The organism is Bartonella sp. CL436QHHD, assembly GCF_042195105.1.
GTDB lineage: Bacteria > Pseudomonadota > Alphaproteobacteria > Rhizobiales > Rhizobiaceae > Bartonella.
The window spans coordinates 57,672-115,342 of sequence record NZ_JBHINR010000065.1 but is presented as its reverse complement, the minus strand read 5'-3'; the positions used below and the strand labels follow the sequence as shown (position 1 = coordinate 115,342).

Annotated in this window: 46 protein-coding genes, 1 other RNA gene and 2 pseudogenes (2 of these 49 cut by a window edge); 21 read left to right on the top strand and 28 right to left on the bottom strand. The window is 38.1% G+C overall.

Going from position 1 to position 57,671, the window contains the following annotated elements; all coding sequences use genetic code 11:
- The 3 genes and pseudogenes from ACFIKN_RS08095 to ACFIKN_RS08085 all read left to right on the top strand — a co-directional run.
- Positions 1-611 carry the 3' portion of a hypothetical protein gene (locus ACFIKN_RS08095; protein WP_375658208.1) on the top strand. 169 nt of this gene lie to the left of the window's left edge, so 611 of the gene's 780 nt are visible here — the last part of the coding sequence; its start codon lies beyond the left edge, outside the window; it ends in the stop codon at positions 609-611.
- Between the two features lie 579 nt (positions 612-1,190).
- Positions 1,191-1,542 (top strand): annotated as a pseudogene (locus ACFIKN_RS08090) (type II toxin-antitoxin system RelE/ParE family toxin).
- Between the two features lies 1 nt (position 1,543).
- Complete coding sequence (locus ACFIKN_RS08085; protein WP_015856199.1) at positions 1,544-1,867, top strand: helix-turn-helix domain-containing protein; 324 nt, start codon at positions 1,544-1,546, stop codon at positions 1,865-1,867.
- 160 nt (positions 1,868-2,027) lie between these two features.
- On the opposite strand, the gene ACFIKN_RS08080 is transcribed toward ACFIKN_RS08085, so the two are convergent.
- From ACFIKN_RS08080 to ACFIKN_RS08070, 3 genes are all read right to left on the bottom strand, one after another.
- Positions 2,028-2,696: a hypothetical protein gene (locus ACFIKN_RS08080; RefSeq protein ID WP_375658207.1), complete on the bottom strand. Its 669-nt coding sequence runs from the start codon at positions 2,694-2,696 to the stop codon at positions 2,028-2,030.
- Between the two features lie 5 nt (positions 2,697-2,701).
- Positions 2,702-2,824 carry a hypothetical protein gene (locus tag ACFIKN_RS08075; RefSeq protein WP_375643592.1) on the bottom strand — a complete coding sequence of 41 codons (123 nt, stop codon included), beginning with the start codon at positions 2,822-2,824 and terminating at the stop codon, positions 2,702-2,704.
- 129 nt (positions 2,825-2,953) lie between these two features.
- Complete coding sequence (locus ACFIKN_RS08070) at positions 2,954-3,235, bottom strand: DEAD/DEAH box helicase family protein (RefSeq protein ID WP_375658206.1); 282 nt, start codon at positions 3,233-3,235, stop codon at positions 2,954-2,956.
- Between the two features lie 531 nt (positions 3,236-3,766).
- Here ACFIKN_RS08070 and ACFIKN_RS08065 point away from each other — a divergent pair.
- The 4 genes from ACFIKN_RS08065 (at position 3,767) to ACFIKN_RS08050 (ending at position 9,608) form a co-directional block, all read left to right on the top strand.
- A complete protein-coding gene (locus ACFIKN_RS08065) occupies positions 3,767-4,375 on the top strand; it encodes a fumarylacetoacetate hydrolase family protein (protein ID WP_375612032.1) in 609 nt (202 codons plus the stop codon).
- Between the two features lie 250 nt (positions 4,376-4,625).
- Complete coding sequence (locus tag ACFIKN_RS08060) at positions 4,626-5,006, top strand: LysE family translocator (protein WP_375658205.1); 381 nt, start codon at positions 4,626-4,628, stop codon at positions 5,004-5,006.
- A gap of 794 nt (positions 5,007-5,800) precedes the next feature.
- On the top strand, positions 5,801-7,201 hold the full coding sequence (locus ACFIKN_RS08055) for an amino acid permease (RefSeq protein ID WP_273791432.1): 1,401 nt from the start codon (positions 5,801-5,803) through the stop codon (positions 7,199-7,201).
- A gap of 1,015 nt (positions 7,202-8,216) precedes the next feature.
- Positions 8,217-9,608 (top strand): amino acid permease, encoded by a 1,392-nt coding sequence (locus tag ACFIKN_RS08050; protein ID WP_273790746.1) that lies wholly within the window; start codon positions 8,217-8,219, stop codon positions 9,606-9,608.
- A gap of 115 nt (positions 9,609-9,723) precedes the next feature.
- Here ACFIKN_RS08050 and ilvC read toward each other — a convergent pair whose 3' ends face one another.
- The 3 genes from ilvC to ACFIKN_RS08035 all read right to left on the bottom strand — a co-directional run bounded on the left by ilvC (position 9,724) and on the right by ACFIKN_RS08035 (position 13,757).
- Positions 9,724-10,743, bottom strand: a complete 1,020-nt coding sequence (gene ilvC, locus ACFIKN_RS08045; protein WP_375631483.1) for a ketol-acid reductoisomerase — start codon at positions 10,741-10,743, stop codon at positions 9,724-9,726.
- A gap of 1,072 nt (positions 10,744-11,815) precedes the next feature.
- Positions 11,816-12,550 carry a pyridoxine 5'-phosphate synthase gene (locus ACFIKN_RS08040; protein ID WP_273790748.1) on the bottom strand — a complete coding sequence of 245 codons (735 nt, stop codon included), beginning with the start codon at positions 12,548-12,550 and terminating at the stop codon, positions 11,816-11,818.
- 85 nt (positions 12,551-12,635) lie between these two features.
- Positions 12,636-13,757: an ATP-dependent RecD-like DNA helicase gene (locus tag ACFIKN_RS08035; protein WP_375658204.1), complete on the bottom strand. Its 1,122-nt coding sequence runs from the start codon at positions 13,755-13,757 to the stop codon at positions 12,636-12,638.
- Positions 13,758-14,714: 957 nt separating this feature from the next.
- Between ACFIKN_RS08035 and ACFIKN_RS08030 the strand changes: the two genes are divergently transcribed.
- The 3 genes and pseudogenes from ACFIKN_RS08030 to ACFIKN_RS08020 all read left to right on the top strand — a co-directional run bounded on the left by ACFIKN_RS08030 (position 14,715) and on the right by ACFIKN_RS08020 (position 16,335).
- Positions 14,715-15,641, top strand: a complete 927-nt coding sequence (locus tag ACFIKN_RS08030; RefSeq protein WP_375658203.1) for a D-2-hydroxyacid dehydrogenase family protein — start codon at positions 14,715-14,717, stop codon at positions 15,639-15,641.
- A 70-nt stretch (positions 15,642-15,711) separates the two neighbouring features.
- Positions 15,712-15,813, top strand: a pseudogene (locus ACFIKN_RS08025) (integrase); the annotation flags it as partial.
- Between the two features lie 162 nt (positions 15,814-15,975).
- Positions 15,976-16,335, top strand: a complete 360-nt coding sequence (locus ACFIKN_RS08020; protein ID WP_375658202.1) for a hypothetical protein — start codon at positions 15,976-15,978, stop codon at positions 16,333-16,335.
- Positions 16,336-17,484: 1,149 nt separating this feature from the next.
- Here ACFIKN_RS08020 and ACFIKN_RS08015 read toward each other — a convergent pair.
- From ACFIKN_RS08015 to ACFIKN_RS07985, 7 genes are all read right to left on the bottom strand, one after another.
- A complete protein-coding gene (locus tag ACFIKN_RS08015; RefSeq protein WP_375658201.1) occupies positions 17,485-19,284 on the bottom strand; it encodes an acetolactate synthase 3 large subunit in 1,800 nt (599 codons plus the stop codon).
- Positions 19,285-19,554: 270 nt separating this feature from the next.
- Entirely contained in the window at positions 19,555-20,427 is an 873-nt protein-coding gene (miaA, locus tag ACFIKN_RS08010) for a tRNA (adenosine(37)-N6)-dimethylallyltransferase MiaA (RefSeq protein ID WP_375658200.1), read from the bottom strand.
- An 858-nt stretch (positions 20,428-21,285) separates the two neighbouring features.
- Positions 21,286-22,809, bottom strand: coding sequence for a Do family serine endopeptidase (locus ACFIKN_RS08005; protein WP_375658199.1), 1,524 nt, complete (start codon positions 22,807-22,809; stop codon positions 21,286-21,288).
- A gap of 151 nt (positions 22,810-22,960) precedes the next feature.
- The gene (gene hflC / locus ACFIKN_RS08000; protein WP_375658198.1) at positions 22,961-23,899 is read right to left on the bottom strand and encodes a protease modulator HflC; all 939 of its coding nucleotides are present in this window, start codon (positions 23,897-23,899) and stop codon (positions 22,961-22,963) included.
- Positions 23,900-23,901: 2 nt separating this feature from the next.
- A complete protein-coding gene (gene hflK / locus ACFIKN_RS07995) occupies positions 23,902-25,041 on the bottom strand; it encodes an FtsH protease activity modulator HflK (RefSeq protein WP_273790756.1) in 1,140 nt (379 codons plus the stop codon).
- A gap of 119 nt (positions 25,042-25,160) precedes the next feature.
- Positions 25,161-25,670 (bottom strand): dihydrofolate reductase, encoded by a 510-nt coding sequence (locus ACFIKN_RS07990; protein WP_273790757.1) that lies wholly within the window; start codon positions 25,668-25,670, stop codon positions 25,161-25,163.
- Positions 25,667-26,461, bottom strand: coding sequence for a thymidylate synthase (locus ACFIKN_RS07985; RefSeq protein ID WP_273790824.1), 795 nt, complete (start codon positions 26,459-26,461; stop codon positions 25,667-25,669). Before ACFIKN_RS07985 ends, ACFIKN_RS07990 begins: the two co-directional genes overlap by 4 nt.
- Positions 26,462-26,674: 213 nt before the next feature.
- On the opposite strand from ACFIKN_RS07985, the gene ACFIKN_RS07980 reads away from it, so the two are divergent.
- From ACFIKN_RS07980 to ACFIKN_RS07970, 3 genes are all read left to right on the top strand, one after another.
- Entirely contained in the window at positions 26,675-27,982 is a 1,308-nt protein-coding gene (locus ACFIKN_RS07980; RefSeq protein WP_375643461.1) for an MFS family transporter, read from the top strand.
- 959 nt (positions 27,983-28,941) lie between these two features.
- On the top strand, positions 28,942-30,252 hold the full coding sequence (locus ACFIKN_RS07975; protein WP_375658197.1) for an MFS family transporter: 1,311 nt from the start codon (positions 28,942-28,944) through the stop codon (positions 30,250-30,252).
- Between the two features lie 653 nt (positions 30,253-30,905).
- On the top strand, positions 30,906-32,213 hold the full coding sequence (locus ACFIKN_RS07970) for an MFS transporter (protein WP_273790760.1): 1,308 nt from the start codon (positions 30,906-30,908) through the stop codon (positions 32,211-32,213).
- 68 nt (positions 32,214-32,281) lie between these two features.
- On the opposite strand, the gene ACFIKN_RS07965 is transcribed toward ACFIKN_RS07970, so the two are convergent.
- Entirely contained in the window at positions 32,282-32,587 is a 306-nt protein-coding gene (locus ACFIKN_RS07965) for a DUF2853 family protein (protein WP_273790761.1), read from the bottom strand.
- Between the two features lie 97 nt (positions 32,588-32,684).
- On the opposite strand from ACFIKN_RS07965, the gene ssrA reads away from it, so the two are divergent.
- From ssrA to ACFIKN_RS07940, 5 genes are all read left to right on the top strand, one after another.
- Positions 32,685-33,041, top strand: a transfer-messenger RNA (tmRNA) gene (gene ssrA, locus ACFIKN_RS07960).
- A 180-nt stretch (positions 33,042-33,221) separates the two neighbouring features.
- Positions 33,222-33,773 (top strand): SspB family protein, encoded by a 552-nt coding sequence (locus tag ACFIKN_RS07955; protein WP_375631167.1) that lies wholly within the window; start codon positions 33,222-33,224, stop codon positions 33,771-33,773.
- An 8-nt stretch (positions 33,774-33,781) separates the two neighbouring features.
- Entirely contained in the window at positions 33,782-33,964 is a 183-nt protein-coding gene (locus tag ACFIKN_RS07950) for a DUF4169 family protein (RefSeq protein WP_273790763.1), read from the top strand.
- A gap of 10 nt (positions 33,965-33,974) precedes the next feature.
- The gene (locus ACFIKN_RS07945) at positions 33,975-34,226 is read left to right on the top strand and encodes a ribbon-helix-helix domain-containing protein (RefSeq protein WP_273790764.1); all 252 of its coding nucleotides are present in this window, start codon (positions 33,975-33,977) and stop codon (positions 34,224-34,226) included.
- Positions 34,227-34,345: 119 nt separating this feature from the next.
- Positions 34,346-36,685: an ATP-dependent helicase gene (locus tag ACFIKN_RS07940; RefSeq protein WP_375658196.1), complete on the top strand. Its 2,340-nt coding sequence runs from the start codon at positions 34,346-34,348 to the stop codon at positions 36,683-36,685.
- Positions 36,686-36,741: 56 nt separating this feature from the next.
- Here ACFIKN_RS07940 and ACFIKN_RS07935 read toward each other — a convergent pair whose 3' ends face one another.
- Positions 36,742-37,371 (bottom strand): DapH/DapD/GlmU-related protein, encoded by a 630-nt coding sequence (locus ACFIKN_RS07935; protein ID WP_375643457.1) that lies wholly within the window; start codon positions 37,369-37,371, stop codon positions 36,742-36,744.
- Positions 37,372-37,506: 135 nt separating this feature from the next.
- On the opposite strand from ACFIKN_RS07935, the gene ACFIKN_RS07930 reads away from it, so the two are divergent.
- From ACFIKN_RS07930 to ACFIKN_RS07920, 3 genes are read left to right on the top strand one after another with little or no spacing between them, the layout of a single operon-like run.
- Positions 37,507-38,088, top strand: coding sequence for an SCO family protein (locus ACFIKN_RS07930; protein WP_273790767.1), 582 nt, complete (start codon positions 37,507-37,509; stop codon positions 38,086-38,088).
- Between the two features lie 26 nt (positions 38,089-38,114).
- Positions 38,115-38,984 carry a 50S ribosomal protein L11 methyltransferase gene (locus ACFIKN_RS07925; protein ID WP_375658195.1) on the top strand — a complete coding sequence of 290 codons (870 nt, stop codon included), beginning with the start codon at positions 38,115-38,117 and terminating at the stop codon, positions 38,982-38,984.
- A gap of 27 nt (positions 38,985-39,011) precedes the next feature.
- A complete protein-coding gene (locus tag ACFIKN_RS07920) occupies positions 39,012-40,838 on the top strand; it encodes an aminopeptidase P family protein (protein WP_375658194.1) in 1,827 nt (608 codons plus the stop codon).
- A gap of 587 nt (positions 40,839-41,425) precedes the next feature.
- On the opposite strand, the gene ligA is transcribed toward ACFIKN_RS07920, so the two are convergent.
- The 13 genes from ligA to murD form a co-directional block, all read right to left on the bottom strand.
- Positions 41,426-43,585 (bottom strand): NAD-dependent DNA ligase LigA, encoded by a 2,160-nt coding sequence (gene ligA / locus ACFIKN_RS07915; protein WP_375658193.1) that lies wholly within the window; start codon positions 43,583-43,585, stop codon positions 41,426-41,428.
- Between the two features lie 112 nt (positions 43,586-43,697).
- Positions 43,698-45,359, bottom strand: a complete 1,662-nt coding sequence (gene recN, locus ACFIKN_RS07910) for a DNA repair protein RecN (protein ID WP_375658192.1) — start codon at positions 45,357-45,359, stop codon at positions 43,698-43,700.
- A gap of 6 nt (positions 45,360-45,365) precedes the next feature.
- Positions 45,366-46,259 (bottom strand): outer membrane protein assembly factor BamD, encoded by an 894-nt coding sequence (locus ACFIKN_RS07905; protein WP_375612003.1) that lies wholly within the window; start codon positions 46,257-46,259, stop codon positions 45,366-45,368.
- 160 nt (positions 46,260-46,419) lie between these two features.
- Entirely contained in the window at positions 46,420-47,304 is an 885-nt protein-coding gene (lpxC, locus tag ACFIKN_RS07900) for a UDP-3-O-acyl-N-acetylglucosamine deacetylase (RefSeq protein WP_375658212.1), read from the bottom strand.
- 216 nt (positions 47,305-47,520) lie between these two features.
- Positions 47,521-49,284 (bottom strand): cell division protein FtsZ, encoded by a 1,764-nt coding sequence (gene ftsZ, locus ACFIKN_RS07895; protein ID WP_375658191.1) that lies wholly within the window; start codon positions 49,282-49,284, stop codon positions 47,521-47,523.
- A gap of 63 nt (positions 49,285-49,347) precedes the next feature.
- Positions 49,348-50,649: a cell division protein FtsA gene (gene ftsA / locus ACFIKN_RS07890; protein ID WP_273790775.1), complete on the bottom strand. Its 1,302-nt coding sequence runs from the start codon at positions 50,647-50,649 to the stop codon at positions 49,348-49,350.
- On the bottom strand, positions 50,646-51,557 hold the full coding sequence (locus ACFIKN_RS07885) for a cell division protein FtsQ/DivIB (protein ID WP_375631205.1): 912 nt from the start codon (positions 51,555-51,557) through the stop codon (positions 50,646-50,648). Before ACFIKN_RS07885 ends, ftsA begins: the two co-directional genes overlap by 4 nt.
- Positions 51,545-52,465 carry a D-alanine--D-alanine ligase gene (locus ACFIKN_RS07880; RefSeq protein ID WP_273790777.1) on the bottom strand — a complete coding sequence of 307 codons (921 nt, stop codon included), beginning with the start codon at positions 52,463-52,465 and terminating at the stop codon, positions 51,545-51,547. The genes ACFIKN_RS07885 and ACFIKN_RS07880 overlap by 13 nt, the downstream gene beginning before the upstream one ends.
- A gap of 238 nt (positions 52,466-52,703) precedes the next feature.
- Entirely contained in the window at positions 52,704-53,681 is a 978-nt protein-coding gene (gene murB, locus ACFIKN_RS07875) for a UDP-N-acetylmuramate dehydrogenase (protein ID WP_273790778.1), read from the bottom strand.
- On the bottom strand, positions 53,659-55,086 hold the full coding sequence (gene murC, locus ACFIKN_RS07870; RefSeq protein WP_273790779.1) for a UDP-N-acetylmuramate--L-alanine ligase: 1,428 nt from the start codon (positions 55,084-55,086) through the stop codon (positions 53,659-53,661). Before murC ends, murB begins: the two co-directional genes overlap by 23 nt.
- Positions 55,070-56,206: a UDP-N-acetylglucosamine--N-acetylmuramyl-(pentapeptide) pyrophosphoryl-undecaprenol N-acetylglucosamine transferase gene (locus tag ACFIKN_RS07865; protein ID WP_375654487.1), complete on the bottom strand. Its 1,137-nt coding sequence runs from the start codon at positions 56,204-56,206 to the stop codon at positions 55,070-55,072. The genes murC and ACFIKN_RS07865 overlap by 17 nt, the downstream gene beginning before the upstream one ends.
- Positions 56,199-57,353 (bottom strand): FtsW/RodA/SpoVE family cell cycle protein, encoded by a 1,155-nt coding sequence (locus ACFIKN_RS07860; RefSeq protein WP_273790781.1) that lies wholly within the window; start codon positions 57,351-57,353, stop codon positions 56,199-56,201. The genes ACFIKN_RS07865 and ACFIKN_RS07860 overlap by 8 nt, the downstream gene beginning before the upstream one ends.
- A 145-nt stretch (positions 57,354-57,498) precedes the next feature.
- Positions 57,499-57,671 carry the end of a UDP-N-acetylmuramoyl-L-alanine--D-glutamate ligase gene (gene murD / locus ACFIKN_RS07855; protein ID WP_375658190.1) on the bottom strand. The gene runs 1,222 nt beyond the window's last position, so the window shows 173 of its 1,395 coding nt (coding positions 1,223-1,395); its start codon lies beyond the right edge, outside the window — the gene reads right to left on this strand; the stop codon is at positions 57,499-57,501.

Genomic DNA, 57,671 nt, shown 5'->3' with positions numbered 1-57,671 from the left:
ATTGCTGGGTGTATGATGAGGCTTGTGTCTATGGTCATGCAAGAGTGTATGAAAATGCAAAAATACGCCATTTTTCTCAAGTCTGTGGTCAAGTTTATGGCAATGCTGAGGTCTATGGAAAAGCTTTTATCTCTCAATATGCTAAAGTTTATGACCATGTTTTTGTCTATGGCAATGCTCATGTTTATGGCAATGTTTATGGGTATGCTCATGTGAATGGTAGTGCCCGCATTCTTGCTGATGCTCATATTTATGACCATGCGCATGTTTCTTATGATGCTACGGTTTTTAGTTATGCACGCGTTTATGGTCATGCCAAGGTTTCTGGCTTGGCTTGTATTTATAGCCATGCAAAAATTTATAATTATGCTGTTATTAATGGTCGTGCAAAAATTTATGGCAAGGTTTATGGGAATGCTTGTGTGAGTGGCTCTTGTGAGATTTATGGCTCTGTTTATGGCAATGCTAAAATCTCATATTGTGCAACGATCTGGGGGCGTGCTTATGGCAATGCAAAAATCAACAAAAAAAGCAAAGTAAGGTTGGTTCCAAAAAATTGTGAGGTTTATGAAAGGGATAATGTTGTCAATATAACTGATAAAACAGAATAAAAAGAGACATGGGGGGCGTGCATTCTTTATGGTTATAAACGCATATAAAATGCATTGCTATAAACATATCATAAAAGAGAGAGTAAAATAAAAAAAAGCCGTGCCAAGTGATATGACGCGGCTTTCAAATAGCGTTTTTTATTGATTAAAATGAATCATCCACAATGGAGTAATGAATGCATATATACAAAACGTATCATATTGCAAGCGCTCTATGAGAGATATGAAAACTTATCAAAAGGAATGTAAATGATGCGTTTGATTTTTACTCACTCATTTGAATTACAGAGCCTATAAACGCTTGTTATGGCTATCAAACGTATCAAACAAATCAAAATGCTCGGTAGCTTTAACAATCCAATCAAAAGCAAATGCATATTCAATAAATATCTGCAAAAAACGTTCTTTTTACATTTGGAAGCGTTGGTTTTTACAAAGCAGCTTTTCATAAGATAAATAAACAATTATGGTTTTTTGTTACCATTTTTATCAAGTCAATTTTATTAATAATAGTTATTAAAAAATCACAAAATTAGAATAACCACTTGAAAATATACCCATATGGGTATATTAATAATCATGAGTAAAATAAAACGTATCATATGGCTTGGTTCTTCACTCAAAGATATAAAAAGTCTTCCTGATCTTATTCAACAAAGGATTGGTTATGCTCTTTATCTTGCTCAGATAGGAGATAGAGGAGAAAATGTTAAGGTTCTCAAGGGGTTTGGATCTGCCAATGTTCTAGAAATTATTGAACGCGATATTCAAGGAACTTATCGCGCTGTTTATACGATACAATATAAAAAAATCTCTTTATGTGTTGCATTGTTTTCAGAAAAAATCGACCCGTGGCATTGCAACACCAAAACCAGACATTAATCTGATTAAAGAACGTCTCAAGTTAGTAGAACAATTAGAAGGGAATTAAAATGATCAATGTTTTTCACGGTAGTTCCAATGTTTATGCGGATCTTGGCTTTTCAGATTCCAGAGAGATGCTTATCAAAGCGCAACTTGCTCATAAGATTAGTCAAATTCTGAAAGAAAAAAACTTAACACAAAAACAGGCTAGTCAACTTTTGAAAATGACTCAACCAAAACTGTCTAAACTCTTAAGTGGAGAATTTCGAGGAATTAGTGAAATGAAAATGCTTGAGTGTTTGGCAAAATTGGGAAACGATATAAAGATTATTGTTAATCCGAAAGAAGTTAAAACGCTTGAAGGACATTTTGAAGTTGTTTTTTCTTCTTAAACTTCTTTATGATTAGCTTTTTATGGTCTATTCATACATGGCAATTGTTTATAAAAAATGGTCAAATGAATCACGTATAAAAGTGTGGATTCTTGAGTGGATTCATATAAGATAATTACACTCAACCTATTGACTTTATTGTGTTTTTTAGTATTATATCTCATATAACCGATAAGAGATGACCTTCAATCTCACCAACATCCGCACATAGCGTATGAAATCCACCAATCTTTTGAGAATTATCCTCTGTATAGCCATCAGGAGCCGTCGGATTTTGCGAAAGCTTAAGGGATAGCTCATTCGTCTGATCTTTTAAGATGAGATATATATAATAATCCTTTCCTGCTTCAAGATCTTCGTCAAAAGTCATCCTTCCACGCCCTGGAGTGCGGTAAAAGAGGTGCTTACCCCCATTCTCACCACCATGATGAACGCGAAAACATGCACCGTTATTGATCACAAGACCTTTTCTATTTTCCGGATCGGCTTCCAGAATTCTGTCAGGTTGATTAAAACGCACATCCTCTAAAAAATTAGTGGAAAGAGAACCTACCTTACTTTGAAGTTCAGAAAGACTGTCACTGTTCCTCTGTGCCTTCTCTTGAACTTCTGTCAATGCACTCTTTGCTTCTTCTGCTAACACTTTTGACTCAGAGGCGGCTGTATTCGCAGAATTTGTCGTTGCTGTCACCGTGTCTAATGAACTCTTGACCTCTCCAAGCCCTTGCTTCGTCGTATCAGCTTCTTCTTTTGCTTGCTCCGCAACACTCTTCGCTTCTTCTGCTGTCGACTTCGCAGTCTCGGCTACTTCCTTGGCTTCTACAACCAAAGGTTCTACCTTACTGCCTTAGCCTGTACTGCTTCACAAATAATCAGATCAAATTCTGGTAAACCGTATTTCTTTTGCGCATCCGCAATCACTTGGATTAATTGGTAAGTAGCAAACACCACGGTCATTGCATTCGCTAAGACTTTATTTGTTTTTTTCAAAGCTTTTGAACATCTGTTGGCAGCTGATAGAGCAAGATCTGAAACATCGAATTCGACAACAGCATCTTTGTTTTTCGATGCTTGCCAACTTATGTATCAGAATACACCGCAAAGGAACGAAACGGCACTTCTGTATAGCGTGTCCATTCTCTTATTGTTTATGACATCATAAGCTAGGGAAGGCACGAGAAACAAAATACGCTTGCCAGTTCTAGTTATTTGTTCTGCTATCTTAAAGATGGTAAAAGTCTTCTCCGTTCCACATGCCATAATAAGTTTGCCACGGTCTGCTTCTTTTAAACCCTCAGAGACTTTCTCATACTTTTGGATTTGTTGAAAAGTTACCCCTAATTGGTGCCCTAATTGCTTTTGCGACATTCCCAGCATTGTTCTTTGAAAGCGAATTTTTTGCCTATAGAAATGTCGTTAAAATGTAGCTTTTTCTTTTCACTCTTAAGCTCCCCCTGCTGGGTGCGAGCACCCTCGCATTAGTATTCCGAGAGCCTGAAAGTACTGAGTCGAGTGAGCTTTTTTTTACTTTTAGTGCTCATCACACCTAGACATAGAAAAATACCCCATAATTCCGAGACACCCACAGAGTGGGCTCATTTATGATCGAACTTTAGGGCTTTCAACCCCTACTGATCGCTGCGTAGACGACCAAAATCACTCTTTAAATAATAAAATAATTTCAGGAAATTGGCAATCAAAATTAAAATAATCTCAAAGACTATAAGATTGGGCACTCTTCAAAAGAGAGCCAATGCGAAGAACTGTCATCATGGTTAGTCATCAACCCACACAATGCTTCTTTTTCAGAAAACGCAAAACGCGATATAAGAAAAAATGTTGTTTGCAAAGTTTTCTCTTGCCTATACAAAGAGAAAATGAAAAATTTGGAGGGCTCCCATGATAAATGACATCTACTGTGTTGGATACAATTATGTTGAACATGTTCATGAACTAGGTAATGTTGTTGAAGATGAACCCGTTATCTTTAGCAAGCCAAAAAGTTCACTCGTTTTAGGCAATGAAATTTATCTCCCTAATTTTTCCAAAGAAATACATTTTGAAACCGAAATTGTGCTCAAAATCTCAAAGGACGCTTTCATGATCATGGAGGAAGAAGCAGAAGAATGCTATGATGCCGTAGCAATAGGTCTTGATCTCACCGCGCGGGATTTGCAAACAAAACTGAAAGAAAAAAAGCTTCCTTGGCTTTTATCGAAAGGATTTAAAGGCGCCGCATACGTCTCTGACTTCATAAACAAGGAAAAAATAAACAACCCAATAACCTTTGCAATGAAGTTAAATGGCGAAACAAGACAAGTTGGCAATACGAAAAATATGATCTTTAACTTTGAGAAGATAATCTCATTTTTAAGTCACTACATTCAGCTAAGACGTGGTGATCTCATATACACAGGCACTCCACAGGGTGTCGGAAAACTTTCTCAGTTTGACAGAATAGAATTGTATCTCGAAAATCAATTAATTTCAGAGCTAAAAGTAAAATGAATCATCAAATACTGACCTTTTTCATTGTTTCATTTTTTTTAGTCATCTCACCGGGGCCGAATATGGCCCTTATCATCGATAATGCAACGAGATTGGGAAGAAAGAACGCATTTGTAAACGTTTTAGGATTGTGTACAGCAACATATGTGCATGGGGCATTTTCCACACCTAGGTGTATCAGCGCTCATTCTCAACAACAAAACGCTGTTTTTTTTTAGTAAAACTCATAGGTAGCAGCTATTTATTATACATGGGCTTTAAATCAATTAAATCTGGAATACACAGCTTAAATTCAAAAGAAAGAAGTTCAACGAATGAAAAGCATGCTACGAGTGAAACAAAGCTTTTAACCAGCTATATGGACGGTTTTCTGACACAAATACTAAACCCCAAAGTATCTATATTTTACATAGCAGCTTTTCCAAAATTCTTAGCTTCTGGAGGTAGCATTAAAAAAGGTTTTGAACTTGTCACAATACATTCTTTCAACATCTTTGCATGGTTTACTTTAATGACCATTTTTATATCATTTGCCAGTACCGCCTTAAAAAAGCAGCGGGTAAAAGGCTCGATTAACATTGCGACAGGAACAGTTTTATCTCTGTTTTCTTTTTTCATTTTCTTTGGATAGTTTTATCTTTTGATAACAAATTGTAAAGTTAATAGAGCAATCTTTTCCTGATTCTGTCTCTCACTATGAATAGCTCAATCTCTAACAGAGCTTATACAATCCCCAGTTCTTTTTTTCTTTATATAACTGAATTACGTTGCATTTCTTTATCATACTCTCAAGGACGTTTGTGTAAACTTTGTGTAAACAATGTGAGTTTCTCGCAACATTTTATAAAATGTTACCAATATCTAAACAAAATCCTTATTCATCACTTTTAAAAAATAAGCTATGATATTCCTCTTTTCGTTTATGAAACAAAAGTAACTTTTTGATTTATGATAGCACCATACAAACAAAAAAATGATTTTAAAAATCATTTTAATTTTCCATTAAAAATTGTTTCTTAAACTAAGATGAGAACTCTCGAGTGCTATTTGAGCAAAAAGTAAAACTCTCACCATTATGAATAATAATAAATAATGCACTGATTACAAATAATAAGTTTCAAAAAATTATAAAAACTCCTGACAACTTTCTGAAATAATTTTAAAAGCCCCACGTCTTTTAATGAACAATTTATTTGTTATTAATAACAAAAAAAGCTCCCTATTCAAATATCTGTTACGTTATTTAAGAGGACAACATTCTCTTTTTTCAAAAGCATATTCCTAAAACATATTCTTTTCTTTATCCACACAAAATCATAAAAAACGTTTTTTTCCTTTACACCTCATTTATATCATGCTTCGATACGAAATAATGCTTTTTTAGTGTAATTTAATCTCAAAATAATTAAAGGGAACCCCCAAAAAATGAGCTACAAACAAAATTTAAAAGATAATTCTCAGAATAAGTTGCAGCGTGGACTACACAACCGACATGTACAACTTATAGCCATTGGTGGTGCTATTGGAACAGGTCTCTTCATGGGGGCAGGAAAAACAATTAGTGTAGCAGGTCCTTCCATCATACTCGTTTATGCTATTATCGGTTTTGCTCTATACTTTGTCATGCGTGCTATGGGAGAATTGTTGCTTTCTAATTCACAATACCGATCTCTTATTGATTTTTCAACCGATATGCTAGGACCGGGAATAGCTTTCTTTGTTGGCTGGAGCTATTGGTTGAGCTGGGTTGTAACTGGAGCTGCTGACATTATTGCCATCATCACTTATATGAACTTTTGGTGGCCAACACTCAATCCATGGTTTACCGTTTTTACCTGCATTAGTGTCTTTTTAATCTTTAACCTCTTTGCCGTGAAACTATTCGGTGAACTTGAATTCTGGTTTGGTCTTATCAAAGTCGTCGCAATTTTAGCATTAATTGTTGTGGGATTTTATATGATCGTTACGGGCTTTACCTCTCCCAATGGTACGGTTGCTTCTCTCAATCACGTATGGAACGATGGCAATATCTTTCCGCGAGGAATGACAGGTTTTTTTGCTGGATTTCAAATTGCCATTTTTTCTTTTGTTGGTATAGAAATTGCTGGAACAACCGCTGCTGAAGTAAAAGAACCTAAAAAAGTTCTCCCCAAAGCAATTAATGCAATACCGGTCCGTATTGTACTCTTTTACATTTTTTCTCTCGCTGTAATTATGTCTGTCACACCTTGGGATCAAATTGTTCCAGATAAAAGCCCCTTTGTCTCGATGTTTTGGCTTGCAGGCATTCCGATAGCTGCTGGCTTGGTAAACTTTGTCGTTATCACCTCAGCTGCCTCTTCAGCAAATAGTGGTATTTTTTCTACCAGCCGTATGATATATGGGCTTGCAACACAAAAAGGTGCCCCTCCAATTTTAGGTAAACTTTCCAGATACCATGTTCCAGCCAATGCTCTATTCTTTTCCTGTTTATGTATTTTAATAGGGTATACAATTGCCTCACTCTCTCCAAGCCTCATAAGTGCTTTTACAATTGTGACAAGCATTTCAGCTATTGCATTTTTATTCGTATGGTCTGTAATTTTGATTAGCTATATTGTGTATCGTCGCAATCGCCCTCATCTACACGCTGAATCCATTTATAAAATGCCAGGAGGTGTTGTCATGTGTGGGATAATTTTAGTTTTCTTTGTTTTCATGCTCTATTTGTTGACATTAGAAGCTGATACTCTACTAGCCTTAAAATATAGTATATTCTGGTTTGTTTTCTTGGGTATAATGTATTTTATGTTTGTAAAGAAAAAAATAACTCAAGGTAACAAATAAAGTCTATACATAAAAACATCTCAAAAAAGGGTAATTTTAATTACCCTTTTTCTACTTAACCTCCTCCCCAAACATCAAAAAACGACGATTCCTACCGGCACCGGTTTGTAAACAATCCGGCTTATTAAGGGGGAATGCTGCTGATCATTTATATGGTTCACCTACATAAGGCTCTATGGGCTAGCCCTGCCCTGAACACTCACCACCCATTCTAAAAATACTTAATGTGTAAAATGTTATATGCTTTATATCACTACTCTACACAACAGTACTTTACTGTATAATAGGATAAGAACGAGCTATTCTGTAAAGAATTCTCTATAAACTTCACTGACATTGTTTACTAATAAAACATGAGATTTTATCTAAAACTTCCCCCCCAAAAAAAATTTATATTCAATTTTTTATCAAAATTAAAAATATAGCTCTAAACAGAATATATCTTAATAGCTATCTGCAATAAAAAAAGATTCTATGAAAATATTTTTCTATTTGTAATAAATTTTAAATATAAATACTTAAAGATAAATTTTAAATATGTTTTTTCATATTTTAAATAATAGTTTAACTACTTAAACTTATTTTCTTTATATATAAAGTTTTATATTTAATAAATTTACAATTTTATTTATATTTTTCTATATATAAAAATCTACATTAATAAATAATTTTAAATATAAAGATATTTATACAATAAATTGCTATAAATAAATATACATAAATATAAATTATTATTTATATACAAATAATAATAATATATAATATAAATTATATTATATATTATATATATAAATTATGTATAAAACATAAAAAATCAAAAAAATATAATACAATTTATCTTTTGTTTCTTATATATAAAATAATTATTCCATTAGTTAATAATGTTTTTGCTTTATTCACATATAGTCATAGAAAAAAATTCCTTTACTCCTTAACCATAGCGTGTTCCGATAGAAGGAATTACCTTTTTTAGGGTAATTTTTATTTAAAAATAACTAAGGAGAACTCCCCAAAAATGAACAAACAAAATTTAGAAAAAAAACCTAAGAAGAAATTGCAACGTGGACTACATAACCGACACATACAACTTATAGCCCTTGGTGGAGCGATTGGAACAGGTCTCTTCATGGGATCAGGAAAAACAATCAGTGTAGCAGGCCCCTCAATTCTACTCGTTTATGCAATTATTGGTTGTGCTCTATACTTTGTCATGCGTGCTATGGGAGAGTTATTGCTTTCTAATACACAATACCGATCTTTTATTGACTTCTCAACCGATCTTCTAGGGCCATGTGCCGGATTCTTTATCGGCTGGACATATTGGTTGTGTTGGATTGTCACTGGAACTGCTGAAATTATTGCTATTGTCACTTACACACACTTTTGGTGGCCTGAGCTCAATCCGTGGATTCCTGTTATAATTGGTCTTATGTCCTTTTTAATTCTTAACCTCGTCGCCGTAAAACTATTTGGCGAACTTGAGTTTTGGTTTGGTTTTATCAAAATCGTAGCAATTCTAGTCCTAATCGTTGTAGGATTTTATATGATCTTTACCGGTTTTGTCTCTCCAAACGGTACGGTTGCTTCTCTTAGCCATATATGGAACGGTGGGAATATTTTTCCGCGAGGAATTACAGGCTTTTTTGCTGGATTTCAAATTGTTATTTTTGCTTTTGTTGGCATTGAACTCGCTGGAACAGCTGCTGCTGAAGTAAAAGAGCCTCAAAAAGCTTTACCACAGGCTGTTAATTCAATACCAATCCGCATTGTATTCTTTTATATATTCTCTCTTCTTGTGATTATGTCTGTGACGCCGTGGGATCAAATCAGTCCAGAAAAAAGCCCATTTGTAACAATGTATGCACTTATTGGTATTCCAACTGCTGCAGGTTTGATGAACTTTGTTGTCCTCACAGCTGCCGCATCTTCAGCAAATAGTGGAATTTTTTCTACCAGCCGTATGATATATGGGCTAGCAACACAAAAAGGTGCTCCTAAATTTTTAGGAAAACTTTCTCGTAACCACGTTCCAGCCAACGCATTATTCTTTTCATGTATATGCATCTTATTTGGTTATGCCGTTGTATCGTTATCTCAAACACTCATAGCTGCTTTTACAATTGTTACGACAATTGCCGCAACTTTGTTTATATTTGTATGGTCTATCATTTTGATCAGCTATATCATCTATCGCCGCAATCGTCCTCTCCAGCATACTGTCTCTCCTTATAAAATGCCAGGAGGTGTTGTTATGTGTTGGGCGCTTCTTGTTTTCTTTGCATTCATTATCTATTTACTGTCATTAGAAGCTGACACTGCCATAGCTTTAAAATACACTCCAGCATGGTTCATATTTTTAGGAATTGTATACTTTCTTTTTGGGAAAAAGAATTATGCAAAAAATTAAAAAATAAAGCTTATATTACAAAAAAACATATAAAAAAGGGTAACTAAAGTTACCCTTTTTTGATATTTATCTATAAAATTATAAAAGCTATTGACAAAATATCTCTGTAGAATCTTCAATTACGCTCTTTATCAACCAAAGCATTCGATTTTATCCAAGGCATCATAGAACGAAGTTTTTTACCAACTTCTTCAATAGGATGATTATCATTTAAACGCCGCATACTTTTAAAATGAGCAGCACCAGCTTTATATTCTTGAATCCAATTCGATGTAAATTTACCCGTTTGAATATCTTTCAATATACGTTTCATTTCTGCTCTGGTTTTATCCGTAATCACACGTGGACCAGACATATATTCACCCCATTCAGCTGTATTAGAAATCGAATAATTCATATTTGCAATGCCCCCTTCATACATGAGATCAACAATCAGTTTAACCTCATGCAAACACTCAAAATAAGCCATTTCCGGTGCATAACCTGCTTCCGTTAGTGTTTCATAACCTGCTCGAATCAATTCAACAAGACCACCACAAAGAACCGCTTGTTCACCAAAAAGATCAGTTTCGCACTCTTCTTTAAATGTTGTTTCAATCACCCCAGCACGTCCACCACCAAGTCCACATGCATAAGACAATGCTACATTATGTGCATGCCCTGAAGCATCTTGCGCCACCGCTATTAAACAAGGAACACCACAACCCCGTTGGTATTCATTACGAACTGTATGACCTGGACCTTTAGGAGCAATCATCACAATATCAACGTTTTTTTTAGGTTCAATCAAGCCAAAATGAATACTTAAACCATGAGCAAAAGCAATTGCTGCCCCGTCGCGTAAATGATCATGAATATGTTCCTTATAAATATCAGCTTGCAATTCATCTGGTGTTGCCATCATGATGAGATCTGCCCATTTTGCTGCTTCAGCAACACTCACCACTTCAAAACCATCGGCCATAGCCTTTTTAACTGTTTCCGACCCTGAACGCAAAGCTATTTGCACATTTTTAACACCGGAATCTTTCAAGTTTAAAGCGTGCGCACGCCCTTGAGAACCATAACCAACAATGGCTACTTTTTTCCCTTTAATGAGATTAACATCCGCATCACGATCATAATAAACACGCATAAAAAAATTCCTTCTTTCTCTATTTAAACTGGATTTCAGATTATTTTTATTAAATAAGAAACATTATCTTTAGTGCATCACACACTTATAAAGACAAAAAACACCGCTTATAAAAACACAGCAATTGAATAATTTTAAAGTTTACATATTGCATAGAAAAAACTGTAATCCCCAAACATTCCTAAAACATATACAGATCCCCAAATAACTTCAACTGCTATTCTACAAAAATAATAATTACACAAAATAAGATTTCTAAAGAAAATTTAGCTAATATTCTACTCTTCTATCGTGCAACAAAACGCTATATTCTAAAAATTAAGATACAACATACAATTTTTAACATGAACCAAATCAATATGGATAGCAAGAAAAATTACAAAATAACAAGTATTGTTTTAATACAACCTTCAAAAGCATATACAACAATATCTTTAGAATAATAGAGAGGATGTTTTTACTTTTTACGTTCTTTAATATCCACGCTTCTCACGCAAAAAAGAACACCCCCATACGGCCATTATGTTATCCATTTATGGCGCCTTATAAAAAAATTTTAATATGCTCGAGCCCTTTTCAAGAATCCCCTATAATAGTCTAAGATTTATTGCACACCACTCTCTTTACTTCATAAAGCTACAAGTCGATATCATCATTCTATTTAACAGCTCCTATTGCATTAAGCTTACTCATAAGGAGATTTTACGTTATACTATTTACAGATAACCCGAAAATGAGCTCAAATATCAAGAAAATTTGTGTATTGATCCATTAAAATCCTACGCACTCCTTTATAATGGAAATACTTTCAAAACCCTATTTCTTCTCCCTTCAAAGAAATTATAGTAAGTAGATTTGGTAAAATTTCCTCATAATGGATGGTATATAAAAAAGCATTTCATACCCTAAAAAACACAAAAAATAGAAAGCTACCAATAAACAGAGGAAAATAGAATATTTTATAATGTATGCTAATAGTGCTACTTATCTCAACATGTATAAAATTGTTTTTTAAGATAAATTGACAAACCTCTATAAAAATTTCTCTTCCAATTTTTATAGAGAAAAAAGGTTACGATAATAACCGGATAAAACGCTGAACAGTCTCATGCATTCCATACTCCAACGCATCAGCAATGAGCCCATGGCCAATAGAAACTTCATCAAGCCAAGGAATCTTTTTGACAAGAGCAGGAAGATTCATAATTGTTAGATCATGCCCTGCATTCATACCTAACTGCAACTCTTTTGCTCTTCTTGCTGCTAAAACAAGTTTATTGAGCTCTTGAACTTGTTTTATTTTGTCCTGAAATGCACCACCGTAAGGTCCCGTGTAAAATTCCACACGATCAGCACCCATTGCTTTAGCAATATCAAGACCATCGACAGTAGGGTTAGCAAAAAGGGATACACGAATCTTTCTTTTTTTTAAATTCTGAATAATAGGTGCTAAAAATTCTGCATCATGAGCAAAATTCCAACCATGATCAGACGTTGACTGATCTGGATCATCAGGAACAAGGGTAATCTGATCCGCGTAGTTTTCAGCGATATCTAAAAATTGATCACTGGGATAACCTTCAATATTAAACTCAGCTGTAGGAAAAGCGTTCTTGATTAAACAGTATATATCTGGCAAATCCGCAAAACGAATATGCCTTTCATCAGGGCGTGGATGAACCGTCAAACCTGCTGCTCCAGCAGCAAGCGCTATATGCCCAATATTCGTTATACTTGGCCACGGAAGATTACGTCGATTACGCAAAACAGCAACAGCATTAAGATTAACCGAAAGTTTTACCGCCATGCCCATTTCCATTTTTTTATAGTGTGTAACAAGATAGAAAAAAGGCATTTTCCATCTGAAACTTAGATGATATACATATTTTTTTCTATCGAACAATCATTAAACGTTCTGCTGCGCGCGTAATTCCCGTATAAAGCCAGCGCGCATACATATCACGAAATGCAAAACTTTCATCAAACAAAACGACATTATTCCATTGAGAACCTTGCGCCTTATGAACCGTTAATGCATACCCATAATCAAAATCATCATATCGCTTTTTTAATTGCCATGAAATTTCTTGATCAGAGTTTTCAAACGCTGCTTTTAAAAGTTTAATCTTTGCTACCCCACGCTCACTTTCTTCTGGTTTAACAAGAAGATTAATACTCGGTTTAACTGTCTCCTTCTGTGAAGTCATCACCTTCCATAAAGAGCCATTCAACAAACCTTTAATAGGATCATTTCGCAAACACACCAGCTTATCTCCTGCTTGCGGATAATCTGCTGTAAATCCTTTTAACACACGCAAACGCTGATTATAAAGGTAGCGCGTACGATTAACCCCCACCAATACCTGATCAGCATCCAAAACCAATTGTTGATTGACCTCTTTACGTGTAACAACACAAGCTTCTCCATAGTCACCATAAGCAATATCGCGTCCTTCACGCACGTCCATAGCAAGACGTATAATCGGATTATCTCGCGCTTGCCGATGAATTTCTGAAAGAAGAAAATCTGGTTCTCCACTGGAAAAAAATCCTCCACCTGATATAGGAGGCAATTGGCCTGGATCACCAAGAACAAGAATTGGCGTCCGAAAACTCATTAAATCACGCGCCAATTTTTCATCGACCATCGAACACTCATCAACAATAATGAGTTTAGCTTGTGCAGCAGCACTTCTTCGATTTAATGTAAATGTTGGAGCGATAGACTTTTTTCCTGTTATTTCATCGGAAACTTCCTCTTCACCACGTGGACAATAAATCAGCGAATGAATCGTACAAGCATTGCTTGCACCTTTAGAACGTAAAACCTGCGCCGCCTTCCCTGTAAAAGCAGCAAACTGAACAGAACCATCAACTGTTTCTGCAAAATAGCGCGCAAGCGTCGTCTTACCCGTCCCCGCATAGCCAAAAAGGCGAAAAAGAGGAGAACGCCCTTCCTTCAACCACGCGGCAACAGCCTTCAATGCATTATCCTGTTCCCGTGAAAACTGCATAGCTTACCAACATAAGTTTTGCATAAAAAGAGCAGTATTTTGAAAAAAAACGACTATCAAGAAAAAATTTTTTATTAAGAATTGCTGATACACGCCCATCTAACAACTTTCGTAGCACAATTATCAATTATTTACCCATTGCTTTTTCAAGATATTGTAACAATCTAAATTTTATCTATACATCGATCTTCTTGGTAACACTTTATGCGTATCAAATAAAATATCATTTTTTACAACAGTAACACCAACAATGGAAGATGCATATCTTAAATTTAAAATAACACCTCTATACGCTTTTTCTAACCAAAATTTAGAATGAGAAAAAGAGCATTGCAATTGCAAAACCCTCACTAGAAAAAATGTCCTTAACAGGATAAGAATAATGTAATTTTTGAACGCTATTTTACACAATCAATCAGCTTTCTTGCACATAAAAAATAAAGTACATCCACTATTACGAAATAATAATAAATATATCAAAAACCTTTTGGCAAAAATAGAAATAGCTCTCAACAAAACGACTTAATCCTATGATGATACACCTATAAGGTTCCTATTTCCCTCTTATCATGATTTTAATAAATTTACTCTTCATGCTACAAATATGTTATATCTCAACGAATAAAGAGAGACATCACGCTTATATGAAGCACGCTTTATCTCGCACAAATATGGAACTTTTTCTGTTTCAACAATAAAATATGGTTCGTAAGTATGGCCTTCTTGGTAGTCTATTATAAGAAAACTGGGACATGGTTTCATGTCCAGCGTAGCACTTCAGGTTCGTCCTCTAGAATATGAGAAAAGCGCAATTCTCCATCGACTGAGTCAAACTTTTTCTTTTTGTCGCAATGTTTTAAAGTTTATAAAAACTAACTGATTAATACTATTCTTATTGCTAGAAATAACAATGAAATAATGAGCTCAAATATTGATGAATGAAACGGAAGGTTTAAATTGAAAATATTAATTCCAGATGACTATCAAAAAGCCACCCTAACATTACAGTCTATTACAAAATTAATGAAATTGCATGAAGTGCTGGTTATAAATAATTTAGCTAAAGAATGTGATTTAGAAGATAAGCTCAAAGAGATAGATATTCTTATCTTAATCAGAGAGCGGACTATAGTTGATAGAAATCTTCTCCTGAAACTGCCAAATTTAAAATTAATCTGCCAAACAGGCCCTATAGGTTCACATATTGATATAGAAACTTGTAGAGACTTAGGAATTGAAATATTAGACGGTGGTAGAGATCCAACTTCTGCTGCTGAATTTGCGTGGCTCTTAATTATGTCTGCGCGTAGAAAACTCTGTAAATCTGTATCTGATATGAAAAAAGGGCGATGGCAAACAACATTTGGCAACCAAATGAAAGGGGCTACTCTTGGAATATTCGGGTTTGGCCGTATTGGTAAAATGGTTGCTCAATATGCTCAAGCTTTTGGCATGTCCATTTTGGTTTATGGGAGCGAGCGTTCAACGCAAGAAGCAAAAAATTTAGGTTATCATTTTACGCATTCAAAAGATGAATTTTTTACACGTCCTGACATTATATCCGTCCATTTACGTTTAAGCGATAAAACCAGAGAAATCATAAAATTAGATGATCTATTGAGCATGAAACCTCATGCTATTTTTGTCAACACAGCGCGTTCAGCTTTGGTTGAAAAAGGGGCGATAGAAAAAATACTAAGTTTGGAAAATTCAACTTACTTTGCACTGGATGTTTATGACAGCGAGCCAGTATATGAGAGCAAATTATTGCAATCAGATAGAGTTCTTTGCACACCGCATCTGGGCTATGTGACTGAAGAAAGCTTTGAGAATTATTTTGAAAAAGCTTGCCAAAATATAGCGTCTTTTATAAAGAGCGCTTAATGCCGGCTGAGCCAATGTTTGTAAAATTTATCTTATATCGCTAGCCTATCAAATTTGCACGACACATATTGGCTGGACAGATGACGCCATGTCATCTCTTTACACAAAGAGCGCAGACCGTAAAAAACTCGCTCTTGAAGCTATAAAAAAACTTCAAAAAGATGAGGAATAGAGGCAAAAAAACGTAATAGAATCAATAGCGAATAAAACCCTCACTATTAATATAACTTATTGACTTAATTATTATTGAGTATCCATACGGTGGTATTGAATATTCGGTTGAGCTAAAAAAATAGCATTTTCGCTGCTACCACATAGAATATTGACAATTCTTATGAACAAAAAGGGGTCTATTACCCCTAGACCATATTTAATCTTTAAAAACCTTCCTGTTGATAGACAAATTAATACGTCACCTAATCCTTATAATTTAGATGCGTCTTGTAAAAGTGGCTATATTAGCGAAAATTTAATTATGATGTTTTCTGTAGTGATCGGAGAGCCTTATTCAATTAAGTTTGAAGGCGAACATATAGTAAATAACCTGCTTCCTTTAGAGGATAATAAAAAAGATTATACAGAATTAGGATCTGAAGTTGAGTTAGATTTTCATACAGAAAATGCTGCACTAAAATTTATAACGGGTTTAAATTTATCTCTTAAAGGGGATACTTTTATCTGGTGTTCGCAATGATGTTGATGGCCCGTTAACGAGAATATCTGATGCACGTCTAGCTTTAAAACTTTTAAGTGAGGAGGATTTGAGGAACTTAAGGGATAATTTATATATAATTAATGTTCCCTATAGATGGAGAAAAAATGGGGTAATCTCTACAAGTAAAGTGCCCCTAGTTCACAGGGACAGTGAATTCCCTGATATCAGCGCTGTTTTTTATCCTGGCATGTTAGAACCACAGTCAAAAAAGCCAAGGAAGCTTTAGATCATTTTTATGAAGCTATTAAGGCTGTATCTTTTGGAATTGATGTACCACTAAGGAAGATTATTATACATTGATAATAGAATGGCTCTACACTCTAGAGATAAGTTTTTTGGATCATTTGATAGTTATGAAAATCCAATGCGGTGGATTCAAAGAGTGTTGGTCTCTGCAGATTTATGGAATCATAGATATATAGAACAAATAAAAGAAAGAGTATTTGATTTTCAATGTTAATGTCCTGATAATGATATAATGTTGAGTATTATTCTGGTTTATATATTGATGATACATCTCATATGTATAGGTTTCTCCCGCATAATCAGATGAGGTTACTACCTAATTATAAGCTATGGTGGCCAATTGATTTTCTATGGCTGCATTTGATCTTTGTTATTTTTTCCCTTCCTTCAAGCCGCTAGGGGGATTTCCCTATCAAGCCCTTGAAAAAGCGATTTGGAGTAATTTCATAATGCGAAACCAAAACATAGTGACAAACTTTTCTATTGTTTTCACAAGTATGACGGTTTGCATGGTTGCCCCCTTCAAGCACAGTGGATTTTTTCTTGCACGATGGAATCTTTCATATATGAGACAACATAATTAATTTATAACAGATAATTCAATGTATTATCTAAAAAATGCAACGAAATAGCTATTAATGTGAACATATGAATTAAAAAAACAAACATCGCGTACAAATAAATTCAAACATAATTGTGCACACGACTTATAACATTTTTTAGATGAACAAATAATAATACACCCCATGTCTTTAAACAAAGAATGAAAATCATAAAATGAGCTCTAAGGATAATAGGAACTCTCCACAAAGAAGAGACAGAGATGAAGACTCCAAAGACTTCATCATCACTATCCTTCACCATTTTGTTAACATATTAATTTTATACAAGAATCTTTCCCTCGGAAGAAATAGCATTTGCAATAGCTTCTTCGCTTGCCTCATCGGGTAATAACATCTCATTATGAGCACATCCCGATGGGATCATAGGAAAACAGTTTTCTAAATGATAAACACGACAATCAAAAAGAACAGGCTTATCACAGTCAATCATCTGCTGAATTTTATCATCAAGTTCATCGGGTTTTGAACAATGAATTCCCACGGCTCCATAAGCTTGTGCCAATTTCACAAAGTCAGGCATAGATTCCGTATAAGAATGAGAAAGACGATTACCATGCAGCAATTGCTGCCACTGGCGAACCATCCCCATATACTGATTATTTAAAATGAAAATTTTTACAGGTGTGTCATGCTGAATAGCTGTTGCAAGCTCTTGAATATTCATCTGAATGGAGGCATCACCAGAAATACACACAACAAGCGCATCAGGATGTGCTATTTGAACACCGATAGCGGCCGGAAGACCATACCCCATCGTTCCAAGACCACCAGAAGTCATCCAATGTTTTGGTTCATCAAAATGATAATACTGTGCTGCCCACATCTGATGCTGCCCGACATCCGTTGTAATATAAGCATTCGCATCTTTGGTAAGAGCATAAAGTCGTTCAAGAGCATATTGCGGCATAATGACATCTTTTTTCTCCGCATATGCCAATGAATTACGAGCTTTCCAACGGTTAATTTGCGTCCACCACGCCTCACGGACTTCACTGTTAAACGCTGGTTGCTGTATTCTTAAGAGTTGCGTCATATCTCCTAAAACACAAGCCACATCACCAATAATTGGAACTTCTGCTTTTACAATTTTATTGATGGAAGAAGGATCAATATCAATATGAATAATACGCGCATGAGGTGCAAATGCATCAAGGCGCCCCGTGATACGATCATCAAATCGTGCTCCAACAGCTAACATGACATCACAATCATGCATGGCCATATTAGCTTCATAGGTTCCATGCATTCCAAGCATTCCAAGCCAATTTTTACCGGAAGCAGGATAAGCACCAAGTCCCATTAATGTTGAAGTAATCGGAAAATCCCCCAATTGAACCAAATTACGTAAAAGCTGTATAGCTTTCATCCCCGATGAAATAACACCACCACCAGAATAAATAATAGGGCGTTTTGCCTCAACTAAAAGAGAAACGGCAGATTCAATAGCCTTAATATTCCCTTTTAACGATGGAAAAGAATGTAAAGACTCCTGAACTTGAGGTGCTCTATAAAGTCCTGAAGCAAATTGAACATCCTTAGGAATATCAATCAAAACCGGCCCAGGACGACCTGATTGAGCAAGAGAAAAAGCTTCATGAATAATAGCCGCAAGATCATTGACATTTTTAACCAGCCAATTACGCTTCGTACAAGGCTTTGTAATTCCAACTGTATCAGCCTCTTGAAAAGCATTTGTTCCAATCACCGTTGTTGACACCTGCCCAGAAAAACAAATAAGAGGTATCGAATCCATAAGAGCATCTTGCAAAGGTGTCACAGCATTCGTTGCCCCTGGACCAGAAGTCACAAGCATAACCCCTACCTTCCCTGTGCTGCGTGCATAGCCTTCAGCCGCATGCCCTGCGGCTTGTTCATGGCGCACCAAAATATGCTGGAGTGTATCTTGGTGATAAAGAACATCAAAAATAGGCAAAACAGCCCCACCAGGATAACCAAAAATATGTTCAACGCCTTGATCTATAAGAGCCTGAACCACTATTTCAGCGCCCGACATTATTTTTCCATCTGCACTCTCTTGCTTTCTTGGATCATTTCTCATTTTTCCCACTCACCTACTTTATAGGACAATAAAAAAGCCCCTAACGGAGCCCATAAAAAAAGCCCCCAAAGGAGCCCATTACACAACACATACTGTATGATCACCCCCCATTATTCCAACGTATAAAATATATAAAAAATTCCTTGTAGACAGATTTCTAATTCCATTGATACCATTCGTCAATAAAAAATTATATTTTCTAAAAAATTTCTTTTTTACGAATTATCTTTTATCTTTCGAAAGTTTCTTTGCAAGGCTCCAGCTCTTTTATCAAAAAGTAAGCATCCATTCTTCATCAAATTGATTACGAAACCATGTCATTTGTCTTTTTGCATATCTCCTCGTTTGTATTTTCACCGCTTCAAGAGCACTCTCAAAGCTTCTATATCCATCCAAATAAGCCATAAACTCAGGTATACCAATAGCCTTCATTGCTGGTAATGAAGGGGAAAGTTTAAGTTTTTTCATAACCACCACTTCTTCTAAAGCTCCTCTTTCAATCATAGAATCCAAGCGTTTATGAATACGTTCATAAAGCAGAGGACGTGGTGGCATGAGAAGAATTTTTTCGGTCAAATTCGGCGCAATGAGAGGTGTTGTTTTTTGTTTCTGCCACCAACTGAGCGTCTTACCGGTTGCATCATAAACTTCCAAAGCACGGACAATACGCTGTCTATCATGCGAAGAAATTTTTTCAGCAACAACAGCATCAATCTGCAACAACTGGCGATAAAGACTTTCAGGTCCCTCTTTATCAAGCAGCAAACGCCACTTCTGCCGCACAACATCTGGAACATGAGGGACTTCCGAAATCCCCTCTAAAAGAGCACGAAAATAAAGTCCTGTTCCACCAACAAAAATAACTGATCTTAAAGAAAAAGTAGCCAATAGCTCCTCGACATCACACAACCATTGCCCTACTGAATAGTTCACAGTAGGACTCACATGACCATAAAGATAATGGGGAACAATCGCGGTATCAGCCTCCCCCGGCCGTGCCGTTAAAATATTTAAAACATCATAAACCTGCATTGAATCAGTATTAATAATGAGAGCATTCTTTTCTTGAGCCATTTGCAAGGCAAGTTCTGACTTCCCACTTGCCGTTGGCCCTGCTATCAATGTAATTGTTCTTTGTACCATGAATAGCAATTTCTCCCAATCAATAACTTATTGCAACATATAGACACCCCCAAAGCCACTATCTTCTCTCCATTATCATAGAGTAAATACTTCAAACAAAAATACGAACACAAATTCTCTTCAATACAAAGAAAATCCTATGAAACTTATAAAAAAGAAAAAATAGACTTTAAGAACAACACCAAAGGAATTTTCAAGCATTTTTTGCTATCATAATTCAATAACAAACCACAGCTATAATAATTTTGTCCGTTTAGGCCATTAAAAACATACTCTTTGTCATCATTTATGAAAATAATACTGAGCTTAACCTATACAATCAAACAGCTTTATTTTTTCCTATAAAAACAGCATGCTACTCTGATTTATAATAGGAGATTCAGAAATTGTCTTCTTCACGCTCTTTTTTTATAACTATTTTTTCATCCATCACCAAGAAAGGTGTAAATATATATATAACTAATTTAGTCTAATATGATTTTTCTCTGAGAGAGCTTTTTTCAAACTGAAGTGAAAAAACGTTCTCTATAGCACACAAAATACAATCACAAAGTGCTAAAATTCTCACTAGATACAACATTATTTATAATAATAATTGACTTAAATACAAAACATAGATCTCTTATGCACTATTTTAAAGCCTAAGCTGTTGCAAGGTTGGAAATCTAGCAAATCTATGATGGTACCAACTTGTACTTTTATTTAACGCAAAAATAGAGCTGCCCAATGAATTTTATATTGCACACCCCATGCTCTCTATCGTGAAATGAATTTGAGAAATATTGGACATCACATGCCTAGCTTGCAAAATATCCCATATACTAAGGCTGATAAAAAACAAAAAATAATTTTTAAGGATCAATCCATTAGGAGCGTTACGAACCGTAACTCTCCATCTGGACGCGCTACAATAAATAGAGCATTTTTGCGTCCAGCTTCACGTAATTTATGAATACGTTTTTTAGCCTCATCAATTGTTGTGATAGAACTCTGATTGATATCAACAATCACTTCACCAACGCGAATACGCTTTTTATCCGCTGCACTATTTTGTGCAACAGATGTCACCACTAGTCCTCGAAGTTTATCTGAAATTGAATAACGATGACGCAAATCCTCCGTCAGTTCAGATAACGTCATTCCCATAAATTGCATTGTCACGTTTTTCGACAGATCTTGATTTTTTTTATCATCAACTTCTTCTTCTGTATCTTCATTTGGATCTGTTTCAATCAAACGTCCAAGCTTAACTTTTACTGTTTCTTCTTGCCCATTCCGTAAAATAGTAACATCCACCACCTTTCCTTCTGAACTTTCTGCAACTAAACGCGGCAAATCACGTGCATGCTTAATTTTGGAATTACCAAAAGAAAGAATAACATCTCCAGTTTGTAACTGGCTATTATCTACATTATTTTCTTCCGTCTGTTCTATTTTACCAGCCACCAATGCTCCCACAGCATTGTCCAATTTTAAACTTTTTGCAATATCCTCTGTTACCGGCTGAATACGAATAGCCAACCAACCACGTCTTATTTCTCCAAAATCACGCAATTGATTAATAACAGAAAGAGCCATATCCGATGGAATAGCAAATCCAATACCGATAGATCCTCCCGAAGGTGAAACAATTGCTGTATTAATGCCAATGACTTCACCATTTCTATCAAATAACGGACCACCAGAATTGCCCCGATTAATTGCTGCATCTGTTTGAATAAAATTATCATAGGGACCAGCATTAAGATCACGGTTACGCGCAGAAATAATACCAACCGTCACACTTCCACCAAAACCATAAGGATTACCAATAGCCATAACCCAGTCACCAATACGTGCTTTTTCTGAGTCACCAAAACGCACAGCTTTTAATTTTTTACTTCCTGCATCGACTTGAAGCAACGCCAAATCAGTTTTGCTATCCTTTCCAAGAAGCTTTGCCTTTAGTTTTGTACCATCCGTAAAATTAACTTCAATATCATCAGCATCAACAATAACATGATAATTTGTAACAATAATCCCCTTTTGCGCATCAATCACAAAACCAGACCCTAAAGAACGCACCTTTTGAAATTGACTATCTTTTTGAGCATCCTTGGGTGTAAAAAAATCACTAAAATATTCCTCCAGCAATGAATCTTTTGGGATAACGGGTACCGAGGTATTTTCATCCTGTTCTGTTCCTTCAACAGTCTGTGCCGTGGAAATATTCACAACTGTTTCCAAAAGCTCAGAAGCTAAATCAGGAATAGAAAGCAATGCCTCGCTTGTCTCTGCTCCCCAAGACAAACCTGACCCTGATAGAAACAAAGTCACACAAAAAACAATTCTTGTGATAAAAAACTTTAAAAACGTATTTTTACTCACGACACTTCTATCCATGACATGCCTTTAATCAAAGATGCAAAGAGCCCCACTAAATTTATCTACATAAAACCAGCACGGCTCGATACTCTCTACCACTTTTACCATAAAAGAAAATGGTCACAGATCATTCTTTTCATGCAAAATCTCGTATCTGCAATCCATTATTTTATCTATTCTCTCCCGATTTTGGATCAGTTTTACTAATGCCAGTATTCATTGTCGGTAAGAATGCTTTATTTGCCTGCGGCGGATTACGAAAATAGAAAAAGAAATCCTCATTTGGAGAAATCACCATCGGTGTTTTCTCTAAATTCTTGTATTGTTCCATCGCCAACCAAAAATCGTAAAAAGACGGATTAGCCTCCCTCGCACTCAATAAAAGACGAATACTTTCAGCCTGACCTTCACCACGAGTAATTTCAGCATCACGCTTTGCCGCTGCTACAATTTCTTCATATTCACGATTAGCTTCTGCTACAATACGATCTCGCTCTTGTTGACCACGAGCACGGATATTTTCCGCAGCAGCTTCACGTTCAGCTGCCATTTGCCGATAGACATCTTCTGAAACAGCATCAGTCAAATCGGTTTTACGAATACGCACATCAACAATGGTAATACCCAACGAACCTGCATCTACAGAAAACTGCTTCTGTACTTCAGCCATCATCGCGCCTCGTTCATCCGATAAGGCTGCTTTAAATTCTCGCTTACCATAAACAGCACGCAAAGCGTCAATAAACCGTGGTGCAAGGTTTTCACGTGCCGCAATTTGTGGACGCCCAGAAGCAATGCGCTGTAAAAACAACTTAGGATCTGTAATACGGTAAATAAAGAACGCATCCACCTCATAATACGCACCACCACGAACCTGTACAGATTGTGTAGGAACATCGTAACGCAATAACCGATTATCAACAATGATCATCTTATCGATAAAGGGCGCCTTGAAATAGATTCCAGGATTAGATTCTACCTGAACAATTTGTCCAAAACGCTTAATTGCTACTTGTTGACGAGGATAGACGATAAATACGGACATCCACAAAATCATCAAAACAAACACTATAGCACTAAAAACAAACAAAAAGCGAGATTGCTGCATAATTAATCTCCTCCAGAAATACGAGAATCTAAGAGTAACGCAGGACGCGCTGATGTTGCCTTTACTTTTTCCGATGACTTGCTACGCAACAATTCGTTCAAAGGTAAATAAGGCACCGCTGGAGAATTTGCCTGATCAAGAACCAGCTTATTTGGTGAAGAAAGAATCCGCCCCATCGTCTCCATATAGAGACGATAGCGAGCAGCTTCTGGTGAAATCGCAGCCTCACGAGCTATCGCCTGAAAACGTTCAGCACGCCCTGTTGCCTCTTCAACCATTTGTGCCTTTTCACCTTTTGCGATTTCCCGTGTGCGTGAAGCTTCACCATTTGCTAAACCAATTTTCGTAAAACGCACACGATTCCCCTCTTCAATCATTCTTCCACGTTCCTGCTCCGCCTGCTGAACAGAATTAAACGCAGCAGCAACCTTTGTCGGAGGAGCAGCTTCACTGATAGACACACGGCTTATTTCAACACCAAGTTGATATTTATCTACAGTCAACTGAATAATCTTTCTGACGTCATTAGCAACTTCTTCTTTCTTGTCACGTAAAACATCATCAACCGGCCGCGAACCAATGACCTCACGCATTGCACTCTCAGCAACTTGGCGGACTGTTCCCTCTTGATCATTCACATTGAATAAAAACTGACTAGGGTATGAAATCCGATAGTAAACGGAAAAATTAACATTAACGATATTCTGATCACTTGAAAGCATTAAGCCATCACTTTGTTGCGCCTGACCAGGCTTCCCACCAATCGCAATTGTTTTTTCCGTTAAAGGTACTTTCATATAGGTCTCAATTGGCCAAAAATGAAAATGCAACCCATCACCAATAATGCCTTCTTTAGGGATGCCAAAGCGCAACTCTACCGCTTGTTCATTTTGCTGAACAATATAAATTGACTGGTATAGCCAAAAAAACACAATAAGCAGAAGGAATAAAACAGAAAAACTGCTTCTCCCGAATTGTTTAAACTGATCCTGCCCTTTGCGCAAAATATCATTAAGATTAGGACCATTTTCGCCACCATTACCGCCACCAGAACCAAAGAGATTCTTAGCTGGTGTTTTTTTGTCACCACTGTTTTTATCGCCACTCCACGGGCCACCACCATTTTGATTTGTCCAGGGCATTATCACCTCTTTAACTGATTACCACTACTCGAACACCAACCATTTGCTTGATCTTATAGGGTGTCTCTTACCTCATTACAATACAACTGATAACCCCTTCCACTTCATATTACAAAAAATTATTTCCGCTCATAAACAACAAAACGTGTCGGATGACTATCTTTATCCCCTTTTGGAATATCTTGTGTTTGCACAATAGTCCACTTTTCTTTATCAAAAACAGGAAAAAAACTATCACCTTCTATAGAAGCTAAAACTTCTGTAAGAAATATTTTATCAGCCATATGCAACCCTTGTTGAAAAATTGCACCACCACCAATAATAAAAATTTCCTCTACATCATTTTGAGAAGCAACGCTTGTTGCAAGAGAACAAGCTTGCGATAAAGAGTGAGCAACAACAGCCCCCTCAGCACAAAAGGTACAATCACGCGTAATGACGATATTTGTACGCCCTGATAAAGGTCTCCCGATAGAATCCCAAGTTTTTCTTCCCATAATAATGGGCTTACGCAACGTCAAAGCTTTAAAGCGTTGCAAATCCGTCGATAAATGCCACGGCATTGCACCTTCACGACCGATAACACCATTTTCTGCAACAGCAGCAATTAAACAAATGGAAATCGTCATATTGCTACCGGCGCTTTAATATGAGGTTGTGCTTCATAATTAAGCAACTCAAAATCCTCAAATTGAAAAGAAAAAAGATCTGTTACCGCTGGATTTATGCGCATACATGGCAAAGCATTTGGTATACGAGACAATTGATATTTTGCCTGTTCAAAATGATTAGAATAAAGATGAGCATCTCCCAGAGTATGAATAAAATCGCCTACTTTAAGACCGCTTACTTGCGCAATCATCATCGTTAGCAATGCGTAGGATGCAATATTGAATGGAATACCTAAGAAAATATCCGCCGAACGCTGATAAAGTTGACAAGATAATTTACCCTCCGCAATGTAAAATTGAAAAAGACAATGACACGGAGGTAACGCCATTTCCTCTATTAATGCAGGATTCCAAGCTGATACAATCAAGCGACGAGAATCTGGCGTTTCCTTAATCATCGTTAAAAGATTGTTAATTTGATCAATATGGCGTCCATCAGGAGCAGGCCAAGAACGCCACTGATAACCATAAACAGGACCAAGATTTCCCTTTTCATCAGCCCATTCGTCCCAAATCGACACACCATGCTCTTTCAACCAAGCGATATTTGTATCGCCTTTAAGAAACCACAAAAGCTCATAAATAATTGAACGTAAGTGTAGCTTCTTTGTTGTCAACAACGGAAATCCTGCTTGTAAATCAAAGCGCATCTGATACCCAAAGATAGATCGCGTGCCAACACCCGTTCGATCTGTCCGATCAATACCCTGATTTAAAACATGAGATAAAAGAGCAAGATATGACTTCATAGGGCTATTATGTCCGATTCTTCTCATTATAGAAAATAAAAACTGTAAAATCCGTACAAACATAATTCAAATCTTTTTCCAAAAACATCTTACACAAGAAATTATCATGATCTGACTAAATTTTTGATGCAAAAGATAAAATACTATAGACAGCTTCTAAAAAAATGACATAAATGAACAAAGATGGATAAACATCAAATAAAGGGATCGACTATGGAAAAACAAGAAGCTTTAAAACCACATGATACAAGAAAACGTATCTGGGCTATCGTGTCCAGTGCATCAGGTAATCTAGTAGAATGGTATGACTTTTATGTTTATTCCTTTACATCTATTTATTTTGCATCACAATTCTTTCCCTCAGATGGCAATGTCGTTACGCAACTTTTAAAAGCGGCTGGTGTCTTTGCTATTGGTTTTCTTATGCGCCCAATCGGCGGATGGCTTTTTGGCTTCATTGCCGATCGTTACGGACGCAAACGCTCAATGCTTATCTCTGTTTTTATGATGTGTGGTGGTTCGTTCTTAATCGCCCTACTTCCTACCTATGAAACCATTGGAGTGGCAGCAGGAATTCTTTTACTTTTACTCAGAATGCTTCAGGGGCTTTCTGTCGGCGGTGAATATGGTACAACAGCAACTTATATGAGCGAAATCGCCCTCAAAAATCGCCGTGGATTTTTTAGCTCTTTCCAATATACCACACTGATTGGTGGTCAACTTCTAGCCAGTCTCGTTATATTCATTTTAGCGCTTTATCTCACCGAAGATCAGCTAAAAGCGTGGGGCTGGCGTATTCCATTTGCTATTGGTGGATGCGGCGCAATTGTTGCGATTTATCTACGCCGCACACTCCATGAGACAACGACCAAAGAAAGTCGTTCTAGTGCACAAGCTGGTAGTATTAGGGGACTTCTGAGCAACCACCGAAAAGCTTTTTTTCTAGTTATCGGCTTTACCGCTGGAGGATCGCTCACATTTTACACCTATACGACTTACATGCAGAAATATCTGATCACAACCACCGGCTTTGATAAACATACAGCCACAACTATAATGACTGCTGCACTCTTTGTTTTCATGTTACTCCAACCCCTCTTTGGTTCTCTCGCAGATAAAATTGGAACAAGAACTTCTCTCCTTATTTGGAGTGTCTTATCTATTATCTTTACCATTCCTGGACTTAATATGATTGGTAATACTGATAGTACATGGATTGCTTTATCAGTCATTACTGGAATGCTCTGCATTATGAGCTTTTATACATCTATCTCTGGCATTGTAAAATCAGAAATGTTTCCCGCTTCAGTACGAGCGATAGGAGTTGGGCTCTCTTATGCTATTGCCAACGCACTGTTTGGCGGTTCTGCTGAATATGTCGCGCTTGGATTAAAAGATCTTGGATATGAATCTGTCTTCTATTTTTATATAACCGGCATGATGATTATTGCATTCATTGCTGTTCTCTTAATGCCAGATGCTCGCAAAAAAGGGTATTTACAAGGAGACGATATTCATTAACCTTTAATGTTAACAAACAAGGGTTTCAACAAAAAAAGCAAAGCCCAGTATTCTGGGCTTTTTTATATTCTTTCCAATAGAAGTTTAAAGCTCACAGTTTTTTATCCCTTCAAACACTCTAAAGAAGCAATGTTCCCTCCTACACACGCCGCTTATAAAAACAAATGGCTTCATATTATTATGTAATAAATACTTCTTTTGCTGAATTTAATTCACTGAAGATAAAAAACTTTTGATTTATTTTAATATTCCCATTCCCACTCAACGTTGAAGAAAAGTGATTATCTTTCAAGAAATTTTATCAATAATAAAGATTACACTCATGATTTTGTTTAATACGTTCTTAATAGTACCCCCTCATGCAAAACAAATCCTTTCATGAAAAATAGAAAATACCATTATATTATGAATTCGCACACTTTTTTGAGAAACATTTCTCAATGCACCCAACTCCATTTCACAACGGCACCCGTGAATGACATAACGTAAAAGCCCCGTAAAGTATAAACATGGGCATCACTCTCTTTACACTTAATAAAAGTGCAAGCCGCTATCATTATACTATTGAGGAACTCTTAATATTGTACTCCCCCTTAACACTTAAGATCATTCCTAAAAAGTATTTTAACTGATACACCAACCTCGCATGCAATAGTCAATAACATCATTTTACGAAACAACATCAAGCATATAAACTAAAGAGTATCATATCTTCATAAGCACTCTGCATATGCAAATAATTCACAATCAAACAAAAAATAATATTTCCTTAAGGATAGTAAAAAGCGCATAATTTACGCAATATAACAACACCATAAGCCCAAAACAGCACTGATAGCTCTAGAAAAAATCTTTATGTTTCTCTGAAAAATTATCATGGTACAATGGCGTTTTTATAATGCACATCGTAAATAGCTTTAAAAAGAAGAAAAGTTATAAATCTAAAAGGGGAATACTTCATGAATAATCAAACAACTTTAGACCCACATGATACAAGGAAACGTATTTTTGCTATCATGTCCAGCGCATCAGGAAATCTGGTAGAATGGTACGACTTCTATGCTTACTCCTTTGCATCGGTTTATTTTGCCTCACAATTTTTTCCTGAAGATGAAGATATCGTTACACAACTGTTAAAAACAGCAGGAATCTTTTTTATTGGCTTTCTTATGCGTCCAATTGGAGCATGGCTCTTTGGATTCATTGCGGATCGTTATGGACGTAAACGCTCAATGCTTATTTCTGTTTTTATGATGTGTGGTGGCTCTTTTCTCATTGCCATACTTCCCACTTATAAAACCTTGGGAATAGCAGCAGCATTCCTTCTCCTTTTTGTCCGTATGTTTCAAGGACTTTCCGTTGGAGGTGAATATGGTACAGCAGCAACTTATATGAGCGAAGTTGCACCCAAAAATCGTCGCGGGCTCTTTGCTTCTTTTCAATATGCAACAACGATCTCAGGTCAACTTCTCGCAAGTTTTATAATATTTATTTTAGCCCTTTACCTTACTGAAGATCAGTTAAAAGCGTGGGGATGGCGTATTCCTTTTGTGATTGGTGGCTTTGGAGCAATCGTTGCAATTTATCTGCGTAGTTTGCTCCATGAAACAACAACCCACAAAAGCCGCTCTGAAAAACATGCTGGTAGTCTTCGAGAACTTTTTCGCAATCATAAAAAAGCTTTCTTTTTGGTTGTTGGCTTTACAGCTGGTGGATCACTCACATTTTATACATACACTACTTATATGCAAAAATATCTGATCACAACCACCGGCTTTGATAAACAAACTGCAACAACGATAATGACTGCCGCCCTCTTTATTTTTGTGCTACTCCAACCCCTTTTTGGTTCCCTAGCCGATAAAATTGGAGCAAGAGCTTCACTCATTAGTTGGGGGCTATTATCCATTATCTGCACTATCCCTGTACTTAAAATGATCGGTAATGCCCATAATCCATGGACAGCACTCTTAATCATTATTGGAATACTCTGTGTTATGAGTTTTTATACGTCCATTGCTGGTATCATAAAAGCAGAATTGTTCCCTGCTTCAATCCGAGCAATTGGTGTTGGATTTGCTTTTGCCATTGGCAACGCACTCTTTGGCGGTTCTGCCGAATATGTAGCGCTTGGATTAAAAAATATGGGATACGAATCTGTTTTCTTTTTTTACATAGTTGGTATGATGGTCATTGCACTCATCTCTATTCTTCTTATGCCCGATATAGATAAAGGAGGATATCTCGATAAAGACGATAGACTTCATTAAACTTATTTTCTGGATAAAAAAAAAGCCCAAGAAATTGGGCTTTTTTTATCTCCTCTCCATCCTAACAAAGAACGAAAATTCTGCCCCGCATTCGTCTTACAAACAACTCAGTTTCTCTTAAATTGTCTATAGTTACTGCCCTCTTTATGTAATTTACTTGATAAGATTCTATAGGCAAGCCCTACCCTAAATATTTATCATGATATCTGAAAAACACCTCATACGGAAAACCTTATATGAGCCTTACCTCCCCCTCCTAAATAATGATGTGTGGTGATACAACAAGATAAGCAAGGACACAAAATCCCCTTTTACATTATTTAAGCTTTATGAAATGTCTTCAGTTTTTGGGCTTTCTGCTCATAAAGACCATCTCTTCTATAATCTTCCGGTATGCCAATAATTGCATTCTTCTCATAAAGTTTAAAGGTATCTTGATCTACTTTTCAATGTTCTCTCCCTTTAAATGCAACGTGATAACTTTTTATTCTATAACACAAGTAAAAATCTTAAAACGAATGACAACATAACTCTAATAAATCATCTTAAAGAGTTTCCCTAAGAAATTATTATAATACAATTGAATTTTTCTGGAAATCATAAACAATTATGTTTAGAAAATATAAAATATAAATCCAAAAGGGGAACAATTCATGAAAAATGAAACAACTTCAGCATCACAGGATGCAAGAAAACGTGTTTTTGCTATTATAGCAAGCGCATCAGGAAATCTCGTAGAATGGTATGATTTTTACGTTTACTCATTTGCATCAATTTATTTTGCATCACAATTCTTTCCCTCCGATGGTGATACGATTACGCCACTGTTAAAAACCGCGGGTGTGTTTTTTATTGGCTTTCTTATGCGCCCTATTGGAGCTTGGTTTTTAGGATTTGTCGCCGATCGTTATGGACGTAAACGCTCGATGCTTATATCCATTTTTATGATGTGTGGTGGCTCTTTTTTCATCGCCATACTTCCCACCTATGAAACCTTAGGAATAACATCAGCAATCCTTTTACTTTTAGCTCGAATGATGCAAGGACTTTCAGCGGGTGGTGAATATGGTACAGCAGCCACTTATATGAGCGAAGTTGCTCTCAAAAAACATCGTGGGCTTTTTGCTTCTTTCCAATCAGCCACCCTTATTACAGGTCAACTTCTTGCCAGCTTCATTATATTTATTCTAGCATCTTATCTCTCTGAAGATCAGTTAAAAGCATGGGGATGGCGCATTCCTTTTGTGATTGGTGGTTTCGGGGCAGTGATTGCGATTTATCTGCGTCGTTCTCTCCACGAAACAACCACGAAAGAAAGCCGCTCTCACAAACACTCTGGCAGTCTTAAGGAACTTCTCACCAAGCATACAAAAGCCGTTGTCGTAATTGCATGCTTTGCATCAGGAGGATCACTCACATTTTACACCTTTACGACTTATATGCAAAAATATCTAATCACAACCACCGGCTTTGATAAACATACCGCAACAACGATTATGACAGCTGTACTATTTATTTTCATCCTATTCCAACCCATAGCTGGTATCATAGCCGATAAAATTGGAACAAAAACTTTACTTATCATTTGGAGTATACTCTCTGTCATCTTTACATTTCCTGGACTCTGGATAATCGGTAATACGCATAGTATATGGGTTGCCTTTTCCGTCATTATTGGCTTGCTCTTCATTATGAGCATGTATACATCCATCTCTGGTGTCGTCAAATCAGCAATGTTTCCCTCTTCAATACGCGCATTAGGCGTTAGCATCTCTCATGCCATTGGCAACGCCTTATTTGGTGGTTCTGCTGAATACGTCGCGCTTGGATTAAAAAAGTACGGTCATGAATCACTCTTTTATTTTTATATAACCGTCGTGATGATCATGGCATTCATTGCTCTTCTCTTTGTCCCGAGTATGCGTAAAGGAGGCTACCTCCAAGAGGATGAAAAACATTAACCCTTTTTATCAACGAAAAAGCCCAAGAAATTGGGCTTTTTTTATCATTATCACAAATTTAATATTGTTTAAATTTTATGAAGTGCATTAAGGTGCTTAGCAACTAGATAATAAAAAGTCAGTCGACTTTTTCTACGCTCTCCAGACATCATCTCAGCCACTTTTGAAACAGCCATTTTAGCACTCTTCTCATCGGCTTCTAAAACATCTTGAACCCATTTTTCAACACGTTCTAACTCTTTTGGATCCGATGTAGCAACAAGCGCTGCATCCTGCTTTTTCATCACTAAAGCTAAACGACGGCTAAGTCGTTCTACTGCTGCTTCATCGGGATTTGAATCATATAGTTTAATATCTGCTAAATTATTTGTCATTTTGCATCATCTCCTCTCCAAAAATGAGCGGACTATACTTTACAGCCGCATCATATAGCTCCATAAATAATTAGAGGATTAAAAATATTAACAACCCCCCCTTTTCCTAAGACTGTTCTTCATCTATATTTAGAGGGCTGGTTTACCAGCTATGGTAATAAATGGACGGTGAAATAAACCTATTGGACCCGGGGGCGGTACCCGGCGCCTCCACCAAAATATAAGAAACCAAAGTTATATTTTGGTGGGGGCGAAATAGGATCGACAAGGGTGTAAAGATCGCTCTTTTACTCGGCATTGTACCACCGTTATCGGGCTAAATGAGTAGTTGCAAATGACAACTATGCGGAAGCACGTCTCGCCGCTTAAGGTGGTGTGAATGTTTCAATTTGAGCCTTAAACCGTCGCAGGTTTAAGCGGGGTTCGGAGGCACCTGGCAACAGAAGCCTTCACTTTTTTAAATGTTGTTGATTGATCTTTCAGACGTTATCAGACATTATTTACCATAGAGTTTCGTATTTATTCGATTTATTGAGGTGCATCGTAGAAAAAATACTGCTAATTTAAAATATATTCTGTCACACAATATCAATACGCCCCATTCTGCTACGTGAAATAAAAGGAATAAACTTCGATGGTTAAAGATCAAATCCGTTACGATATTCTCGTTCAGGATGCGCTTCGTGGAGTTATCCGTAAAGTTTTATCGGAAGTTGCCAAAGCAGGTCTTCCGGGAAATCATCATTTTTTTATAACTTTTTTGACAAATGCCCCAGGCGTTAAAATTTCTCCTCGGCTAAAAAATCGCTATCCCGAGCAAATGACAATCGTCTTACAACATCAATTTAGAGATCTCAGTGTTTCAGAAACAGCTTTCGAAGTAACCCTCTCTTTCAGGGAAATAACCGAAAAGCTCGTGATTCCTTTTACTTCCATTCAGGTCTTTTATGATCCTGTAGCAGCATTTGAAGCAGCATTTGATCTGCCCTCAAATCTGACCTCTGGAGAAAGTGAAAATTCAGAAAATACCTCAACTACGCCCATTACCTTATCAAACAAACAAAAAATAGAAAATACGCTTACAAAAGAACAAAATCTCAGTACAAACAAAGAACCTTCAAATAACGATGCAAAACAAAGTCAAAGTGCTGATGTTGTCTCTTTAGATTCCTTTCGGAAAAAATAATTTTTCTCATGACTGAATTGATTAATCTTCGCCAATTTCGAAAACAAAAAAAACGTACAGAAAAATCTCTTCGTGCTGAGCAAAATCGTTATCGTTTTGGACGAACAAAAACTGAAAAAAATTTTGAGCAACAAAAATCTTTAAAAACGCAAAAATTTCTTGATCAAAATCGTTTACGAAACGACGAATAAAGGTGGAAAAATGCACGAAAATAATTCTATCGATTGGTCAAAAGTCATTCCACGAAAGATATCTGTTCGCGTTGATGGACACGCAACAAGCGTCTCTTTAGAACCACCATTTTTAGATATTCTAAAAGATATAGCCCGCCAAAAAGGACAATCTTTAGCCTTTATTATCACCGATATTGATAGCAAAAGACCACAACAAGTAAATCTTTCGGCTTCGTTACGCGTTTATGCCCTTCAAAGCGTTCTCACCCAACGCCTTTAATGTTTGTGCTTATTTTTTACGTTCTCTTTCTGTCTGTTCAACTGAAACTGTTGTGACTTTTTAAGAGAAGTTTTTTTAATCTAGAACTTCAATAAAAAAAAGACTACAAAAGAGAGATAATGAGTAATTTTTCTGATCACACCATACCTTTCTTTGAAGAAGATTCCCCTCCAGACCATGATAAGAAGAGCTCTGGTTTTTTCTCCCATACTCTAAAAGAACAAAAATCATATAACACAGATTATTTAGAACAACTCAATCCAGAACAGCAACAAGCTGTTATGAATACTGAGGGACCTCTTTTAGTTCTTGCAGGTGCTGGTACAGGAAAAACGCGCGTTTTAACAACCCGTATTTCTCACATTTTACGCTCTGGACTTGCCTCTCCTCAGCAAATACTTGCTGTCACTTTCACCAACAAAGCAGCACGTGAAATGAAAATACGTATTGGTGAACTTATTGGAGAAGTTGTTGAAGGTATGCCTTGGCTTGGAACCTTTCATTCCACTGGCGCTAAAATTTTACGCCGTCACGCAGAGCTTGTTGATTTAAAAAGAAACTTTACAATTCTCGATAGCGATGATGTTCTTCGACTTTTAAAACAGCTTATTCAAGCTGAAGGATTAGACGATAAGCGTTGGCCCGCACGAAACCTTGCCATGATGATTGATTCTTGGAAAAATCAAGGACTTTCACCAAAACATATCTCAAAAAGTGATGCTCATTCCTTTGGTAACGGCATGGGACGTGAACTTTATCACAATTATCAAAATCGATTAAAAGATCTTAATGCTTGTGATTTTGGTGACCTTCTACTTCATTCTATCTCTATCTTCCAACATAATCCAGATATTCTTCGCGAATATCATTCTCAATTTCGTTATATTCTTGTCGATGAATATCAAGATACAAATACAGCACAATATCTTTGGCTTCGCCTTTTGGCCCAACATCCTCAAGGTCAACATGTTAATCTTTGTTGTGTTGGCGATGATGATCAATCCATTTATGGATGGCGTGGTGCAAAAGTCGAAAACATATTACGTTTTGAAAAAGATTTTCCTTCTGCTAAAATTATTCGTCTAGAACGCAATTATCGCTCAACATCCCATATTCTCAAAACCGCCTCCCATCTCATTGCTCATAATGAAGAAAGGCTGGGAAAAGTCCTTTTTTCTGCTCAAATAAAGAGTGAGGAAGAAAAGGTAAAAATTCATTCAGCATGGGATTCGGCAGAAGAAGCACGAGCAATCGGAGAAGAAATCGAACGCGCACAACAAACCGGTCATGCATTAAATCATATGGCTATATTGGTACGCGCATCATTTCAAATGCGTGAATTTGAAGATCGCTTTGTAACACTTGGCCTTAATTATCGCGTCATTGGTGGTCCTCGTTTTTATGAGCGAATGGAAATACGTGATGCCATGGCTTATTTACGCGTTGTTGTCCAACCTACTGATGATTTAGCTTTTGAGCGTGTTATTAATACACCAAAACGCGGCATAGGAGATGCAACCCTGCGCATTCTTTATGAGAGTGCACGTGCACGTGCTGTTCCTCTCTTTTCTGCTGCCGCTGACATCATTGAAACAGATGAATTAAAGCCTAAGGCACGCAGTGCGTTACGAAGCCTCATTGAAAGCTTCCGCCGCTGGCAAAATATGCTTCAAGACACTCCTCATAGAGAACTTGCCGAGATCGTCCTTGATGATTCTGGTTATACAACCATGTGGTTAGAAGATCGCTCACCAGAGGCTCCTACAAGACTAGAAAATCTTAAAGAAATGATTCGTTCCATGGAACAATTTGAAAATCTTCAAAGTTTTTTGGAACATGTTGCACTCGTTATGGAAACGGAAAATAATGAAAATATGGATGCAGTCAACATCATGACACTTCATTCAGCCAAAGGACTTGAATTTGAAACAGTTTTTCTTCCAGGTTGGGAAGAAGGACTCTTTCCCCACCAACGCTCATTAGATGAAGGTGGACGTTCAGGATTAGAAGAAGAACGGCGCCTTGCTTACGTAGGTCTAACAAGAGCAAAAAAACATTTGCATATATGGTTTGTATCTAATCGAAGAATTCATGGACTTTGGCAACCTGCTCTTCCCTCCCGTTTTCTAGATGAATTACCAGCAGAACATATAGAAGTTGTAGAAATGGAAACATCCTATGGTGGTTATGGAAAATCTTCCTTTCAACATCACGATTCCTTTTATACTGACTATGCAACAGCAAGACAAAAGCGTGCACAAAAAAACAAGAATATTGAAGGGAAAGTTATCTCTCAATCAATCTCTCATGCACCATCAGATTTTTCTGTCAATGATCGGATTTTTCACATAAAATTTGGTTATGGTCATATTACAGCAATAGACGATCATAAATTGACAATAATGTTCGAAAAAGCCGGAGAAAAGCGTGTACTAGACAATTTTGTAAACAAAGCTTAATTACAAGTAAACCACGATCAGTTTTTTCAAGAAACCACTTTATTTTATTCTGAATGTCATTTCCATTTACGAACAAAGGCTTCAATGGGCAAATTTTGCATATCAGGCAATGCGTTGTGAATTTTATCAAGCGGCCAATCCCACCAAGCCATATCTAAAAGGCATTCTATCACATTATTGGGAAAACGCATCCGCAACCGTTTAGCAGGCACCCCAACGACAATCGTATAAGGCAAAACATCTTTCGTTATAACAGCGTTCGCGCCAATGATAGCGCCATGACCAATAGTCACCCCAGGCATAATAACCGCACCATATCCAATCCACACATCATGCCCAATAATAACACGTTTTGCACAACGCCTTTCACGAAAACCACTATCTAATGCCATATAACGAAAATATTCGTTTGGACGATAGGTTATTTTATGCGTTGAAACGCGCTCCATAGGATGCTCCAACGCATTCATTCGTACATGAGATGCAATAGAACAAAAACGCCCAATATCGCTATAAATAGCCTCACTATTACGTTCTAAATAAGAAAAATCTCCAACGGTTACATCCCGTAAAATCACCCGCTCATTAATTTCCACATAGCGCCCTAATTTACAACCATGCAGCCGTGCCGTCGTATGGATACGAGGCTCACTTTCATGAAACCGAAGATCGTTCTCAATATTCATGCATCTTTCACCAATGTTTCATCATAGATATGGAAAGACATACCAATCAAGCCAATAAAATCAACCATGAAACACACATTGCAAAACAAACCTGCCGATGTTACAATTTCTCGATCTATTTAAGAGAGTCAAACTATGAAAAATGTAATACGCATCTTGGGGCTGACAATCATATTTCTTGCAGGTGTTTTTATTTATGATACGCTGACAAATAAGCCTTTAGGTGATAACTTTACTCTCACTGATTCTAATGGAAAAAATATTACTGAGGCTGATGTTCGAAGCAAGCCTTCAATAATTTTTTTCGGCTTCACTATGTGTCCTGAAAGCTGCCCTACCACACTGATGAATCTTGATCGATGGCTTACAGCCCTTGGGCCTGAAGCTGATAAATTAGGTATATGGTTTGTGACTGTTGATCCTGAACGAGACACACCAAAAGTACTCCATGATTATCTCAGTAATTTTAACAATAAAATTGTTGGCATCAGCGGAGATCCTGAAAAAGTTCATAAAATGGTCAATTCTTTCAACATCGTTGCTGAAAAAGTCCCTGAAACAGATGGAAACTATACATATAACCATACAGCAGCAATTTTTTTACTCAAAAAAGGTGGAAAATTAGCTGGCGTTATCCGTTATGACACGAAAGAAAGCGATAGCGAATTAAAAGATGAAATCGCCATTGAACGGTTAAAAAAACTCATCTTAAACTAAAAAAACCGATCAAAAGAAAGAACAGCATGTCGCAACAAATTCGCCTCTATTATACTGCTTCTAAAAATGAAGCAGAACGGTTCTATACCCTTATAGAAACAGCCTTTGACGAAGAAGGGTATCCTCTTGCTCTTATAGAGATAGATGAACAAAATGCTGTATATGAGCTTTCTCTATATGTCGATCAAGACAATCAAGAGAACGCATTGAAACGTTTTGCTCAAATCCTTTCTATAGATTTTGATAAAATTAATATGGAAGTTTTACCCAACATTGATTGGGTACAAAAAAGCCTAGAAGGACTAAAACCTGTGCAAGCCGGTCCTTTTTTCCTTCATGGAAGTCACAACCGAAACGCCATTCCAGCAAATGTTCTCCCTATTGAAATTGAAGCTAATCAAGCTTTTGGCACCGGACATCATGGAACAACAGCCGGTTGTTTAGAAATGATTGCCAAAGTCATGAAACACGAAAATCCCAAAAATGCCCTTGATCTTGGTACTGGGAGCGGTGTACTAGCCATTGGCATAGCAATGCTCAAACCAATTACTGTTCTTGCATCCGATATTGACCCAATTGCTGTTCAAGTTGCACAACACAATATCGAATTCAATGGTGTCAAGGAATATATTACAGCTATTACAGCAACAGATTTTGCCCATGATGCAATTGCATCACGAACCCCTTTTGATCTCATCGTTGCCAATATCCTTGCTAATCCGCTTATTGAACTTGCGCAAGAAGTGGTAAAGGCACTTCAAAAAGGGGGATCACTTATACTCTCTGGAATTCTTGAAGAACAACATGCCCATGTTTTGGAGACTTATATAAAACAAGGAATGAAGCATATCGAAACATACCACCGGCAAGGATGGGTTACGATACATCTGAAATAAAAGAAAATAAAAGAAAAGGACGTCGTTATGTATCAATCTTTTGAGGCGACAACAAATCCTGCTTATGCAGCAGAACGCATTTCTTGCCTTCGTAAAGAACTCGATCACCTTGGACTCGATGGTTTTCTTGTTCCGCGGTGCGATGAGCATCAAGGAGAATATGTCCCCCCTCATGCTCAACGCCTTAGCTGGTTAACCGGCTTTACTGGATCAGCTGGGATTGCACTGATTTTAAAAAACAAAGCCATCATATTTACAGATGGGCGATATAAGCTCCAAGTTCGCCAACAAACTGATCCTGATATTTTTAATTATGAAGATCTCATAACTTGTCCTCCCTCACAATGGCTTGAAAAAAATGGTCAAAAACTTTCTATTGGCTTTGATCCATGGCTCCACACGATTGCTGCCACCGATGCATTGAGAAACGCATTAGAAATGAAAGCAGGTGGAAAACTTGTAGAAGTTCAACATAATCCCATTGATTTGCTCTGGCATAATCAACCAAAGTTACCACAATCTGCCTTATCAATTCACCCTCTCAAATATGCTGGGTGCGATACAGATGAAAAACTCGCTTTGATTTACAAAGATATACAGCAAACTCATGCAAATGCTTTTATTTTTACAGACCCCTCTTCCATTGCATGGACATTCAATATACGGGGCAATGATGTTTCCAACACGCCTTTTTCCCTTTGTTTTGCTCTCATTCCACTTAACGAAACACCAGCCTTATTCATTGACAGCAAAAAACTTGGTGTAGAACAGAAACAATATCTGGAACGTTATGCAAAATTATATGAACCAGAACAGCTTATTCCCAAGATCAAAGAGTATGTTCAAAAAGGGACCGTGTTTGCCTTAGATCCACAGCTAACATGCGAAAAATTACGAACTGTTATTGAAGAAAAAAATAGCTCTTTTATCACACTTACCGATCCTGCTGCTCTACCACGTGCCATTAAAAATGACACAGAACTCAATGGCGCACGCAAAGCGCATCTACGCGATGGTGTTGCCCTAACCCGTTTTTTTTCTTGGTTAGATAAACAAATACCAGGGTCAATAAGTGAAATTTCTGCTGCTCAAAAATTAGAAGAATTTCGCATAAATACAGCAAACGAAATGGGAGAAAAACTTAAAGATCTTTCTTTTGATACAATTTCAGCAGCAGGAGAAAATGGCGCCATTATTCATTATCGTGTAACGACACAAACAAATAAACAACTCAATGCTGGTGAACTTTATCTTGTTGATTCAGGTGGCCAATATCGTGATGGAACGACAGATGTCACACGTACAGTAGCAATTGGGAATATTGGAGAAGAAGAAAAACGCTGTTTCACTCTTGTTCTCAAGGGCATGATTACTCTTTCAACTGCTTGCTTTCCCAAAAGAACCCGTGGACAAGACATTGATATTCTAGCACGCATTGCATTGTGGAAAGCTGGTTTTGATTATGCCCATGGCACCGGTCATGGTGTTGGATCTTATCTTTCTGTCCATGAAGGACCGCAAAATATTTCTCGCAAAGGGTGCCAAGAACTCATCTCCGGTATGATTCTTTCAAACGAGCCAGGCTATTACCGCGAAGGCGCTTTTGGTATCCGTCTTGAAAATTTGATGATAGTAAAGCCAGCACAAAAAATTGATGGTGGAGATATAGAAATGCTCTCGTTTGAGACACTCACACATTGCCCCATTGATCGACGGTTAATCCTTCCAGAGCTTTTGACACAAGAAGAACGGCAATGGCTCAATGATTACCATGCGCGCGTTTATCAGATGAATGCACCTTACTTAAATGAAGAAGATAAAAAATGGGCAAAAGAAGCAACAATGCCCCTTTAAATGAAGCAACACAAATATCTTTCAACGATTCTTACAAAAACACCACACACTTCTCTTTTAAAAAGAGAAGTGTGTATTTACCATCAGCAAACACAAAAAATGCTTCTATGAAATACAACAAAAGCTCTTCCCAAATTGAAACAGAACAGGATACACTTGCAAAAGATAATGCTTATCAACTATCCTCCACCATTTCCACATGAGTTATAGCCTTATTCTGCTATATAGAAATTTTCATTATATTTTGTAATCCTCCGCGTCGCATTTCTAAAACGCTTATTATAACCAACTTATTACGCCGTTTAGATTCAAAAATTCTGCATATTTATTTACAATTTTTACCTTGCTTCACAATGATAATTTATAAATTTTACTAATAATAACCTTGTATATTCTTCATCATAATAGTTTAAGTTTAATATTTAAGTTCAACGTTAATTATTTTAATAACTTAATAAATATCAAAATATATGGCGCTCTATTTTTGCAAAAAACAGCTCCTATTATCCCCTTTTTGATTTCATCCCCCAAAAAAATGTAAGAAAGATAATCATATCAACAGTATACGATCTTCTGGAAAACACCCTTTAAACATTATGTTTCTCAATCAGCTGTAGCCAAACCTCTTCATCGATAACCTCAACACCTAATTCTTCAGCTTTAGCCAATTTGGAGCCCGCTCCAAGTCCTGCAACAAGAAGATCTGTTTTTTTAGAAAGTGAACCAGATGTTTTAGCCCCTAATCGCTCTGCCAATGCTTTTGCTTCATCGCGTGACATATGCGACAAAGTTCCTGTAAAAACAATGATCTTCTCCGCTATTGGTGAAGAATCTGCTATGATAGGCTCTTCATCAAGAGGTGTTACTTCTTCAAGCAAAACAGATAAAATCTCACGGTTATGCGCTTCTTGATAAAAATCAACAATTGCGCTCCCTACCTGTGGTCCAATTCCTTCGATATTGGTAAGCTCCATCCAAGCCTCATTTCCTTCTTCATTTTTCTTATCACATGGCATAAGTGCTTCCATAGCCGCGGTCTCAAAAGCTGTATAATTTTTATAAGCACGTGCAAGGCGGCGTGCATTCACTTCGCCAACATGACGAATCCCTAATGCAAACAAAAAACGGCTCAAAGGAATTTCTCGGCGCGCATTAATGGCATCATACAATTTCCGCACTGAAACAGTACCAAAACCTTCCATATTTTCCAAACGTATCAAAGATTTTTCTTGGCGCCGTTGTAACGTAAAAATATCGGCTGGTGTATGAATACAAAGCGCTTCATCTTGAACATGGAAAAAGAACTCCACTTGTTTTTTACCCAAGCCCTCAATATCAAAAGCATTGCGTGAAACAAAATGACGAATACGTTCAATCGCTTGTGCCGGACAAATAAGCCCCCCTGTACAGCGACGCACGGCTTCTCCCACTTCACGAACAGCATGACTCCCACAAGCTGGGCACAAATGAGGAAAAATAAAAACAGCAGCATCTTTCGGGCGTTTTTCAATGATAACATCAATAACTTGAGGGATCACATCACCAGCACGTTGTACAATCACGCTATCGCCTACACGGATATCACGTCCTTCACGAATGGGCTCTCCTTTATGACCAATTCCCTTAATATAATCCTCATTATGCAAACTAGCATTGGTCACCACCACTCCACCAACAGTAATAGGCGTAAGACGTGCAACAGGTGTCAAAGCTCCCGTGCGACCAACTTGAATGTCAATATCTTCCAAAAGCGCTATCGCTTTTTCTGCTGGAAATTTATGGGCGATAGCCCAACGCGGCGAACGAGAAACAAACCCCAAACGCTTTTGGAGCATCAAATCATTAACCTTATAAACAATGCCATCAATATCATAGCTTAAAGAATGACGGCATTCTTCGATATCGTGATAATACGAAATAATTTCTTTTACTGTCTTAAAGACTTTTGTTAATGGATTGATAACAAAGCCATATTCTTTTAGCTTTTTCATCATCTCCATTTGACTTTCTGCCAATATTTCACTCACCTCACCACAAGCATAAGCAAAAAATTGAAGTTTTCTGCTAGCGGTTATCCGTGAATCAAGCTGACGGAGTGAACCAGCCGCCGCATTTCGAGGATTGGCAAAGGTTAACTTGCCCTTCTCTTGTTGGCTGATATTCAGTGCTTGGAAATCTTCCCGCCCCATATAAACTTCACCGCGAACCTCAATGATATCAGGAAAATCACTTTGTAAAACTTGTGGAATATCAGCAATTGTTCGGGCATTTGCCGTCACATTTTCACCGACAGTTCCATCCCCACGCGTTGCCGCACGCACAAGCCGCCCCTTTTCGTAGCGTAAAGACAAAGATAAACCATCAATTTTTGGCTCCGCTGTTATTTCCAACACTTGTGTTTCTGGAAGCCGTAAAAAACGACGAATACGCTCAACAAATTCACTAACATCTTCAGAGCTAAACGCATTATCAAGTGAAAGCATAGGCTGTGCATGAACAGATTTTTCAAACTTTTCAGAAATTGGTGCCCCAATTTTATGTGAAGGAGAATCAATACGTATAAGCTCTGGAAAAAGAGCTTCAATTTCTGCATTACGGCGGCGCAAAGCATCATATTCTGCATCAGAAATTTCAGGCTGATCATCACGATTATAAAGCACATCATGACGTGCAATTTCTTTTGCCAACCACTCTAATTCACGTTCTGCTTCAACAGCTGTGAGATTTTTATCTGCATCTTTGTTCATAAAATCTATTCCAAATTACAAGCACTGCCACAAGGATTTCCACACGCATCCTCATCAAGTGAATCTCAATAAATTCAAGCTTTCCAGTATTTTTATCGCTGACTAATTACCTTTATGCTAGAAGCTTTTGAGCCGCTGCACGCGCTTCTTCAGTAATCTGTTCTCCAGCCAACATACGGGCAATTTCTTCTGCACGCTCATGCTCTTCCATTTTATGAATCGCAGTAACAAAGCGTCCTTTATCATGACTCTCAATTTTTGAAATAAGAAAATGACCATGCGCTTTCGATGCAACCTGTGGAGCATGCGTAATAGCGAAAACTTGGACATGTTCTGATAAGCGTTGCAACCGTTGCCCAATAGCCGCTGCAACAGCCCCCCCAACGCCTGTATCAATTTCATCAAAAATCAGCGTCGGTGCTGATCCTCGATCAGATAAAACAACTTTTAATGCCAGCAAAAAACGAGATAATTCACCGCCAGAAGCCACACTAAGCATGGGACCGGCCCGTGAGCCAGGATTTGTTCGCACCCAATATTCAACACGATCACATCCCTCTGCACTCCGCTTTTCCGTATCACTTTGCATTTCAACAATAAATTCAGCCCTCTCTAATTTCAATGCCGGTAGCTCAGTCATCACGCTTTCAGACAAGTTCTTTGCAACCTCTTGACGTTTTATTGACAACGCTTGCGCTAACATATCATATTTTTTTTGTGCTTGTCTTGCCTCATCTTCAAAGCGTGTCAATATAGTCTGAGCCTCTTCAAAATCAGCGAGTTCTGCATCCATTTTATCGCGTAACTGAATCAATTCATCCGCTGAAACTTGATATTTACGAGCAAAACCCCGAAGAGAAAAAAGACGCTCTTCTATCCGTTCCAATTCATCAGGTTCAAAATCTAATGCTCGTATTGCCGTCTCAATACCTTCTTGTGCTGTTGCAAGTGCATGCAATGCCTCATCAATAGATTTCACCACTGGTACAATAAGTTCTTGCGCCTCAGGAATTTTCCGCTCCAAACGCCTCACCAAATTAGAAAGTACTGGGATTGGTGATTTTTGACCCGTTAAAAGATCATCCGCTTCTTTAATATCTGTCGCTATTTTTTCTAATTTAAGCATATCAGCACGACGAAGAGAAAGAGCTTCCTCTTCACCAACTTTAAAATCAAGCTTTTCAAGCTCTTCTACACACGCACGAAGATAATCAACCTCACGTACGGCACTCTCTACTTTAAGACGCTGCCGTTGCAAACGCTCCTCAAATTCACGCCATGAGTGATAACACTGACGCAAATTTTCCACTTCATCTTCAAGACCACCAAAGGCATCTAATAATTGGCGATGTGTAGCAACATCAACAAGCGCACGATCATCATGTTGTCCATGGATTTCAACCAGCAAACGGCCAACACTCCGCATCAATGCAACACTAGACACCTGATCATTGATAAAAACACGGCTACGTCCATCACTTGATTGCACACGTCGTAAAATAATATCACCCTCATCATCAAGACCATTCTCACGAATAAGTTGACGTGCAGGATGTGAAACAGACACATCAAAAACAGCTGTGACCTGCCCGCGGTCAGCACCATGACGCACAAGCGAAGCATCACCCCGCCCCCCTAGAGCAAGTGATAAAGCATCAAGGAGAATAGACTTCCCCGCACCTGTTTCTCCAGTTAAAACCGTCAACCCCGCCGTAAAATAAATATCAAGCGTTTCGATCAAAACAATATTATGAATCGAAAGCTGTACCAACATAGAGAATCAACGTACCCTCTTCTTATCACCACCTAAAGCATTTGAGATCCAAGAAGATTTATGCTCACGTGGCGATATTTTATTCTTCTGCAAGAGATTATAAGAAAATTTATACCACTCACTTTTGGGATAATTACGTCCTAAAATAGCTGCTGCCGTCTGTGCTTCCGCCGTTAAGCCGAGAGCAAGATTAACCTCAGTCAAGCGGAAAAGCGCTTCTTCAATTTGATTTGTATCAGAATACTCTTCAACCACGGTACGAAACCGTCTACTTGCCGCAAGGTAACGCCGCCCCTCTTCATAATAACGGCCAATCTGCATTTCTTTACCAGCCAGCTGTTCGCGACCAAAACGGATTTTATCCTTAGCATCCTTGACATACTCAGAATTAGGATAACGCTCTATAAGAAGCTGCATAGCAGCAATAGCACGTTTCGTATCACGTTGATCACGTGTAACATCAGGAATCCGACGGAAAGAAGAAAGACCAATAATATAATACGCATAAGCCGAGTCAGTCGACCCTGGATAAAGAGTAATATAGCGTTGAGCCATACTAATTGAATCATCATACTTTCCGAGTCGATAATTAGTAAAAGCACCCATGACCAAAGATTTACGCCCCCAGTCTGTATAAGCGTACTGTTTTTCAATCTTCAAAAACTTCTTCGATGCATCCCCAAGCCGCCCACTTTCAAGGCTAGCAAGCGCCTGATTATAGAGAACATCTGGTGGCTCTATTTTCAAAACATAAGCAGATGGATCAAGGGTATTTTTCTCTTTAAAGAGACATCCCGCTAACATACAGGTGCTTCCTAAAAGTACCACCCCCAATATCTTGCGTACAATGTTAGATTTTCTATATGTCATATTTCCAATGCACACATGAGATTTTTTCATAGTTTTTCCGGCCTCCAGAGAATATCACCTTGTAGCAAAAACAATTTATTAAAGTTTTTATACCATATCACTTTAAAATCCACATAACCAATTTAGCAGTTTAGGTCAATCATCCCCTTAAAAATCAAATAAACGATAAAAAAATCTTGTCAATTTTCTTTTACTCTTTCTCTAAAAAGCTTTTTTGGTAATATGATTCGTCTGCCAAAACAGCTTTCACCAATTGCGCATTAATTCTATGCCCACTACAATAAGAACGAAATAATCCAATAAAAGGTGCTCCCAGCAAAGCAGTATCACCAATCGCATCAAGCATCTTGTGCCGAACACATTCATTCTCCCAATGAGGACCATCGGGATTTAAAATTTTATCATTAAGGTCGATAACAAGAGAATTTTCCAAAGAAGCACCTCTCGCCTTTCCAGAAAGCCTTAATTCTTCCACGTCTTTGATAAAACCAAAAGTGCGCGCACGTGACAAATCATCCCTAAACCCTCGTGTGGTAAGATCAAAACTGAAATGTTGCTTACCAATAGCAGAAGAAGGAAAAGAGATCGTTATATCAAAACGACGTCCATCGAATGGCAAAAGCTCTGCAACACCATGAGATCCTTCAACTCGCACCGGCTTTTTTATAATGAAATAAGAACGCAACGCATTTTGCTGTACAATACCAACATCTTCAAAAGCTTGGCAATATAGCCACGCTGAACCATCCAAAATAGGAATCTCATTATGTGACACTTCAATAACAAGATTATCCAAATTATAAGCAGCAATTGCTGCCATCAAATGTTCAATTGTTTCAACCCTTACATCTCCATCTCCAAGTACTGTTGATAATTCAGTTTCTCCTGTTTGCGATGCATGAGCTTGAAATATTTTCTCTGTTCCGTCTAATCCACAACGCTTAAAAACAATACCACACCCAACATCCGCTGGACAAACCTTTACCACTGACAAACAGCCACTGTGAACGCCAATCCCCTTAAATGTTACTGCTTTTTTAAGAGTAGACTGATATTTTGGTACTAAATTCATCATAATCATTTTATTAAATTGCTTGTACATCTTTTAACAAAATTTATAAAATTATAAAGAATATTCATAGTAAATAATAAAAAAAAACCGCTTATAATAAGCGGTTTTTTTTAAAACAAAGTATTTTATCAAAAAAACAGCAATATATTTTACTGTATAATTTTTGACTGATCATTAAAGAAATAATAATTTTTCTTACTTTATCTCACTTTTCATCAATTAATTTGCCTGACGACGTAAAAATGCTGGTATTTCCAACTGATCTTCTTCACTTATAAAAGTACGTTGATCTTGTGGCACCTGAGGGTGCAGCTCACCAGAACGACGTGGAACATACACAGAAGCATCTTGAGAAAGCGCCTGAGAATTTTTATTGTAAACATGAGACTCTTTCTGCTGAGATGATCTAACAGCAGGCTCCAGCCTCGCTTCTGGCTCAGCTTCTTCACGATGTGTCAAGCTCTGTTTCAAACGCTGCCAAAGATTACGAGGACCTTGATCAGTCACAAATGTTCTTTGACTTTGTCCATGAGCAACAGGAGGAAAATCCTTTAACTCAGGCATACGCATTGGAGCGCGCGCTTGCATTTGTTTTGGTTGCACTGGCTTTTCTTTTTGCTTCACAACCCCTGTCATCTCATCAAGAACATGTGCTGTTGCCTCCATACTCACAGGAGCCGTCATCGCCTGTTGAGAACCACGGCTTACTTGCATACGAGGCACATTGGATCTCTGTTCCTGAACAGCATTTGAACCATACGCAACAGCATTCGTGGCACTTCGTGTCGTCATTGATTCTGCAGGTTGTGCAAAAATTTGACTTTTGGGACGGAACTGTTCTCCGGTTGATTTACCCTTCTCTATTTCAAGTGATTCGATTACTTCTACCATTGACTCAGAACGCAGAGGCGATGACTGAACATGAAAAGAACTGTGTGACGTTCCAGGATCGCTCTTGCGTATTGAAGAAGCAGGTCTTTGAATCTGAGGATGAGAGGACTGAACAACATCACTAACTTCACGATCAATACCGGTGGCAACCACAGAAACACGAATAACACCTTCCAATGACTCATCATCAATAGCGCCAAAGATCACATTCGCATCAGCATCCACTTCTTCACGAATACGATTAGCAGCTTCATCAACCTCAAAGAGAGTCATATCACGACCACCCGTAATAGAAATCAATAAACCACGCGCCCCACGCATAGAGGTATCATCCAACAGTGGGTTTGCAATAGCAGCTTCAGCCGCAGCCAAAGCACGCCCATCACCAGATGCCTCACCCGTTCCCATCATGGCTCGCCCCATTTCGTGCATAACAGAACGAACATCAGCAAAATCAAGGTTAATTAAACCCTCTTTAATCATCAAATCCGTAATGGAAGCAACACCAGAATAAAGCACTTGGTCAGCCATAGCAAAAGCATCAGCAAACGTTGTCTTATCATTTGCAATACGGAAAAGATTTTGATTGGGTATAACAATCAATGTATCGACAGACTTTTGTAATTCTTCAATACCAGCCTCTGCCGTTTTCATACGACGTGCGCCTTCAAACTGAAACGGCTTTGTCACAACACCAACAGTCAAAATACCTTTTTCACGCGCTGCGCGAGCAACAACGGGAGCAGCTCCTGTTCCAGTTCCTCCCCCCATACCAGCAGTAATGAAAACCATATGAGAGTCTGCAAGATGATCAATAATTTCATCAATACATTCCTCTGCTGCCGCTTGTCCAACTTCCGGCAAAGCTCCAGCACCCAAACCTTCTGTCACAGCTGCCCCAAGTTGGATAACACGTTCAGCCTTTGACATAGCCAAAGCCTGTGCATCCGTATTTGCAACAACAAAGTCAACTCCCTGAAGACCAGCATTTATCATATTATTCACGGCATTCCCGCCACCACCTCCAACACCAAAAACGGTAATGCGTGGCTTCAATTCCGCGATATCTGGCCGATGCAGATTAATCGTCATTTTCTTTTCCTTCTCATAAGACACCGCAAGCCAAAGCGATGAAATTTATCCAACTAGACTTAACTAAAAACTCTCACGCAACCACTCACCAACACGCTGAAAATACCCACGCGTGCCCATCGATAAATGATTTCCTGCCGCCTGCATTGTTTTTTCTTCAAAACCCACCAATTGCGGATAAATTAACAACCCAACAGCAGATGTAAACGCCGCCCCTTTTGCAAGAGAAGGAAGCCTCGAAATACCTAAAGGCCGCCCGATACGAACATTTCTTCCTAATATAGTACGTGCCATTTCTGGCAATCCTGTTAACTGGCTTGCTCCCCCCGTCAAAATAACACGTTTACCAATGATGTGACCAAAACCAGAACGATTTAAACAATCACGGACCATTTCTAAAATTTCTTCAACACGCGCACGAATGATACGCCCAAGAACCGCGCGAGGATATTGAGTTTCACGCTGTTCACTCCCAATTTCTGCTACATTAATCATTTGCCGCTCATCAGCACTTGTTAAAAGTGCTGAACCATAAACAACTTTTAAACGTTCCGCCTCTGTTAAAGACATAGAAAATCCGCGCGCAACATCAAGAGTGACATGATGCCCCCCAACAGCAAGAGCATCCGCATGAATAAATTTTCCTTCAAAAAACACTGAAAATGTTGTTGTTCCACCACCAAAATCAATACATGCAGCCCCTAAATGCGCCTCATCATTCATCAAGACAGCAAGACCACTTGCAAAGGGAGTAGCAACCATTGCTTCAACACTCAAATGTGCACGATTAATACAAGTTTCTAAATTACGCAAAGAGGCTGTTTCTGCTGTTACCACATGCACGTCAACACCAAATGTTTCCCCTGCCATGCCAATAGGATCAAAAATTCCTTTATCTCCATCCAATACATAAGAAACTGGAACTGAGTGCATAACATGACGTTCAGCATCAAAGGCTTTACGCGAAACATCTGAAAAGGCCATACGCATATCACGCTTGGTGACTTCACGACCATTCAAATGGACCTTTCCATTAATCAAAGCACTTTGTAATCGACTTGAGGAAAAATTCACAATCACTGAATCCACCACCAAACCCGCCATTTTTTCTGCCGCATCAACAGCCAATCTTATTGATTGTTCTGCTGCAAACATATCCATGACAACACCGGATTTAATACCACGTGAACGCTGCACTCCAAAGCCTAGAATTTCCGTAGAATGTGTACGACCATGTAAATAGTGTGCATGCTTCAAAGGACGCAAACAAGCAATAAGACAAACAATCTTACTTGAACCGACATCAAGTACCGTTAAAAAACGTGTTTTACGCCCCTTCAAATGATGTGATCTGAGTAGCATCATAGGCTTCCTGCCTTTCGCGCTTTTAAAATACGTTCTTCTTCTGCTACAGTAGCATGATAACGCTCCAACGTTTCATCTGATAAAGAAACAGTAATTCGATCAGCAAGACGTAAATCAACACTGAGAATATCGCGAGATAAAAGATCTTGCATTGTACCGGACGAAAAAAGAGAAGAAAGCCTTTCAAGAGCACCATTTTCAGGCAACATAACGCGCATTCCATTATTCAAAACAAGATCCCAACGTCGATCACCTACCCGCACAAAAGCACGAATACGATCATATACTTCCGGATAGACTGACAGCGCTTGAATAAACACTTTAGCAGCATTTTGTGCCCCCTGCCCAACCACAAGAGGTAAATCCCGAACAATTTCCCCTTTAAAAGGCACAATGACACGACCTGTATGATCAACAATATCCATTATGCCATCATGTTGCCAAATGGCATAGGGTTCACGCTCCACGATGGAAATGCGCATTTTATTAGGATAAATTTTCTGAACATTAGCCGATTGCACCCAAGCCTGTTTTTCCAAAAGAGAACGCGCTCTTTCAACATCAAAAGTGAATATAGAAGGCGCAACATCAAGTTTTAAAATTTTAAAAATATCCTGCTTTGCCAAGCGCTTATTACCGCTTATATCAACATGAGTGACCACAAAACTACTATCCAATATGATCGTGTTTACGATCACAGTCATCTGACCACTTGATGAAAGTCCATAAAAAGCCGTAACAAAGAAAAACCATACAACAGCAAAAGAGCCAAAATGGCGTGGAATGTGAATATTAACAAAAACAAACTCAAACATAAACCGAAGAAAACGACGATAAAGACGTGGCAAAGCCGGCACTGAAAGCACCTCCATCGGAACATTTGTTTTACTAACATTCAACGCATACATGATGCGTCCTCCACCATCCATTGAACAATATCGCCGTAAGTACGGCCGCTCGCTTTTGCAATATCAGGAAGAAGAGACGTCGATGTCATACCGGGTTGCGTATTAATTTCAAGCCAAACCAACTCTCCCGTTTTTTCATCAAAACGAAAATCAGAACGGCTAACACCTCGACACCCTATCGCCTGATGGGCTGCTAAAGACATTCTTTGCACACTTTGGTAAATATTTAGTGAAAGTTGTGCAGGACAAATGTGAAGAGAACCACCCGTTTTATATTTTGAGTCATAATCGTAGAATGGAAAGTTTTTATCGGGAAGAATTTCACACACATCCAGCACTTCATTCCCCAAAACAGCACAAGTCAATTCACGACCAGGAATATATTTTTCAATCATCACCTCATCGGCATATCCCCACTCAGCTCCCCCAATATTATGCGGCGGTACAGCTTCATTTCCTTGGACAATGACAACACCAAAACTTGATCCTTCACACACAGGTTTAATTACATAAGGAGGCTCCATGGGATGCGTTCGACCCAAAGCAAAGCGGCTCATGATACGAGAAGGAGCAACACAAACCCCAACATTTGCAACGATAATTTTTGCACGTCCCTTATCCATTGCCAAAGCAGATGCCATCACGCCAGAATGAGTATAAGGAATTTTTAAATATTCAAGAATCCCCTGAATCCGGCCATCTTCACCAAATGGACCATGCAATGCATTGAAGGCAATATCGGGCTGCAACTGTTCAAGAACAGAAGCAATACGAGCATCAACATCCACGCGGCTCACGCGATACCCCTGTACCTCTAGAACATCAGCACAAGCCGCCCCTGAAGATAAACTTACAGACCGCTCAGAAGAAAAACCTCCCATTAACACAGCTATATGTTTATCTTTCATAATAAATCACCCTCTTTCGCATACTATATGTAGTCTATATAGAATACATCAGCACCATATACAGGAAAAACAAAGTTTATCCTTGCGAATCAATAACCTAGCATTTTGCATAATGAATCAGACTCAAAAGCCTGATGCAAGAGATTCTTTGTTAATTTATTGATTCTTAATAGAAATTTTTTATTATCTCTTTGAAATGACTCAATTTTTTATTTTCACTTTTTTAGTGAACAATAAATCAATGAAATGGATCAAAAGGAGAAACACTTCGACCACGCTCAAATTGACCAATACGCTCTATTTCCCATTGTAAAAGGTGGGCTGAATTTGCAAAAACACGTGCACGCACTGTTTCTCCCAATGCTTCAAGATCATATCCTGTTGCTTGCCCTGTATTAATCATAAAATTACAGTGCATTTCACTCATTTGAGCGCCACCAATCCGTAAACCACGACACCCTGCTTCATCAATCACGCGCCACGCAGATCCATTCCCAGGATTTTTGAAAGTTGACCCCCCTGTTTTTTCACGAATAGGTTGCACTGTTTCTCTGTGGAGGGCAACTTCATCCATAGCAGCACGAATATCATCTTTATTGCCGAGTTTTCCTTCCAATAAAGCAGCCGTAAAAATAAAATCTTTAGGAACATCACAATGGCGATAGGAATAATGCATATCTTTCACACTCAAGATATGACGTTGCCCTTTACGATCCAGCGCATAGACCTCGACAACACGCGCTGCGGTTTCAACACCATTCGCACCAGCGTTCATTTTGAGAGCTCCTCCAAGACCTCCAGGAATACCATGATAAAAATGAAAACCTGCAATCTCAGCTTCTAAAGCGGCAGCAGCTAAATGTTTATCCGCCGCACCAGCACCAACTAAAAAGCCTTTTGGAGAAACCTGCTTCACTTGCCCAAAACTTTTTGGCGAAAGACGAATCACAACACCAGGAACCCCCCCATCACGCACCAGAAGATTAGAACCGATACCGACAATTGTTACAGGAACAAATTCAGGCAAATTTTGAAGAAAGAGAGCCAAATCTTCTTCATCAACAGGCTGATAAAAAAGCTCTGCCAATCCGCCAGTGCGAAACCACGTTACCTTACGCATCTCAACATTAGGTGTAAGTTTTCCTCTCACGCCACCCAACAATGGTTGCAATTGCGCCAATAGCGCCTCACCATCAATGTGCTGAAAATTTATCATGACCATCCAATACCGCTAACTGATGAGGCAACGCACAAGCCCATTGTGTGATATTGCCAGCACCAAGAAAAACAACATAATCCTCTGCCTGAGCAAATTTTGAGACAAGAGACACAACATCTTCCAAACCATGTATCAAGCGCACATCACGATGACCCGCCATTTTAATATGCTCTACCAATTCTTGAGAACCAAATCCTACAATAGGCTCTTCACCAGCCGCATAAACGGGCGTAATCAACACTGTATCTGCATCATTAAAACAAGCAGCAAAATCATCAAATAAATGATACAAACGTGAATACCGATGGGGTTGTGCAATCGCAATAACACGCCCTTTTGCACTCTCACGTGCAGCACGCAAAACAGCTTTTATTTCGACAGGATGATGTCCATAATCATCAAATATTTCAATGCCACGCCAACTTCCTGTTCGCGTAAAACGCCGTTTTACTCCGCCAAATTCTGCTAAGCCCCTTTTTATAGCTTCATTTGAAATGCCAAGTTCATGCGCAATAGCAATTGCCGCCGTTGCATTGGCAACATTATGCTGCCCTGCCATAGGCAAAAGCATATTTTTCAACTCAATCTTTCTTCCTGTTTTGCGTGAGCGAACAAGAACATCAAAATGCGTTTTTTGACCATCCATCGAAAGATTAAGAAAACGAACATCTGCTTGTGGATTTGCACCATAAGTGATCACCCAACGATCATCAATACGGCCCGCCAATGACTGAACCTCTGGATGATCAAGGCACAAAACAGCAAAACCATAAAAAGGAACATTTTCTACGAATTGCCGAAAAGCCTCACGCACAGCATCAAAACTTCCATAATGATCCAAATGCTCAGCGTCAATATTAGTAATAACAGCAATATCAGCAGGCAGCTTTAAAAATGTACCATCACTTTCATCAGCTTCAACAATCATCCAATCGCCATCTCCTGTACGAGAATTCGTACCATAAGCATTAATAATACCGCCATTAATCACCACTGGATCAAAATGACCAGCATCAAGAAGGGCTGCAACCATTGATGTGGTTGTTGTTTTACCATGTGTACCACCCACCGCAATTGCACGCCGAAACCGCATCAGCTCCGCCAGCATTTCTGCACGTCTAACAAGCGGTAAATGTCTTTCCTTTGCAGCAATATACTCAGGATTTGTTTTTTTAACGGCAGTAGAAAAAACAACAACCTCTGCATTCCCTAAGTTTTCAGCACAATGACCTATATGAACGTTAATTCCCTTTTTCCGCAAACGTTCAACATTTGCACTTTCAACTTGATCTGACCCTTGAACTTTATAGCCAAGATTATAAAAAACCTCCGCAATTCCACTCATACCGATCCCCCCGATTCCGATAAAATGGATAACGCCTATATCAAGTGGCATTTTCATTAAAAAGCTCCTCTTTTATATCTGACAACAATCGCCCTGCAATTAAGGATTCAGCCATATCAGCAAGGCAACGGGTTGCATGAGGTTGCCCAACTTGTTTTGCAGCAAGCGCTTGTTTTTCCAATAAATGGGGTGCACAACAAGCGTGCATTAAAAGAGAAAAAAGCTTTTGTGCATTCAAATCTTTTTCTGATACAATTTGCGCACCACCTACACGAGCAAGCAGAGCTGCATTGGCAGCCTGATCGTGATCTAAAGCATGGGGATAGGGAACAAGCAAAGCAGGTCTACCAATCACCGCTATCTCACAAACGGACGAAGCCCCAGCGCGCGACAAAATAAAATGAGCATGTGCCATACGTTCAGCCATATCATCAAAAAAAGGAGCAACCTCTGCTTGTACGCCCATATCACGATAGATTTTGATCAACCCTCCTGCTTCACCGCGGACTTGCTGTACAATTCGTAAACGTTTACGGTTCTTATCATCGAATAAAGCAATCGCTTCTGGAACAATATGTGAAAAAGCAGAAGCCCCTTGGCTACCTCCAAAAATCAAAAAATTAAATGGCTTTTCCCCCTCTGAAGAATGATAAGGAATTTTGGCCGCCTTCAACACAGCCTCACGGACAGGATTCCCCGTCAAAAGTATTTTATGAGCATAAGCGCCATTTGGCGACAACAAACCACCAGCGATTGCACGCACAAAAATTGCCAACACCCGATTGGCACGCCCCATAACAGCATTTTGTTCATGAATAAATGTCACACGCCTCGTTAAAGCCGCAATAAAAAGAGGAGGAAAGCTCGGATACCCCCCAAATCCTCCAACAAGAACAGGACGTAATTTATAAAACAACGCCAACGATTGCCCCATTCCCCTTAGCAAAGACCAAAACGTCTTTATCAGAGCAAAAGGATGACGTCGTATAAACGTTGCCGATGAAACGATATGAATATGCTCTTCATCAAAGCACCGAACAAAAGGTCGTGCTCTTTCATCTGTTATTAAATGAACATCATATCCACGCTTCCTTAATTCAACAGAAAGGGCTTCAGCAGGAAAAAGATGTCCACCTGTACCACCAGCCACCAAAACAATAACTTTTTTATCATTCATAAGGGGTATCCAAGACAGAAGAGGAAGAAAAAGCTGAAAGGCGTGCTTCTGGCCAACGACGTGTTAAACTAAGCAAAATGCCCATTGAAAACGCAATCGCCACCATCGAAGAACCACCGTAAGAAATAAAAGGCAATGTCATGCCTTTTGGAGGAATTAAGTGAAGATTAACGGCCATATTAATAGCTGATTGAAAGCCAATCATCATTGCTATGCCAGTAATACCAAGACGTATAAAGGAATCACGTGTATTCATGGCTATATACAATGAACGCATAACGATAAAGCCAAACAGCATCATAATTAATAAACAAAGAATAATACCATATTCTTCAGCAGCAACGGAAAATACAAAATCTGTATGGCTATCAGGAATGATACGTTTTACTGTTCCCTCCCCAGGACCTTGCCCAAACCAACCACCATTCAAAATAGCCTCACGTCCTACATCCACTTGAAAAGTATCTCCTTCACCTGTCAAAAAACCATTGATCCGCTCGCGCACATGATGCAGAAAAAAATAAGCTAAAATAATTCCTACAACGCCTAAAATGAGAAAGAGAAAAATAATAGTAAGAGGTACACCAGCAATAAAAAACAGCCCCCCCCATGTTGCACTTATTAAAACTGTTTGTCCAATATCAGGCTGCAAAACCAGAAGCACACAACAAATGCCATAAAGTACAATCGCTAACGTATAACCTAGAATTCCCCTCTTGCGTATCTGTTCCGAAAAAAGCCAAGCGGACATAACCACAAAAGCTGGCTTCATAAACTCTGAAGCCTGTACAGAAAAACCAAATAGCTGAATCCATCGCCGTGCTCCCTTTAACTCTGGACCAAAAAATAAGGTTGCAACCATAAGAGCAAGCGTTACAATGAGCAAAAGAGCACATAAACGACGAATATTAGAAAGCGAAAAAAAAGAAATGGTAACCATCGTAAAAAATGCTAAAATGCTGAAAATAATATGCCACCGAACAAAATAAAAACTATCAGCAATTCCGATTTTTTTTGTAATAATGGGGCTGGCAGCAAAAGACAGCATAATGCCAATTCCCATTAAAATTAAACAAGCTGCAAAGATAGAGCGATCAATCGTCCACCACCAATTAGCAATTGGATCTCTATCTGCACGCGTCACCATGATATCCACACCTTATCCATTTTATAAATTGTCTCAAAGTGATATGGTTTCCCAGCCTGTTTAACAAACACTTTAAAAACTAAATTACACAAAAAAAGATTCTGGAGTCTTAACGCAAAAATATTTTTTATAATTGATGCTTTTTTTATTGTAACTGCATCACAAAAGAGACAAATGCTTCGCCTCGCATTTCATAATTTTTAAATTGGTCATAACTTGCACAAGCAGGTGACAAAAGAACCGTCACCTCTTTTGCCTTACAGCCTATTGCGTCAACAGCTGCTTCACGCACCGCATTTTTCAAAGTTAAGCTCATAG

Coding starts and splice junctions, on each gene's coding strand:
- ACFIKN_RS08020 (WP_375658202.1), top strand. CDS start 15,976: ATGAACAAAAAGGGGTCTATTACCCCTAGACCATATTTAATCTTTAAA.
- ligA (WP_375658193.1), bottom strand. CDS start 43,585: ATGAACAAAGATGCAGATAAAAATCTCACAGCTGTTGAAGCAGAACGT.
- ACFIKN_RS07985 (WP_273790824.1), bottom strand. CDS start 26,461: ATGAAGTCATATCTTGCTCTTTTATCTCATGTTTTAAATCAGGGTATT.
- ACFIKN_RS07925 (WP_375658195.1), top strand. CDS start 38,115: ATGTCGCAACAAATTCGCCTCTATTATACTGCTTCTAAAAATGAAGCA.
- ACFIKN_RS07905 (WP_375612003.1), bottom strand. CDS start 46,259: ATGAAAAAATCTCATGTGTGCATTGGAAATATGACATATAGAAAATCT.
- ilvC (WP_375631483.1), bottom strand. CDS start 10,743: ATGCGTGTTTATTATGATCGTGATGCGGATGTTAATCTCATTAAAGGG.
- ACFIKN_RS07990 (WP_273790757.1), bottom strand. CDS start 25,670: ATGACGATTTCCATTTGTTTAATTGCTGCTGTTGCAGAAAATGGTGTT.
- ACFIKN_RS07965 (WP_273790761.1), bottom strand. CDS start 32,587: ATGACAAATAATTTAGCAGATATTAAACTATATGATTCAAATCCCGAT.
- ACFIKN_RS07940 (WP_375658196.1), top strand. CDS start 34,346: ATGAGTAATTTTTCTGATCACACCATACCTTTCTTTGAAGAAGATTCC.
- murB (WP_273790778.1), bottom strand. CDS start 53,681: ATGATAAATTTTCAGCACATTGATGGTGAGGCGCTATTGGCGCAATTG.
- miaA (WP_375658200.1), bottom strand. CDS start 20,427: ATGGTACAAAGAACAATTACATTGATAGCAGGGCCAACGGCAAGTGGG.
- ACFIKN_RS07935 (WP_375643457.1), bottom strand. CDS start 37,371: ATGAATATTGAGAACGATCTTCGGTTTCATGAAAGTGAGCCTCGTATC.
- recN (WP_375658192.1), bottom strand. CDS start 45,359: ATGTTGGTACAGCTTTCGATTCATAATATTGTTTTGATCGAAACGCTT.
- ACFIKN_RS08065 (WP_375612032.1), top strand. CDS start 3,767: ATGATAAATGACATCTACTGTGTTGGATACAATTATGTTGAACATGTT.
- ACFIKN_RS08050 (WP_273790746.1), top strand. CDS start 8,217: ATGAACAAACAAAATTTAGAAAAAAAACCTAAGAAGAAATTGCAACGT.
- hflK (WP_273790756.1), bottom strand. CDS start 25,041: ATGCCCTGGACAAATCAAAATGGTGGTGGCCCGTGGAGTGGCGATAAA.
- ACFIKN_RS07885 (WP_375631205.1), bottom strand. CDS start 51,557: ATGTATGCGTTGAATGTTAGTAAAACAAATGTTCCGATGGAGGTGCTT.
- ACFIKN_RS07980 (WP_375643461.1), top strand. CDS start 26,675: ATGGAAAAACAAGAAGCTTTAAAACCACATGATACAAGAAAACGTATC.
- ACFIKN_RS08055 (WP_273791432.1), top strand. CDS start 5,801: ATGAGCTACAAACAAAATTTAAAAGATAATTCTCAGAATAAGTTGCAG.
- ACFIKN_RS08060 (WP_375658205.1), top strand. CDS start 4,626: ATGGGCTTTAAATCAATTAAATCTGGAATACACAGCTTAAATTCAAAA.
- murC (WP_273790779.1), bottom strand. CDS start 55,086: ATGAAAATGCCACTTGATATAGGCGTTATCCATTTTATCGGAATCGGG.
- ACFIKN_RS08040 (WP_273790748.1), bottom strand. CDS start 12,550: ATGGCGGTAAAACTTTCGGTTAATCTTAATGCTGTTGCTGTTTTGCGT.
- lpxC (WP_375658212.1), bottom strand. CDS start 47,304: ATGATGAATTTAGTACCAAAATATCAGTCTACTCTTAAAAAAGCAGTA.
- ACFIKN_RS07860 (WP_273790781.1), bottom strand. CDS start 57,353: ATGGTGACGCGTGCAGATAGAGATCCAATTGCTAATTGGTGGTGGACG.
- ACFIKN_RS07950 (WP_273790763.1), top strand. CDS start 33,782: ATGACTGAATTGATTAATCTTCGCCAATTTCGAAAACAAAAAAAACGT.
- ACFIKN_RS07920 (WP_375658194.1), top strand. CDS start 39,012: ATGTATCAATCTTTTGAGGCGACAACAAATCCTGCTTATGCAGCAGAA.
- ACFIKN_RS07865 (WP_375654487.1), bottom strand. CDS start 56,206: ATGAATGATAAAAAAGTTATTGTTTTGGTGGCTGGTGGTACAGGTGGA.
- ACFIKN_RS07945 (WP_273790764.1), top strand. CDS start 33,975: ATGCACGAAAATAATTCTATCGATTGGTCAAAAGTCATTCCACGAAAG.
- ACFIKN_RS07930 (WP_273790767.1), top strand. CDS start 37,507: ATGAAAAATGTAATACGCATCTTGGGGCTGACAATCATATTTCTTGCA.
- ACFIKN_RS08005 (WP_375658199.1), bottom strand. CDS start 22,809: ATGGATAGAAGTGTCGTGAGTAAAAATACGTTTTTAAAGTTTTTTATC.
- ftsA (WP_273790775.1), bottom strand. CDS start 50,649: ATGATGCTACTCAGATCACATCATTTGAAGGGGCGTAAAACACGTTTT.
- ACFIKN_RS08085 (WP_015856199.1), top strand. CDS start 1,544: ATGATCAATGTTTTTCACGGTAGTTCCAATGTTTATGCGGATCTTGGC.
- ACFIKN_RS07955 (WP_375631167.1), top strand. CDS start 33,222: ATGGTTAAAGATCAAATCCGTTACGATATTCTCGTTCAGGATGCGCTT.
- ACFIKN_RS08035 (WP_375658204.1), bottom strand. CDS start 13,757: ATGCAGTTTTCACGGGAACAGGATAATGCATTGAAGGCTGTTGCCGCG.
- ACFIKN_RS08070 (WP_375658206.1), bottom strand. CDS start 3,235: ATGTCGCAAAAGCAATTAGGGCACCAATTAGGGGTAACTTTTCAACAA.
- ftsZ (WP_375658191.1), bottom strand. CDS start 49,284: ATGACGATTAATCTGCATCGGCCAGATATCGCGGAATTGAAGCCACGC.
- ACFIKN_RS07975 (WP_375658197.1), top strand. CDS start 28,942: ATGAATAATCAAACAACTTTAGACCCACATGATACAAGGAAACGTATT.
- ACFIKN_RS08015 (WP_375658201.1), bottom strand. CDS start 19,284: ATGAGAAATGATCCAAGAAAGCAAGAGAGTGCAGATGGAAAAATAATG.
- ACFIKN_RS07970 (WP_273790760.1), top strand. CDS start 30,906: ATGAAAAATGAAACAACTTCAGCATCACAGGATGCAAGAAAACGTGTT.
- ACFIKN_RS07880 (WP_273790777.1), bottom strand. CDS start 52,465: ATGAAAGATAAACATATAGCTGTGTTAATGGGAGGTTTTTCTTCTGAG.
- hflC (WP_375658198.1), bottom strand. CDS start 23,899: ATGCAGCAATCTCGCTTTTTGTTTGTTTTTAGTGCTATAGTGTTTGTT.
- ACFIKN_RS08075 (WP_375643592.1), bottom strand. CDS start 2,824: ATGACCGTGGTGTTTGCTACTTACCAATTAATCCAAGTGATTGCGGAT.